Source organism: Bacillus cereus group sp. BfR-BA-01356 (genome assembly GCF_022663635.1).
In the GTDB taxonomy this organism is placed as follows: Bacteria; Bacillota; Bacilli; order Bacillales; family Bacillaceae_G; genus Bacillus_A; species Bacillus_A cereus.
Map to the genome: position 1 here is coordinate 115343 of NZ_JAKUFX010000001.1, position 57671 is coordinate 173013.

Consider the following 57671-nt stretch of genomic DNA (forward strand, 5'->3'; position numbering starts at 1 on the left):
GCAGCTTGCATAGCTGGCATTAATAATTCTACAGCTCCTGCGCGCTCCATTTCTTCTCGAACGATACGTTCTACTTTGTGTAATACTTTTAATCCAAATGGTAGAAAGCTATAAATACCAGAAGCATTTTGACGCATAAAACCTGCACGAAGTAATAGCTGATGACTCTTAATTTCAGCATCAGCTGGAACTTCACGTAATGTAGGACTGAATACCATACTTTGTTTCATTTATTTGCACCTCTTCATTTTACTCTTACACGCAGTAAAACCCCTCACCTCGAGTTAGGTGAGGGATTTTATTCTACGAGCACTATTTCATTATAAGTTTCACTTTATTTTACAAGAAAAACTTACGAATGTCATTCCAAGTTACAACTAACATAAGTAACATTAATAATGCAAAACCAATAAAGTGAACCATTCCTTCTTTTTGGCGATCAATTGGTTTCCCTCGTAACGCTTCAATTAAGAAGAAGAATAAACGGCCACCATCTAAAGCAGGAACTGGTAATAAATTAAATAAACCAAGATTAATGCTTAGAACTGCAGCTAAACTTAGTACACGCGTAAACCCATAATCTACAACTTGATCTGTTAGATTATAAATTCCTACTGGACCTGATAACTCATTAATAGAAAATTGACCAGTTACTAATTTAACAAGAGATTCAAAAATTAGTTTCGTCCATTGGTACGTTTGTTCAAATCCTGATTTAATAGAACCCATTACTGTTTTCTCTACAGGAGAATACACACCGATTCTACCAACTTCGTCTTTTCCTTCTTTATCGAGTGTTGGCGTTACTTTCACATTAAACTGTTCATTATCACGCTTTACTTGTAACGTAATTTCTTTATTTGGGTTTTCACGTACAATAGTAACAACATCTTTCCATGTACTTGTGTTTTTCCCATCAATAGCTTGAATTGTATCATTCTCTTTCAATCCAGCTTGCTGTGCTGCACTGTTATCCATCACTTTTCCGACCATTGGTTTGTCAATAGGAACCCCTTGTACAAATCCAAGAATCACAAAAATAACAAATGCTAAAATGAAGTTCATTGCAGGACCCGCAAAGATTGTTAAAGCGCGTTGCCCTAGTTTTTTCGAGCCAAATTGTCTATTATACGGAGCAATTTGAATTTCTTCCCCCGCAGTAATAATACGAGCCTTTTCATTCACTCGGAATGTTTGAAGCTCTTCCTCGTACTCTTCATAGCCCGAAATTGTTAAATTATGCTCCAAATCAGCTTGTTCGACTTCAATAACACGAACATTTGGATACTTTTCATATCCATCAAAAACTAATTTCACAACTTCGTCTTTTTCATTTAATACAAGGCCAACCTTTTTCCCAGGCTTTAACTCAACTGTGTCCGCATCCTCGCCGGCCATTCTTACATAGCCACCAAGGGGCAGTAATCGAATCGTATACACCGTTTCATTCTTTTCAAATGAGAATATTTTCGGACCAAAACCAATCGCAAACTCGCGGCATAAAATACCTGCTCTTTTTGCGAAATATAGATGCCCTAGCTCATGGAAAAATACGAGTGCACCGAAAATTAATATAAAGGCAATCGCTGTATTCAATTCCATAACCACCTTTGCTAAATTTGTTCCATCACAAACCGTCTTGTGGCCGCATCAATTTCCAAAATTTCCTCTAAGCTCGGTCGTGCAATGACATTGTGATGGTTCATTGCTTTTTCAATGAGGTCTTCCACTGTTAAGAAACCAATTCTCTTTTGTAAAAAGGCTTCAACAGCTACTTCATTCGCTGCGTTCATTACAGCTGGCATACTTCCACCTGCTTTTCCAGCTTCATACGCAAAACGTAAACAACGGAATCGTTCTTGGTCCATTTTCTCAAAATGCAACGTCCCTATTTCCCATAAGTTTAACTGTTTTGTGTCTGAAAGAGGCAATCTATCAGGATATGTAAGTGCGTATTGAATTGGTACTCGCATATCAGGTGAACCAAGCTGCGCCATTACACTACGATCTTCAAATTCAACCATAGAATGGATAATACTTTCTTTATGTAAAACAACATCGATTTGCTCATAAGGGATACCAAAAAGCCAATGTGCTTCAATTACTTCTAGTCCCTTATTCATCATTGTAGCAGAATCAATTGTAATTTTCGAACCCATTGACCAGTTTGGATGTCGAAGCGCATCTTCTACGGTCACATGATGCAATTCATCCCTCGTTTTATCACGGAAACTTCCACCAGAAGCCGTTATAATAAGACGAGAAATTCTTTTTTCATTTTCACCATTCAAGCACTGAAAAATAGCCGAATGTTCACTATCTACTGGAAGTAACGAAACATTATGTTTTCGTGCTGCTTCCATTACAAGATGTCCTGCAGTTACTAACGTTTCTTTATTTGCAATTCCAATTGTTTTTTTCGCCTCAATTGCACGAAGTGTTGGTAACAACCCTACGCTACCTACAACAGCATTTACTACAATCTCCGCATCTGGATGTAATGCTACTTCTAAAAGTCCTTCACTACCATATACAATTTTTGTATTACCAGAAACAGATTGTAATTTTAAAACATCTTCCTCTCTTTGCACAGAGACGATTTGCGGAGAAAATTCTTGAATTACCTTTACTGCGTAGTCAATATTTTTCCCTACAGAAAAAGCAACGAGACGGAATTGGTCTGGGTGCGAGCGTAATACATCTAAAGTTTGTGTACCAATTGATCCGCTTGCACCTAATAAACTAATGTTTTTCATGACTCCAACCCCTCGTTCATTTATTAATTGTATTGTAATAAGAAGTAGAGAATTGGTAAAACGAATAACCAACTATCTGTTCGGTCTAATATACCACCATGCCCAGGTAAAATTGTACCTGAATCTTTTACGCCATAATGACGTTTAAAAGCAGATTGTACTAAATCACCAATTTGTCCAAAAATAGAAATGATAATTGTCAGCACAATTAAAATTACTACATTCGATTCGACTGGGAAGAACACGTTGTAAACAAGTGCCACAATAATTCCACAAACGATGCCGCCTAATGAACCTTCAATCGTTTTATTTGGACTAATTTCTGGCCACAATTTTCTCTTGCCCAATGCTTTTCCTACGAAATATGCGCCTGAATCAGTAGCCCATATAACAAATAATGCGCAAAATACATATTTAATTCCTAATATTCTCGTTTCATTTAAATATAAGAATCCCATTGCCACATATGTCGTTGCCATCAGTAAAAATGAAGCATTATCAAAAGTAAATGTATTCTTAGAAAGGACTGTATATGATAAAAGTAATAAAACAATCACAAATGTGATTTCCAATTTACCTAATCCAATCCATGTAAACAGTTTTGATGCACTACTTGGAATTAAAAGAATCCACAATAATACTGCAGCTAAAACTGTCGGTACTGAAATAAGCGTAAGCTTATTCATACGAATTAATTCATATAAACCTATAGAAGCAAGTGCATACACTAAAACCGTAAAAGGCACGCCACCGTATATTACGATGGGAATGAATAGCGCGGCAGCAACCACTCCAGTAATAATTCTCTGTTTCACTACCAAACCCTCTCTTTCTACACGCCTCCGAATCTGCGCCCTCTATGTTGAAAGTCAGTAATCGCATTTAGCAAATGTTCTTCTTTGAAGTCTGGCCAATACACGTCTGTAAACCAAAACTCCGAATATGCAATTTGCCATAACATGAAATTACTAATACGTAGCTCTCCGCTTGTTCGGATTAACAACTCTGGATCAGGTAAAGAACTCGTCATTAAGTAGGAGGAAAGCATTTCTTCACTTACCTCTTCAGAACGAATTTTTCCTTCCTCATTATCTTTCATCATATGTTGCACAGCAGAAACGATTTCATCTCGACTTCCATAGTTTAACGCGAAATTAAGAATTAATCCCGTATTCTCTTTCGTATCTTCCATGGCTTTCTCCATCGCTCTGCGTGTATGCGTAGGAAGACGATCTTTTTGCCCTATTACTCGGACTTGTACGTTTTCTTCAATCAATTCTGGTAAAAATGTACCTAGAAATTCTTCTGGAAGCTTCATTAAATAATCAACTTCCTTTTTCGGTCTTTTCCAGTTCTCAGTTGAAAAAGCATAGAGAGTTAACACTTTCACATTAAGTTTACTTGCAAATTTTGTAATTTTCTTTACAACTTGCATACCTTCATGATGTCCCGCAATACGAGGCATTGCTCTCCTCTTTGCCCATCTTCCATTCCCATCCATAATGATGGCGATATGTTCTGGGATATATCCTTTTTTCACTTCTTCAACGAGATGATCAAACGATGTGTCCTTTTTACCTTTAAAAAAAGGAAAGTTTTTAAACATCATTCATACCCTCCAGCAAGCAGACGTATGCCTAAAAGTGTAAAAAGACCCCCTTAAGAAGAGGGTCATATTTGCGAAGTTATCGCTATTACACTTCCATGATTTCTTTTTCTTTGTTTTTTGCGATTTCGTCAACTTTTGCAATATATTTATCTGTTTCTTTTTGGATATCTTCAGTATATCCTCTTAAATCATCTTCTGTAATCTCGCCAGCTTTTTCAAGCTTCTTAAGATCATCATTTCCGTCACGACGTACGTTACGAACAGCAACTTTTGCTTCTTCAGCATATTTTTTCACAACTTTTACAAGATCACGACGACGCTCTTCTGTTAGTGCAGGAAATGCAATACGAATTACAGTTCCATCATTAGAAGGGTTTAAGCCTAAATCTGCTTTTAAAATTGCTTTTTCAATATCACCGATAGAAGTTTTATCATAAGGTTGAATTACTAGTAAACGCGCTTCTGGAACTGTAATGTTCGCTAATTGCACAACTGGTGTTGGTGCACCGTAGTAATCAACTTGTACCTTATCTAATACAGACGCGTTTGCACGGCCAGCACGAACTGTTGCTAATTCACGAGAATAAGCAGCAACTGCTTTTTCCATTTTTTCATTTGAAGACTTCAATACTTGTTGTCCCATATTTATTTCCCCCTTACCACTGTTCCGATATTTTCGCCTAAAACGGCACGTTTAATATTACCTTTTTCCATAACTGAGAATACAATTAATGGAATATCATTATCCATACATAGAGAAGAAGCTGTAGAATCCATTACACCTAAACCTTCTTTTAATACATCTAAGTAAGTAAGCGTTTCGTATTTTGTAGCTGTTGGATCAATAGATGGATCCGCATTATATACACCATCTACATTGTTTTTCGCCATTAAAATTACATCTGCTTCAATTTCTGCCGCACGTAATGCTGCTGTTGTATCTGTAGAGAAGTATGGGTTACCTGTACCTGCTGCAAAGATAACAACACGTTTTTTCTCTAAGTGACGAACTGCTTTACGACGAATGTAAGGTTCTGCAACTTGACGCATCTCAATTGAAGTTTGTACACGAGTTTGAATTCCGATATTCTCCAAGCTATCTTGAAGAGCTAATGAATTCATAACTGTCGCTAACATGCCCATGTAATCTGCCCCTGCACGATCCATGCCCATTTCACTTCCAATTTTTCCACGCCAAATGTTACCGCCACCAACAACAACAGCAACCTCTACATCAAGTTCTGCAATTTCTTTTACTTGTTCCGCAACTGACTTAATAACAGTTGGGTTAATTCCAAATCCTTGCTCTCCAGCTAAAGCTTCTCCACTTAGCTTTAAAACGACACGATTATATTTCGGTTTACTCATAATGAACCTCCAATTGCTTACATCTTTATTTTAAAAAAGGGAACACAATGTGTTCCCTAATCTGTATTAGTTACTACCTTTTACTTGGTTCATTACTTCTTCAGCAAAGTTGTCTTCGCGTTTTTCGATACCTTCACCAACAGCGTAGCGAACGAATCCTTTTAATGTTCCGCCTTTAGACTCAACGAATTGACGAACTTTCATATCAGGGTTTTTAACGAATGCTTGGTCAAGTAAGCAAATCTCTTCGAAGAATTTGCCTAGACGGCCTTCAACCATTTTCGCAACGATTTTCTCAGGCTTGCCTTCGTTTAATGCTTGTTGTGTTAATACTTGACGCTCATGCTCAACTTCTTCAGCTGTTACAGCATCGCGGTCGATGTATTTAGGGTTAACTGCAGCGATGTGCATTGCAACATCTTTAGCAGCAGCTTCATCAGTAGAACCTTCAAGAACTGTTAATACACCAATGCGTCCACCCATGTGTAGGTAAGCGCCGAATGCATCTGCATCAGTTTTTGATACGATTTCGAAACGACGAAGTGTAAGTTTTTCACCAATTTTAGCGATTGCTTCGTTGATGTGCTCTTCAACTTTTTTACCGTTTTCCATTGTTTGAGCCATAGCTTCTTCAACGTTAGCTGGTTTGTTAGTTAATAAGTGAGCAGCTAATTCTTTAATTAGTGTTTGGAAACCTTCGTTTTTCGCAACGAAATCAGTTTCAGAGTTTAATTCTAAGATTAAAGCGTCGTTACCGTTTGTTTCGATGAAAGTTAAACCTTCAGCAGCAATGCGGTCTGCTTTTTTAGCAGCTTTCGCAATACCTTTTTCACGTAAGAAGTCAATTGCCTTCTCCATGTCGCCGTTAGTTTCTGTTAAAGCTTTTTTGCAGTCCATCATACCTGCGCCAGTTTTTTCACGTAATTCTTTTACCATTTGAGCAGTGATTGCCATACTTTTCATCCTCCTAAAATATGTATTTATACCTTTTATAAAGGTGTTTATACCTTAAAAAAGGTGATAAAAGGCCGAACCCCTTATCACCTTTCCAACTTTGTTACGCAGTAACAGTTTCTTCACCTTGTTTTGCTTCAAGGATCGCGTCTGCCATTTTAGATGTAAGAAGTTTTACAGCACGAATTGCATCATCGTTTGCTGGGATAACGTGATCGATTTCGTCTGGATCACAGTTTGTATCAACGATACCGATGATTGGAATGTGTAATTTGCGTGCTTCAGCAACTGCAATACGCTCTTTACGAGGGTCTACTACGAATAATGCACTTGGAAGACCTTTCATATCTTTAATACCGCCTAAGAATTTCTCAAGACGCTCTAACTCTTTTTTAAGTTGAACAACTTCTTTCTTAGGAAGTACTTCGAAAGTACCATCTTCTTGCATTCTTTCGATGTCTTTAAGACGCTTGATACGCTTTTGGATTGTTTGGAAGTTTGTTAAAGTTCCACCTAACCAACGTTGGTTAACGAAGTACATACCAGCACGAGTTGCTTCTTCTTTAATAGCTTCTTGTGCTTGTTTTTTAGTACCTACGAATAAGATGTCTCCGCCTTCAGCAGCGATGTCGCGCATCGTTCTGTAAGCTTCCTCAACTTTTTTCACAGTTTTTTGTAAGTCGATGATGTAGATACCGTTACGCTCTGTGAAAATGTAACGCTTCATTTTTGGGTTCCAACGACGAGTTTGATGTCCGAAATGAACACCAGCTTCAAGCAATTGCTTCATAGAAATTACTGACATAATATAGTTCCTCCTAAATGGTTTTTGATATCCTCCGTTTACTTCATCTCTAAGCGAAACTACAAACGTAGCACCAACACTTAAATCAGTAAACGTGTGTACTTTGTACTGACACCACTGCTTACTATATCATACTGAAATATTACAATCAAGTCGAAAATGCGAACAATGTAAAACTTTCTTTGTTCATACTCGAATTCTAGTATTACCAACCTTCTTTTCTTTTAAGCAAAAAAGTAAATACAATTAATAGTTTTCCCAGAAAAAACGCTTATGACACTTTTCACAAGCATCTTCTATCCATTGCACAAAAAAACTCTCCTCAATTGAGGAGAGTTTTTTATAAATTAGTTTGTTTTTAATTTAGCAAGTTCTTGTAGAAACTTGTCGTTTAGCACTTTAATGTATGTTCCTTTCATACCTAAAGAGCGAGACTCAATAACACCAGCACTTTCTAATTTACGTAGTGCATTTACGATTACAGAGCGAGTAATTCCTACGCGATCAGCAATTTTACTTGCAACAAGTAAACCTTCTGTTCCATTTAATTCTTCGAAGATATGCTCAATTGCTTCTAACTCACTGTAAGATAATGAGCTGATTGCCATTTGAACAACAGCTTTACTACGCGCTTCCTCTTCGATTTCTTCTGCTTTTTCACGTAAGATTTCCATACCTACAACAGTTGAGCTGTACTCAGCAAGGATTAAATCATCATCTAAGAACTCTTGACCAAGACGAGCTAATACTAATGTACCTAGACGCTCACCGCCACCAACGATTGGTACGATTGTAGTTAAACCTTGACCGAATAATTCTCTGTTTTCTACTGGGAATGCTGTGTAAGCACTGTTCACATCTAAGTTTGAAGATGTTTCTGTAATGTTGAATAAGCTTTGTGTATATTCTTCTGGGAATTGACGTTCTGCAAGCATTTGCTTCATGCGTTCGTTTTCGATTTGTTGGTGAATTGCATAACCTAGTAATTTACCACGACGGCTAACTACGAATACGTTTGCTTCGATTACTTCACACATTGTGTCAGACATTTCTCTAAAGTTTACAGGCTTCCCTGCTGCGCTCTGTAATAACGCATTTAATTTTCTCGTTTTTGCTAATAATTCCATTTCAAAAGTTCCTCCTACATGTTACTCACATATTTTTTCATCACTTGGAAACTAGGGCGAGTCACCTGATGACACTATTACAAAATAAACTGGCTCACATCTTTATTTTTAGCAATTGTTGCTAATTTCTCCTCAACGTATTGAGGTGTTATCGTTATTTTCTCTAACGTAATTTCAGATGCTTCAAACGATAAATCTTCAAGGAGCTTCTCCATAATCGTATGAAGTCTTCTTGCTCCAATATTATCTGTATCCTGATTAACTTGATAAGCAATCTCAGCAATCTTACGAATAGCTTCGTCTGAAAATTCAATTTCTATACCTTCAGTCGCTAATAATGCCATATATTGTTTAATTAACGCATTGTCAGGCTCGATTAATATTTTAACAAAATCGTCTGTCGATAATTTTGTTAATTCTACTCGAATCGGAAATCTCCCTTGCAATTCCGGAATTAAATCCGACGGTTTAGACATATGGAACGCTCCAGCTGCAACGAATAAAATATAATCCGTTTTTACTGATCCGTATTTTGTCGCAACATTCGACCCTTCTACAATTGGCAGAATGTCACGTTGCACACCTTCACGTGATACATCTACGCTATTCGACTGCTTACCAGCAATTTTGTCAATTTCATCGATAAAAATAATCCCGAGCTGTTCAGCACGATAAACAGCCTCTTGTGTAACTTCATCCATATCAATTAAGCGCTGTGCCTCTTCATTTGTCAAGAGTTTTCTTGCTTCTTTTACAGAAAGTTTACGTTTTTTCGTTTTTTTCGGCATAAAACTTCCTAGCGCATCTTGGAAATTCATTCCCATTTGTTCCATGCCAGTTCCTTGTAACATATCAAACATGGAAGACTGTTGTTCAGTCACTTCAATCGATACAATTTCTTCTTCAAGAAGCCCTGCAGCAAGCTTTCTCTCTACATCTTGACGTTTCTTTTCGATTTCAACATCTTCTTGTGTATCAGACGTTTGATTCGAATTTTGAGCGCCTCCAAAAAGCATCTCTAATGGATTTTTGAATCCAGATTGCTTCTCCGGACTCGGCACTAAAATTTCAACAAGACGTTGATTCGCTTGCTCTTCTGCTTTATCTTGAACTTTCACTACCATTTCTTCTTTTACGATACGAACCGATGTTTCCACCAAGTCACGTACCATCGACTCTACATCTCTACCCACATATCCAACTTCTGTGAATTTTGTAGCCTCAACCTTAATAAAAGGTGCTCCAACGAGTTTCGCCATTCGTCGTGCTACCTCTGTTTTCCCAACACCTGTCGGTCCAATCATTAAAATATTTTTAGGTGCAATTTCGTCACGTAAATTTTCAGCTAATTTACTGCGGCGATATCGATTTCTCAACGCTACAGCAACCGCTTTCTTTGCGTCTTTTTGACCGATGATGTATTGATCTAATTTTTCCACAATTTGGCGCGGAGTAAAATGTAAATGCATATAAAATGCCTCCCTTACGATTCTACAATTCTTCAACAATTATGTTGTGATTCGTATAAACACAAATATCGCCAGCAATCTCTAAACTCGCTTTCGCAATTTGCTTCGCTGTTAAGTGTTCACTTGCATATTGCTTTAAAGCACGACCTGCAGAAAGTGCATAATTCCCACCAGATCCAATTGCTAAAATACCATCATCCGGTTCAATCACTTCTCCTGTACCTGAAACAAGGAGCATAGTTGTTTTATCCATGACAATGAGCATCGCTTCTAGCTGACGTAACATTTTATCGCCACGCCATTGTTTTGCCATTTCAACAGCAGCACGCTGCAAGTTGCCATTATACTCTTCTAATTTCCCTTCAAACATTTCAAAAAGAGTAAATGCGTCAGCAACTGATCCTGCGAAACCAGCTAAAACTTTACCTTGGAAAAGTTTACGAACTTTACGAGCTGTATGTTTCATTACAACAGCATTTCCCATTGTCACTTGGCCATCTCCAGCCATTGCACATTCTCCATTATGATGAACTGCAAATATCGTTGTAGCGTGGAAATTTCCCATAGAAAAAACTCCTTTATTTGTTTTTATAGCTTTTAAAGCAATTTATGCCCGCGGGTGATGCTTCATGTAAACAGAACGCAATCTTTCTTTAGAGACATGCGTATAAATTTGTGTCGTCGACAAATTTTCATGGCCTAATAGCTCCTGTACAGTACGTAAATCCGCCCCTTCATCTAGCATATGTGTAGCAAATGTATGCCTTAACATATGGGGACTTATCCGCATTGTCAGCGAAGCCTTTTTAATGAGTTCATTTAAAACATAACGAACCCCACGACTTGTTAGCGGTGTACCTTTCGCATTTAAAAATACCATATGAGAATCTTCGTCAGTCTTATTAACTAACTGTTTTCTCCCATTCTCTATATAAGTAATTAAAGAATCTTGCGCATAGCTTCCGAACGGAATATACCTTTGTTTTTTTCCTTTTCCCATTACTAAAATTGTTCCCACCGCAAAGTCAATATCGGTAAGTTGTAAATTGACACATTCACTCACACGGATCCCAGTCGCATACATCAACTCTAATAAAGCTTGATTCCTTTGGCCTAATGGCGTTTCCGTGTCAGAAACTTCAAATAATTCCTCTAACTCTTCAGCATATAAAAACTTTGGGATTGACAATTCTTTTTTGGGGAGTGACGCAAGTGCAAACGGATTATCCTTTCGATAACCTTCACGCATCAAAAAACGATATAAACTTCGTAAGCTTGATACTTTTCTTGCGACAGATTTACGGGCTAACTTTTCATCGTGCAACGTCGTTAAGTACAAACGAACATCCGCGTATGTAACGTCTAAAAAAGAGGATATGCCTTCTCGTTCCATAAATTGCACAAAATGTTCTAAATCATTTTGATAACTTGCAATTGTATATTTTGAATAATTTCTTTCAATTTGTAAATATCCAACGAATAATTGTAACAATTTCTTCACATTCACACAACTCACCTCAATAAAGGCTACTAAATCGTATCACAACTTAGTAGCCTTTGCAAGAAATTTAACTAAATATTTACAAAATTTCGAATCGTTTCTAAAGCGCGTGCTGCGTACGCTTCATTTCGTTCTGCTTTCTTTTTAATCTTCTTCTCTAACGGTGCAAATAGACCGAAGTTCGCATTCATCGGCTGGAAGTTTTTAGCGTTCGTTGCCGTAATGTAATTTGCCATGCTACCCATCGCAGTTACTGGCGGTAATACAACTGGCTCTTCACCTTGCACAAGACGCGCAGCATTAATTCCTGCTAATAATCCTGATGCTGCTGATTCAACATATCCCTCTACTCCAGTCATTTGACCAGCGAAGAATAAATCATCACGTTGTTTATATTGATATGTTGGACGAAGCAAATTAGGTGAATTAATAAACGTATTACGATGCATTACACCATAACGTACAATCTCTGCATTTTCCAATCCCGGAATTAACTGTAGCACTTCTTTTTGCGGTCCCCACTTTAAATGAGTTTGGAAACCTACGATATTGTATAAAGTTCCCGCTGCATCATCTTGACGTAACTGAACAACAGCATATGGCGTTTTCCCTGTTTTTGGATCTTCCAATCCAACAGGTTTCATAGGTCCAAATACTAACGTCTGTCTCCCTCTACTTGCCATAACTTCTACTGGCATACAACCTTCAAAGAAAATTTCTTTTTCAAACTCTTTTAAAGGCACTGTCTCAGCAGCAATTAGAGCCTCATAAAAACGATCAAACTCTTCTTCTGTCATTGGGCAATTTAAATATGCAGCTTCACCTTTGTCATAACGCGATTTTAAATATACTTTATTCATGTCAATACTGTCTTTTTCTACGATTGGGGCTGCAGCATCATAGAAGTAGAAATAATCTTCTCCTGTTAATTCTTTCAATTTTGCAGAAAGATCAGGAGATGTTAATGGACCTGTAGCAATAATTGTCGGTCCCTCTGGAATATCTGTAATTTCTTCATTCATTACAGTTACATTTGGATGGTTCTTTACGTATTCTGTTACTTTAGCTGCGAACTCATGACGATCTACAGCTAAAGCACCTCCAGCTGGTACAGAGCACTCATCCGCCGCACGAATAATTACAGAATCCATTAAGCGCATTTCCTCTTTAATAACTCCAACTGCATTTGTTAAAGTGTTTGCACGAAGTGAGTTACTACATACTAATTCAGCGAATTTATCTGTGTGATGAGCTGGCGTTTGCCTTACCGGTCTCATTTCATATAATCTAACTTGGACACCACGTTTTGCAATTTGGTAAGCCGCTTCACTTCCTGCAAGACCTGCGCCAATGACGTTTACTACTTGTGTTGTCATTTATATCACCTTTCCTTTTCTTCCCGAAAAAAATGTGAGCAGTTACGCTCACATTTGTTGTTCTTCTTCATAATCGCACGAAATACATTGTACTTGCACGCCTTTTTTCAACTTTTTCTCTACAAGCATGCCTTCGCACTTCGGACACTTACGACCAATTGGCTTATCCCAAGATACAAAGTCGCATTCCGGATACGTACCGCACCCATAGAAAAGACGTTTCTTTTTATTACTACGGCGTTCAATAATTTGACCCTTATCACACTTTGGACAAGTAACACCGATTTCTTTCACAATCGGCTTTGTATTACGACAATCTGGGAAATTCGAGCAAGCCATAAATTTCCCGTATTTACCCATTTTAAAGACCATTGGGTGATTACATAATTCACAATCTTCCCCAGCTGGTTCATCTTTAATTTCCACTTCACGCATTTCTTTTTCCGCTTTTTCTAAACGCGGTTCAAAACCTACGTAGAAATCATCAACAATTTTTACCCAATTCGCATTTCCTTCTTCTACTTCATCAAGGCTTTGCTCCATATTGGCAGTAAATTCAATGTTAATAATTTCTGGGAAAAACTCTAAAATAAGTTCAATTACTATTTCACCAAGTTCAGTCGGAACGAAGCGTTTATTATCCAAACCTACATACCCACGCTTTTGAATTGTTTCAAGTGTAGGTACATATGTTGACGGTCTTCCAATTCCAAGTTCTTCAAGTGTTCTTACTAGGCGAGCCTCTGTATAGCGCGGAGGAGGTTGTGTAAAATGTTGCTTTGGTTCTAAATCCTTTGAAAATACAGTTTCCCCTACTTCTAAAGGTGGCAACATCTTATCCTTTTCTTCAGCACCATCATCTTTTGACTCTACATACACTTTCATAAATCCTGGGAACTTTACAACCGATCCACTTGCACGGAACTGAACATTGTTATTAATGAGTCTCGCTGTCACAGTATCCATTATAGCAGACGCCATTTGACTTGCAACAAATCGCTCCCAAATCAATTTATATAATCGAAGTTGATCACGACCTAAGAAACTTTTTAGTTCCTCTGGCTTTCTCATTACTGAAGTAGGACGAATTGCCTCATGCGCATCTTGTGCATTTGACTTTTTCGTTTCTTTCTTCTTTTCTGTTCCTATGTATTCCGTACCATACGCTTCAGTGATGTAAGTACGAGCCTCTGTTTGAGCTGTTTCTGAGATACGTGTTGAATCAGTTCTCATATACGTAATAAGACCTACAGTTCCTTGTTTTCCAAGATCTATCCCTTCATACAATTGCTGTGCAAGCATCATTGTTTTCTTTGCTCGCATGTTTAACTTACGTGCTGCTTCTTGTTGCAAGGAAGATGTTGTAAACGGTAATGCAGGATTACGTTTTCGCTCTTTGCGCGTTACATTTTCAACTGAAAACGCATTGTCTTTCATCTGTTCAATTATTTCATTCACTTGCGTTTCATTTGTTAATTGAACTTTTTCACCATCTACACCGTAAAAGCTTGCTTCAAATGTGTCTTTTCCTTTTACAAATTCTGTTTTAATTGTCCAGAATTCTTCAGGTTCAAAGTTTTGAATTTCCCTTTCACGCTCGATGATTAAACGAACTGCTACAGATTGTACACGTCCTGCACTTAATCCTTTTTTTACTTTCTTCCATAATAAAGGACTAATATTGTAACCAACAAGACGATCAAGTATACGTCTTGCTTGTTGTGCATCCACTAAATCCATATTAATTGCACGAGGATGTTTAAATGATTCTTTGATTGCATCTTTCGTAATCTCATTAAACACAACCCGACAATCTGATTCAACGTCCACATTTAACGTATTCGCTAAATGCCAAGCAATTGCTTCCCCTTCACGGTCTGGATCGGCCGCGAGATAGACTTTCTTTGCTTTTTTCGCCGCTGATTTTAAATCTTTTAAGACGGGACCTTTACCACGAATGGTAATATACTTCGGGGTGAAGTTGTTCTTTACTTCTATCCCCATTTGACTTTTTGGCAAATCGCGAACATGTCCCATAGACGCGACAACTTTGTATTTTTTCCCTAAATATTTCTCAATGGTCTTCGCCTTAGAAGGCGACTCCACGATTACGAGGTAATCTGACATGCTAGTGCCTCCTTAAGAGGTGGATTCAAGTCTTCATTAATCTTATTGATTTCTCTTGTTTTTGTCAATCAAGAATGAATATACCATACAGTGCCAATCTACCATTTGTCAATAATTGTTTAATAAAAACATAAAAATATAAGGTTAATTTAAAATCTCTTCCAAGATATCTTCTGCATTTCTTACTAGTTTTGCTCCTTGCTGAATAAGATGATTCGTTCCCGATGCCCCCTCTATAAATATAGGTCCAGGAAGCGCAAACACCTCTCTATTTTGCTCTAACGCAAGGTCTGCAGTAATAAGTGTTCCACTTCTCGATTTCGCTTCTACAACTAAAACACCTTTACTTATACCACTAATAATCCGGTTCCTTTTTGGAAAATACCACTTTTTCGGTGCATAGTGCGGCGGATACTCTGTCAATAACAATATATATTCCTTCCACATTTCATATAAATGTCTATTTTCTTTCGGATACATAAAAGACAATCCATGCCCTAATATCGCAATAGTCGGGCGATGATGCCTTACTGTAATCTCATGAGACATTGTATCTATCCCTTTTGCAAACCCACTGACAATAAGCCACTCTCTTTCTAATAAAGGGTGTAAAATAAACTTCAAACTCTCATGACCATATAATGATGGTTCTCTCGTTCCAACAACTGCTAATTTATTTACTTTATTCAGGAAATCTTTCTCTCCTTTTCCATATAAAACGAAGGGAGGGTCTTGTATTTCACGTAATAATTGCGGATAATCTTCATCCCATATCGTTATATAAAAAATACGATTTCTCTCTAAATAAGATATATATTGCGGAAGATTTGAACTTTGAAGAAATTTTACTAGTTCTGAAGATTTTTTCGAGGATATTCCAGTGTAGTGTTCCATTTGTTTTTCGTTAAATTTATATATGTTCTTTAATTCTGGATCGACATATAGTAGCCTCTCCATCGCCTTCCAATAATCTGCTAGCAAGTAATGAAGATGTAATAATCTCTCTCTTTTCATCTTGATTCTCCTTACCCATAATTTTTATTATGTAAACAGAAAAAAGTGTAAAAAGACACCCTCAAGTAAGAAGGTGTCTTTCAACAGATTAATAGTTTTTACAAGTCTCAAATAAACCTTTTTCTTTTAAAACAGAGATTAGCGTTTCTCCCATAACTGCTGGAGTTTCAGCTACTTTAATGCCACAAGCTTCCATTGTTTTAATCTTTTCAGCAGCAGTTCCTTTACCGCCAGAAATGATTGCACCAGCATGGCCCATACGTTTGCCAGCAGGCGCTGTTTGACCACCAATGAAGCCTACAACAGGTTTTGTCATATTAGCTTTTACCCATTCAGCTGCCTCTTCTTCTGCTGTACCGCCGATTTCACCAATCATAATTACAGCATGTGTTTCTTCATCTTCATTAAATGCTTTTAACGCATCAATAAAGTCTGTACCGTTAACAGGGTCTCCGCCGATACCTACAGCAGTAGATTGGCCAATACCTTCTTGTGTTAACTGATGTACAGCTTCATAAGTTAATGTACCAGAGCGAGATACGATACCAACATGACCTTTTTTATGAATATATCCTGGCATAATACCAATCTTACATTCATCTGGTGTGATTACACCTGGGCAGTTTGGTCCAAGTAAACGTGTATGTTTACCCGCCATATATCTCTTTACGTTTACCATATCTAATACAGGAATCCCTTCAGTAATACATACTACTAAATCAATTTCTGCATCAACAGCTTCCATAATTGCATCTGCCGCAAAAGCGGGTGGAACGTATACAACTGAAGCGTTTGCGCCTGTTGCTTTCACTGCATCTTCTACTGTATCAAATACTGGTACACCTTCAATATCAGTGCCGCCCTTACCTGGTGTTACACCACCGACAATTTTCGTACCGTATTCAATCATTTGTTTTGTATGGAATAAACCTTGAGAACCTGTAATACCTTGAACAATAACTTTTGTATCTTTATTAACTAATACGCTCATTTTTCTCCCCCGCTTTCTATTAGCCCACTAGTGAAACAATTTTTTGTGCACCGTCTGCCATAGATTCTGCTGCAACAATATTTAAGCCAGACTCATTTAAAATTTTCTTACCTAGTTCTACGTTTGTGCCTTCAAGACGTACAACTAAAGGTAACTCAAGACCTACTTGTTTCGTTGCTTCAATAACACCTTCTGCAATAACATCACACTTCATAATGCCACCAAAAATGTTAACGAAGATACCTTTTACATTTTTGTCAGAAAGGATAATTTTGAATGCTTCTGTAACTTTTTCTGCAGTTGCACCGCCACCAACATCTAAGAAGTTAGCTGGGTCACCGTGGTAATGTTTAATGATATCCATTGTAGCCATCGCTAAACCTGCACCATTAACCATACAACCGATATTTCCATCTAAAGGAATGTAGTTTAAGTCGTATTTTGAAGCTTCAATTTCTTTTGAATCCTCTTCATCAAGATCACGAAGCTCTAAAATGTCTTTATGGCGATATAACGCATTAGAATCAAAGTTTAATTTTGCATCTAATGCCATAACTTTACCTTCGCCTGTTGTAACAAGTGGGTTAATCTCAGCGATAGAGCAATCTTTTTCGATAAACGCACGATATAAGCCCATCATAAACTTCACAGCTTGTCCTACAAGCTCTTTTGGAATATTGATGTTAAATGCAATTCGGCGCGCTTGGAAACCTTGCAAGCCTACTGCTGGATCAATATATTCTTTAAAGATTTTTTCAGGTGTTTTTTCTGCTACTTCTTCAATTTCTGTTCCGCCTTCTTCAGACGCCATTAAAACAACTTGAGAAGTTGCACGATCTAAAACTAGACCTACATAATATTCTTTTTTAATATCGCAACCTTCTTCGATAAGTAAGCGTTTTACTTCCTTACCTTCAGGACCTGTTTGATGTGTCACAAGTGTAGTTCCTAAAATGCTTTCTGCATATGTACGAACTTCATCTAAATTTTTTGCAACTTTTACTCCGCCAGCTTTGCCGCGTCCACCAGCGTGAATTTGTGCTTTCACTACACATACATCTGTTCCTAATTCTTTCGCTGCTTCTACAGCTTCTTCTACTGTAAATGCAACCTTCCCATTCGGAACGCTAACCCCATAGCTTCTAAGGACTGCCTTACCTTGGTACTCATGGATATTCATGGTCCCATCCTCCCCTGTTTTCCTGTTTTACTCGAAAAGTTTTTTAATGTTTAAAAAACATTACATTGCCATTGTATAAGATGATTGGCACGCTGTCTACAATAAAGTGTCAGAAAACTGAAATCGCTTTATTCTTTTTCGAAAATAGTAATGTTTATATGCCAAAATAAAAAAATAAGCTGTATATTTACAGCTTATTTTTGAATCATATCTTTAATTGGTGCGAATGACTTGCGGTGTTCATCTAGTACTCCATGCACTTCAATTGCCTCTAAATGTTGCTTTGTGCCATATCCCATATGTTGCTCAAATCCATATTCAGGATACTTCTCTCCCAGTTCTTTCATCATACGATCTCTCGTTACTTTTGCTATAATGGATGCTGCTGAAATCGAAACACTTTTCGCATCACCTTTAATAATTGATGTTTGCGGAATTGGTGTAGGAAGCTTCATCGCATCAATTAATAAATGTTGGGGTGTACAAGATAAATTTGCAACTGCATCTAACATCGCTTGTTTCGTTGCTTGGTAAATATTAATATCATCAATAACTTGCGGTGATACAATTCCTACTCCAATTGCAATTGCTTGTACTTTTATTTCATCATAAAAACGCTCACGTTTCGCTTCACTCAACTTTTTCGAGTCATTTAACCCTGGAATATAAAAATCCTCAGGAAGAACGACAGCTGCCGTCACAACAGGCCCAGCCAATGGCCCACGCCCTACTTCATCAATACCCGCGATATATGTGACCCCTTTTTCACGCAAAGCATTTTCATACTTGGACATTTCAAAAAACTTCTCTTTTTCTTTCTGTTCTAACTCTTTTTGTTTATACCACTTCAAAACGAGCTTTTGAACACCTTTTCGATCATCTTTCATTAACAGTTGAAAGCGATCATCTTCTTCATTCATAATTTCTTTCAATACATTTTCCGCTTCTTTTATCGTCATAGTTTGCATTTATACAAGCTCCTTTTTAAACATATCCAAAAAGAAAAGACGCACAAACGCACGTCTTATACTTCTTCTATTTTTTCCACATCTTCCACTTGCTCTCCAAACTCTTCCGGTGTTTCAAACGTCATTTTTCCAAGTTTGCCACCACGAAGCTCACGAAGCACAAGCTCAGATGTCTTATCATAATCAATCATTCCGCCGCCCATTAAGCAGCCTCTATTTTTTCCAATTGCATCGAATAATTCCACAATATCTTCTGGAATCTCATTTAAATTATAGCGTTCTTTCAAGCGTTCTGGATAATGTTTCTCCATAAAACGTAATGCGTAAACAGCTACATCTTGTAAATTTAAAATTGAATCTTTAATTGCACCCGTTGTCGCTAAACGAAGACCCACTAATTGATCTTCAAATTTAGGCCACAGAATACCTGGTGTATCTAACAATTCCATTTCCTTCCCAACTTTAATCCATTGTTGAGCTGTTGTCACACCTGGACGATCTCCTGTTTTAGCAATATTTTTCTTTGCCAATTTATTAATCAATGTAGATTTACCAACATTTGGTATACCTACAATTAATGCACGAATCGCTCTCGGTCTAATACCTTTTGCAACCATTTTATCAAATTTTTCTTTAACAAGCACTTTACAAGCTGCTGCAATTTCCTTCATACCTTGTCCAGCTTGCGCGTTAATCGAAATTGCCATATGGCCTTTTTCTTTAAAATATGCGATCCATTGTTTTGTTAAACGATCATCCGCCATATCCGCTTTATTTAAAACAACAAGCCTTGGCTTATGTGTAATGATTTCATCAATCATTGGGTTTCGAGATGATAATGGTAATCGAGCATCTACAAGTTCAATTACAACATCAATTAATTTTAATTTCTCCGTTACTTGGCGTCTAGCCTTCGCCATATGCCCTGGAAACCATTGAATTACCATGTTGCCACCTTCTTTTTCATTTATTTCACAATACGTGCGTCTTCTAACGGCCAATATAACATATTAGCTTTACCAATTACTTGATCCATTGAAATCGTACCGATTGAACGGCTATCTTTACTAAAACGACGATTATCACCTAAAACAAATAATTGATCTTTTGGAACGGTTTTCTTGCCTGTCATTTCTTCAAGATTAAAATCATATGTAAGCGGTCCATCAGCAATTTGCTTTTTCTGCTTGTCTAAATACGGCTCCTCATAAGCCTTTCCGTTAACATACAGTTTATCATTACGATACTCTATTTCATCGCCTGGCAGGCCTATAATGCGCTTAATGTAATCTTTATCTTCTGTTGCTCGAAATACGATAATATCAAAGCGTTTTGGATCTCCAATGTGATAACCAATTTTATTCACAATCATTCGATCACGATCATGTAAAGTAGGTGCCATCGATACCCCGTCTACGAGAATTGGCGCAAAGAAAAACTGTCTAATAACACCAGCTAATACAACAGCAATCAAAATTGCTTTAATCCATTCCCAAAGTGAACTCTTCTCTTTTTTCATGCATTTCCCCTCCACGGTTATGTAAACTGCTCGTATTATACCAAAATTTCATATAGATTGGAAAAAGGGAGCTTGTGCATTTACAAGCTCCCATACATGTCTTATCGAATTTCTTTAATACGTGCTTTTTTACCGCGAAGGTTACGTAAGTAGTATAACTTAGCACGACGTACTTTACCACGGCGAAGTACTTCGATTTTCGCGATTCTTGGCGTGTGAACTGGGAATGTACGCTCAACACCTACACCGTAAGAAATCTTACGAACTGTGAATGTTTCACTGATTCCGCCACCACGACGTTTAATTACAACACCTTCGAAAAGCTGAATTCTTTCACGAGTTCCCTCAACAACTTTTACGTGTACACGTAAAGTGTCACCAGGACGGAATGAAGGAAGGTCAGTTTTTAATTGGCCTTTTGTAATTTCTGCGATTAATTGTTGCATATTAAATTCTCTCCTTTAAACAGATGCTCTTATAAAGTCTTAATAAATTACAGCGGAACATCGTTAATACGGCTACTGATTTCAGTAGCACAAATGTTATAATAGCATATTACTAGGCCTGTTGCAATAGCAAATATATGAAGTTATTACTGCTCTCGCTTTATTTCCTCAAGCCATTTTTTCTCTTGTTTAGATAACTCTCTCTCATCTAACAAATCAGGTCTACGCGTATACGTTCGACGCAAAGATTCCTTATGTCGCCATTCATCAATGTTTTTATGATTCCCTGACATTAATACATCCGGTACCTTCATACCACGAAAATCAGCTGGACGTGTATAATGAGGATGCTCTAATAAACCTGTACTAAACGAATCCTCTACTTGTGAAGCATGATTTCCTAGCACACCTGGCAAGAGACGTACAACACTATCAGTAATAACCATAGAGGCTAATTCTCCGCCCGTTAATACATAGTCACCAATAGAAATCTCATCCGTTACGAGATGCTCACGAATTCGTTCGTCATACCCTTCATAATGCCCACATACGAAGATCAAATGTTCTTCCCCTGCAAGCTCTTCCGCTTTCTTCTGCGTAAATCTTTCGCCCTGCGGACACATTAAGACAACTCTAGGCTTACGCTCTGTCTCTTTCGTCAAATCTTCTACAGCATCAAAAATAGGCTGAGGAGTAAGCACCATACCAGCTCCTCCGCCGTAAGGATAATCGTCTACGCTATTATGCTTACTTGTTGTATAATCACGAAAGTTAACAACACGAAGGTTTACCGCTTCTTTTTCTTGCGCCTTCTTTAATATAGAAGATCCAAATACACCGGTAAACATGTCTGGGAACAACGTTAAAATATCAATTTTCATTATAGCAGCCCTTCCATTACATGAATGGTTACTAATTTATTTTCAATATTAACTTGAAGTACAACGTCATCGATATAAGGAATTAAGAGATCTTGACCCTTCGGGCGTTTAATTACCCAAACATCATTTGCACCAGGAGATAGAATCTCTTTGATTGTCCCTAGCGCTTCTCCTTCTTCCGTTACAACACTGCAACCAATAATTTCATGATAGTAGTATTCACCTTCAGCAAGTTCACCTAACTGCTCTTCTGGTACTTTTATTAAAGAACCTTTAAACTTCTCTACTTCATCTACATTGTTATATCCTTCAAATGTTAATAAATCGAATGTCTTATGTTGGCGATGAGAAGTTACCTTCACCGGAAGGTAGTCTGTGCCTTTCTCATTCGATATGTATAACGTGTTTCCTACTTTATATCGCTCTTCTGGAAAATCAGTACGAGAAATAACACGGATTTCCCCTCTTACGCCATGAGTATTTACAATCTTCCCTACGTTAAACCATTTTGTCATAAATAGTATGTCACCCCTGGTTTCTATATAAATTAAGCATCTCCATTTCACAGATGGAACATGCACTCTCTATTTAAATGTTAAAAAAGGGAGAGGAATAACTCCTCGCCCTTTTTTACGTTTATTGAATTTCCAGTGTTACTTTTTCATCATTATGATGTCCCACTGAATACAAGAGCATTCGAATCGCTTTCGCAACTCTCCCTTGCTTTCCAATGACTTTTCCAACATCCTCAGGATGTACAGTTAATCGATACTTTATCTCTCCGTTGCAAAGTTCCTGTGTAACTTTTACATCTTCAGGATAATCGACAAGAGGCTTGACAATCGTCTCGACTAACTTCTTCATAGTCATTGCCTCAATTACTTACCTTGTTTAGATAAGTGGAATTTCTCCATGATACCTTGGTTAGAGAATAAGTTACGAACTGTATCAGATGGTTTAGCACCATTTCCTAACCATTTTAATGCTGCTTCTTCGTTGATCTTAACTTCAGCTGGTTGAGCAACTGGATTGTAAGTTCCGATTTCCTCAATGAAACGTCCGTCACGAGGAGAACGAGAATCTGCAACAACTACACGATAGAAAGGAGTTTTTTTAGCTCCCATACGTTTTAAACGAATTTTAACTGCCATTTATAAAGCACCTCCGAATTTATTTCACACAGATAATTATATTAGCAAAAAGACTATTGCTTTGTAAAGTATTTTTTCTTAACAGAGCCATCTTTTTTTCCTTACATGAATGGAAACTTCAATCCACCTAGTCCTTTTTTCTTACCTTTTTGCATTCCCGTCATCGTCTTCATCATTTTTTTCATGTCATCGAATTGTTTAATTAGACGATTGATTTCTTGTACAGTTGTACCGCTACCTTTGGCAATGCGCTTTTTGCGACTAGCATTGATTATTTCCGGTTGTTCTCGTTCTAATTTAGTCATAGAACGAATAATTGCCTCAATATGCCCAATTTGTTTTTCATCAACTTGTGCATTTTTCAGCCCTTTAATTTTATTTGCACCAGGAAGCATTCCTAACAATTCATCAAGCGGCCCAAGTTGACGCACTTGTCCAAGTTGTTCTAGGAAATCGTCAAGCGTAAACGAAAGCGTACGCATTTTTTGCTCAAGTTCTTTCGCTTTCTCTTCATCAACTGTAGCTTGCGCTTTTTCAATCAATGTTAAGACATCGCCCATCCCTAAAATACGGGATGCCATACGCTCTGGATGGAACGCTTCAATTGCATCTAGTTTTTCACCCATACCAGCAAATTTAATCGGCGTGTTTGTTACAGCCTTAATAGATAATGCAGCACCACCGCGCGTATCACCATCTAACTTCGTTAATACAACACCTGTTAAACCTAACTGTTCATGGAAACTTTGTGCAACATTTACCGCGTCTTGTCCCGTCATCGCATCGACAACAAGGAAAATTTCATCCGGTTTCGCAACTTCTTTAACTTTCGCTAATTCATCCATTAGTTCTTCATCAATATGCAGGCGACCCGCTGTATCGATTAAAACATAATCGTGATGATCTTCTTTTGCTTTTGCAATCGCTTGTTTCGCAATTTCAACAGGACTTACTTGATCTCCTAAAGAGAATACAGGCATGTCCAATTGCTTCCCTAATGTTTCAAGCTGTTTAATCGCTGCTGGACGGTAAATATCCGCTGCAACAAGCATCGGTTTACGGTTATGCTTTTTACGAAGCAAATTCGCAAGCTTACCTGTCGTCGTTGTTTTACCCGCACCTTGCAGACCAACCATCATAATAACAGTCGGTGGCTTATTAGCAACAGCAATTTTGCTTTGCTCTCCGCCCATAAGTTCTGTAAGTTCTTCCTGTACAACTTTAATTACTTGTTGTCCAGGTGTCAAACTTTTCATTACATCTTGTCCGACAGCACGTTCAGACACACGCTTCACAAAATCTTTTACTACTTTAAAGTTAACATCTGCTTCTAAAAGAGCTAGACGAACTTCTCTCATCATTTCTTTCACATCGGCTTCAGAAACTTTTCCTTTGCCGCGGATTTTTTGCATTGTCTGTTGAAGTCGGTCGGCTAATCCTTCAAATGCCATATTGCCGCCCTCCTAATCTAATTTTTCGATAGCTTCAACAACTTGTTTCATTTCTTCATTCACATGCTCTTCTTCGCTGATTAGCTGTTTTAGCTTTGCAACAAGTCGCTGTCGCTCTTGAAACTTTTGAAGTAATACTAATTTTTCTTCATATTCTTCAAGCATCGCTTCAGTCCGTTTAATGTTATCATACACGGCTTGGCGACTTACATCAAATTCTTCCGCAATTTCACCAAGAGATAAATCATCTAGATAATAAAGCGACATATAACTTCTTTGTTTTTGCGTTAACAACGATTGATAAAAATCAAATAAATAGTTCATTCTCGTTGTTTTTTCGAGCATGCTGGATCATCCTTTGTTAAGTGATTTCCCTTTACATGAATTAGTTTACATGTAGTCCAAAAGAGTGTCAAGTTTTTTTCTTAACATCATATATTTTTTATAGAAAAAGAAGCGGAAATACCGCTCCTTTCACTTATACTTCTTCTGTTTCTACTAAGTTCGCAAATAAACCATACACATATTGTTCTGGATCAAACTGTTGCAAGTCATCCATTTGCTCTCCTAATCCAACAAACTTCACTGGTACATCCATTTCGTTACGAATCGCTAATACAATACCACCTTTAGCAGTTCCATCTAACTTCGTTAAAACAATACCAGTTACATTCGTTGCTTCACGGAATGTTTTCGCTTGGCTTAAACCGTTTTGTCCTGTTGTTGCATCAATAACAAGTAATACTTCATGAGGAGCACCTGGTACTTCACGCTCAATTACACGCTTCACCTTCTCTAATTCTTTCATTAAATTTACTTTATTTTGCAAGCGTCCTGCTGTGTCACATAGTAATACATCTACCTTACGTGCTTTCGCAGCTTGTACAGCGTCATACATAACCGCCGCTGGATCAGATCCAGATCCTTGTTTAATCACTTCTACACCAACGCGATCGCCCCATACTTCTAATTGTTCAATCGCTCCAGCACGGAATGTGTCTCCTGCCGCTAATAGGACTGACTTACCTTCTGATTTAAACTTATGCGCCAGTTTACCAATTGTCGTCGTTTTTCCTACACCATTAACACCAACAAATAAAACAACCGTTAATTGGTCCTCTTGCATATTAATTTCGTTACTAAAATCGCTGTCGCCTTTGTAAATTCCTACTAGTTTTTCTGAAATAACAGCTTGTACTTCTTTTGGATCTTGAATGTTACGACGTTGTACTTCTTCTTTCAATTGGTCAATTAATTCCATTACCGTCGCAACGCCAACGTCTGCACCGATTAAGATTTCTTCTAACTCTTCGAAAAAATCTTCGTCCACTTTACGGTAACGATACACTAAATCATTCACTTTATCCGCAAATGAATTTCTCGTTTTTTCTAATCCTTGTTTAAATTTCTCTGTAACTGTATCCGTTTGTTTTGAAATTTTTTCTTTTAGTTTTTTAAAAAAACTCATACTTTCCCATCCTTCCTATTCACTTGCAACAAGTTCTTCTCCGGCGTCTAAACGAACCGAAACAAGTTTAGATACCCCTGATTCTTGCATTGTTACACCGTACAACACATCAGACTCTTCCATTGTACCTTTTCTATGTGTAATTACAATAAACTGCGTCTCATTACTGAATTTCTTTAAATACTGTGCAAAACGAGCTACATTCGCCTCATCAAGGGCTGCCTCTACCTCATCTAGTACACAGAATGGTACTGGGCGTACTTTTAAAATACCAAATAAAAGCGCAATTGCTGTTAAAGCACGCTCTCCACCTGAAAGTAAACCTAAGTTCTGCAGTTTCTTCCCTGGCGGTTGTGCTACAATATCAATACCCGTATTTAGTAAATCCTCTGGATTAGTCATTACTAAATCCGCTCTACCGCCTCCAAATAATTCAGAGAATACCGATTGAAACTCCATTCTAATGCCTTCAAACGTAGTAGAAAAGCGTTTTTTCATTTCTTCATCCATTTCGGTAATAAGCTGGTGCAATGTCGCTTTCGCTTCTTCTAGGTCGTCTCTCTGCTCTAGTAAGAATGTATGACGCTCCGCTACACGTTCATATTCATCAATTGCCCCTAGGTTCACTGTACCTAACTCTTCTATAGATAATTTGATTAATTTTACTTTCTTACGCGCATCTTCTGCAGGCATTGTCATTGTATATTTTAGTTTTGCCGCTTCAAATGAAATCGTATATGTTTCACGTAAATGTTGTAATCTATTTTCCAACTCTACATCAAGTCGATTTATTCTCACTTCTTGATCTTTCAACATTTCAAGAATATATTTATGTTTACCTGTCGTTTCTTTCAAATTGCGCTCTAAATGTTCTACCCTCTCTTGCAACGATACACGTTGTTCACGACGAGAGCGAATTAATTCTGAAGTTTGATTACGATCATATGCTTTCTTCTCAATCATATTCGTAATTTGCTCTTCACCACTTGAATTAGATGTCATTTCTTGTTTTAAGAACGCTAAATCCTCTTTCGTTTTTACAAGTGTCGCATCCGTTTCTTCTTTTTCCTTCGTCAATCGTTCAACTTTTTCTTTTTGATTAAATAAGCGTTGTTGCTTTTCAGCTACCAGAACTTTTAACTCCGTCATTTCTTTTTGAACTTTTTCTTTCGAAGAATGTTGCTCACTTTTTTGTTTTGTTAAAGCTACAATTTTACTATCTAACTTAGTGATATCAGCTTGAAGATTCGTTAAAATCCCTTCTAACTCCTCTTTACGCCCTTGCATTTTTACTCGATCTTGTAAAAACCCTTCAATCTCTAAATCATAAATAGACAATCGATCATTAATACGATGTTCTTCTAATTCTAGACGATTAATCTCTTCTCTTAATTTCTGCTCATCTACACGATCTACTTCTACAGTTTGCCTTAGTTCGCGTATTTTCACTTCTTTTTCTTGAATCTCTTGTTTTACTGCTTTAACAAAGTTTTCTAACTTCATTGTTTTTTCTTCCATATCAGTTAACTTGCGAGTCCACTCTTCCAGTTCACGTTGGCGTCCTAATAAAGAAGATTTCGCTTGCTTTACCGCCCCACCAGTCATAGAACCGCCAGGATTCACTACATCACCTTCGATTGTTACAATGCGATAACGGTATTGCAGTTGTTTCGCCAACTCATTTGCTCCGCGTAAATCTTTCGCAACAATAACCGTACCTAATAAATTTGAAACTACATTTTCATATTTATTGTTGTACTGCACAAGTTCTGCCGCCACACCTACAAACGATGGGTGTTGATTTGCAATGCGTAATTGCTCAAATGATAAAGACCTGCTTTTAATAACAGCTTGCGGTAAAAACGTTGCACGTCCATGTTTATTTTGCTTTAAAAATGCTATCGCATTACGAGCATGCTCCTCTGTTTGTACAACAATGTGCTGCATCGCTGCACCTAGAGCAATTTCCATTGCAACTTCGTATTCTTTCGGTACCGTTAACAGTTCCGCAACAGCACCCTCGATACCTTGCAACCTATTTTCTCTAGCTTTCAATACTTCACGTACACCTTGATAGAATCCAGAATAATCTTCTTGCATCTCTTCAAGCATTTCTTTTCGAGAACGTGCCTGTTGCACAAATTGATATGCTTGATACAGTTTTGTTTCATTTTCACTATACTGCGTCTTACATTTCCCAAGCGCCGCCTCTGTCTTCTGTATGTTTGAGAGAATGCCAGCTACTTTTTCTTTCGCTTGTTCGTAACTTTCTACAAGTTTCGTCTTTTTCGCTGTAATTTCCATACGCATTTCTACATATTTCGCATTCTCTTCATCTAGACGCTCGTTTTTAGACGTTTGCTGTTTAGATTGTTCTTCAATCATAGATAATTCATTACGATGACTAGCTTGTTGATTTAAAAGCTCAATATAGTCACCTTTTAAATTCTCAATCTGTTCCTCTAAATTGTCAGCAAAAGTAGCAAGCAGTTGCTCATTATCATGCAATTTTTGCTCCAACTCTTTTACTTCATTCACAAATTGCATTAAAGCTTCTGTACTTGACTCAATCTCACCATCGTAACTTTTAGCTTTCTCTGTTAATTCAACAATTAACTGCTCAAGTTGCGCACAATGCGCCGTAGCATTTTGCTTTCTCTCTTTTAACAACTCACGCTGCCCTTCAAGTTTTTCTAGCTCTTTACTAGAAAGAAGAAGTACTTCTTGCAACGAGTCTACAGACTCATCTACCGCTTGTAATTGTCCTCGTAATTCCTCAAGCTCTTCTTCACTTTTTTGTAAATTCGTTGACATTTTAGCTTCTTCGTTTTTATTATGCCCAAACTGATTTCGAAGCGCTTCCCATTTCTCGTGCAATTCTTCAATTTCATGGACAATAAGCGCGGCTTCTACTTTCTCTAATTCTTCTTTATTCTCAAGATAATCTTTCGCAATAGAAGCTTGTCTTTCTAAAGGTTCTACTTGACTACTTAATTCATGAATTATATCTTGTACACGATTTAAGTTTTCTTGTGTTTCTGCTAATTTCCCTTCAGCTTTCTTTTTGCGAAGTTTGTATTTTAGTACGCCTGCCGCTTCTTCAAATACACCTCGACGCTCTTCTGACTTACTACTTAAAATCTCTTCCACTTTCCCCTGGCTAATAATTGAAAAAGCTTCTCTTCCCATACCAGAGTCCATAAATAAATCGATAATATCTTTCAATCTACATGATTGTTTATTAATATAAAAATCACTATCACCTGAACGAGATACACGACGTGTTACACACACCTCATTGTATTCAATTGGTAAACGTTGATCTTCATTATTTAAAGTTATTGTTACTTCAGCAACATTAACCGCTCTCCTCGTATCACTGCCTGCAAAAATAATATCCTCCATCTTTGCACCACGTAATGATTTTGCAGATTGTTCACCAAGTACCCAGCGAATTGCATCAGTAATATTACTTTTCCCGCTTCCATTAGGTCCTACTACAGAAGTTACACCTGGGACAAAATCAACAGATACACGCTCAGCAAAAGACTTAAACCCTGCTATTTCTAATCTTTTTAAAAACACGAAAGGCCTTCCTCCTATTCTCCGTCGTTATAAATGTTCTCTATACAAAAACAAGTATTATACGGATTTACCTTCTTTTTCATTATAAACAAAAAGAAAGTTTCATTCTATGCACAAGGAATCCCCCTCATTCAAAGGGGGATTCCTTATAGTTGTTCTTTTAATTTTTTCAATGCTTCTGCAGCAGCTTGTTGCTCTGCTTCTTTTTTCGACTTACCACTACCAAGACCTAAAGCTACGTTATTTAACGTAACACGTGACACAAATTCTCGATTGTGAGCTGGTCCTTTTTCTTGCAAAATTTGATACTCAACATTGCCACTGCCATCACGCTGAATCAATTCTTGCAACTGACTCTTATAATCCATCACATGAGAAAAAGCACCCTCATTAATTTTCGGATATACAATTTCTTTTAAGAATTCCCAAACTGTTTCTAGCCCTTGATCAAGATAAAGGGCACCAATAAACGCTTCAAAGACATCCGCTAATAAAGCTGGTCGTTCACGTCCACCTGTCATTTCTTCACCTTTTCCTAATAAAACAAGGCTACCAAATGACAATTCGTTCGCAAAACGAACAAGAGATGGCTCACATACAATAGCTGCACGTAGTTTTGTTAACTCTCCTTCGCTCATTGTCGGATATTTTTGAAACAGATACTGCGATACAGTCAGTTCCAATACTGCATCTCCAAGAAATTCAAGACGCTCATTATCTTCATGCGGTTTTTTTCGATGCTCATTCACATACGATGAATGCGTAAATGCTTGAATCAATAATTTTTCATCTGTAAACGTAATACCTATCTTTTCTTGAAACACTTTAAATGCTTCACGATATTTTGTTTCGTATTTTTTTTCTCTATATTTTCGGTACGGCATAGGTCCCTCCAGATATAAGCCAGAAAGCCCCGCTAAAAAACGGGACTTCACTTAAGCATTATAGATGACTCTCTATGTAAGTCACAGCATCGCCAACAGTAGCAATCTTTTCAGCATCTTCATCAGAAATTTCCATTTCGAATTCATCTTCTAATTGCATTACAAGTTCTACTACATCTAGGGAGTCTGCTCCTAAATCTTCCTTGAAGCTTGCAGCTGGTACTACCTCAGTCTCTTCTACTCCTAAACGATCAACGATGATTTTTGTTACGCGCTCTAAAACATCTGCCATTCCATTCACCTCCCCTCAAATATTATATTAAATATTGACCAAAAAAACTAGGTGAAATCGATTCTTTTATTACATTACCATACCGCCATCAACATTTAACGTTTGACCTGTAACATATTTGCTTTGATCAGAAGCAAAAAACGTTACAGCATTCGCGATATCTTTCGCTTCACCAAATTGAGCAGCTGGAATAACTTTTAACATTTCGGCTTTAATATTCTCATCTAGTACATCCGTCATATCAGTCGCAATAAAGCCCGGCGCAATTGCATTCACTGTAATATTTCGACTTGCTAACTCTTTTGCAGATGTTTTTGTTAATCCAATAACACCCGCTTTAGCAGCAACATAGTTAGCTTGTCCTGGGTTTCCTATAACACCAACAACCGAAGCGATGTTTATAATTCTACCGTGACGTTGACGCATCATATAACGAGATACTGCTTTTGTACATAAGAATACACCTTTTAAGTTTGTATTAATAACTGTATCCCATTCTTCTTCTTTCATACGCATTAATAAATTATCTTTCGTTACACCAGCATTATTTACAAGAATATCAACTTGTCCAAATGTATCTACTGTTTGTTTCACCATATTTGTAACATCATCAGCATTTGCAACATCTGCTCTTACCGCAATTGCATCAGAACCTAATTTTTTAATTTCATCTACTACTTCATTTGCTTTTTGTTCATTACCAGCATAATTTACTACTACATTTGCCCCTTGTTTCGCTAAATCGATCGCAATCGCGCGACCAATTCCACGTGAAGCGCCAGTTACTAATGCTACCTTCCCTTTTAACATCAGTTTTCTCCTCTCAAATTTGAAATGGTATCTTTTAATGTCTCTTCATCGTATATCGCATATGCTTTTACTGATGAATCAATTGACTTCATAAGTCCAGCAAGTACTTTTCCAGGTCCAATTTCAATAAACGTATCTACTCCCTGGCTCACCATATATTCAATAGACGGGTACCATAATACAGGCGAATAAAGCTGTTCAATTAACTTTTCTTGAATGTCTGCACCACGTGTAATAACTTCCGCCGTAACATTTGCAATAACAGGAATATTCGTGTCATGAATTGTAATTTCATTTAAAACACTTTGGAACTTCTCAGCTGCCGGCTTCATAAGTGAAGAATGGAATGGCCCACTTACTTTTAGTGGAATCGCTCTCTTTGCACCATTTTCTTTCGCTCTTTGAGAAGCAACCTCTACGCCTTGCTTCGTTCCAGAAATCACAATTTGCTTCGTACTATTCATATTAGCGATTTGCACTGCATATCCTTCACTTGTTACTTCTTCTGTAACTTGTTTCAGCATATGTGGGTCAGCACCTAATATAGCTGCCATTGCGCCTTCCCCGCCCGGAACAGCTTCTTCCATATATTCGCCACGTTTCCTTACAGCATATACAGCATCTTCAAAAGTTAATGCATCAGCTGCTACAAGAGCACTATATTCACCTAAACTATGACCAGCGACAAAGTCAGGTGTAATGTCATACTCTTTCAAAGCTGTCAAAATAGCAAAACTCGTTGTTAATAATGCAGGCTGCGCATTTGTTGTTAATGTAAGCTTTTCCTGCGGTCCTTCAAAAATCACTTCTGAAAGTGAATCTTCCAACACCTCATCTGCTTTTGCAAACACTTTTGCAACCTCTTTATTATTCTCTGCTAATTGTTTACCCATTCCAACTGCCTGTGAACCTTGGCCCGGAAAAAGAAATGCTATTTTTCCCATTTCAAATCCTCCTCTTATTGGAGTGACTCTTTCTCCATTACGCTTGAAATCGTAGGAATTACTTCTTTCGCTACCATTTCTCTCGTTTGACGAATCGCACTAAATATCGACTGGTCATTAGAAGAACCATGAGCCTTAATGACAGGTGCTTTCAATCCAAATAATGCAGCTCCTCCATACTCCGAATAATCCATTTTATCTTTTAATACCATAAGTTTTGGCTTTAATACCGCCGCTGCTAATTTGCTCGTAAATGAACTCATTAACTGTTCTTTCAACATAGAGAATAGCGCAAGTGCTGTTCCCTCTAATGATTTCAACGCTACATTCCCTGTAAAACCATCACATACAACAACATCTGCTACACCTTGCAATAAATCTCTTGATTCAACGTTCCCAACGAAATTAATTGGCGCATCTTTAAGCATTGCAAATACTTGCTTTGAAAGCTCGTTTCCTTTTCCATCCTCTGTTCCAACGTTTAATAGTCCAACGCGAGGATTTTCAATTCCTCTTACCTTCTCAGCATAAACAGATCCCATTACTGCATATTGATATAAATGAATTGGTTTTGCATCAACATTTGCTCCAACATCTAACATAACAAAACCTTTTCCATCTACAGTTGGCATTGTAGGCGATAAAGCTGGTCGCTCAATTCCTTCCATACGACCGACTACAAATAATCCAGCTGCCATTAAAGCTCCCGTACTACCTGCGGATATACAAGCGTCTGCTTCTCCATCCTTTACTTGTTGTGCCGCAAGCACCATTGAAGCTTGTTTTTTTCGACGAACCGCTCTTACTGGTTCCTCCGTTGATTCTATTTTTTCGTCTGTATGAAGAATAGTAATTCGTTCATCACTCGTTAAGTATTGACGAATTTCCTCTTCTTTCCCTACTAACGTAATATGTAAATCAGAATATTCCTTAATAGCTTTCATTGCCCCTAATACTACAGCCTTTGGAGCGTGATCTCCGCCCATTGCATCTATTGCGATTTTCATAAGTTGTTACCTTCCTCACTATAATTACTAGATCGATACATTTCAAAAGTGCCTGTAAAAACAAGTTCTTCTCCAACGAAGCTACGCACTTTGACAACCGTCCGTCCCTTATCATTCTCTACATCTTCAACGCGCGCTTTTGCAACAACACGCTCTCCTAATTTTACAGGGCGAATGTATCGAATGGTAGACTTTGCAGTTAAAGCTAATTCTTCATCAATAACCGCAACAGCTAGTGAGTTTGCTTGCGCAAACAGATGATGCCCACGAGCAATTTGATTTCTTTTAAATACATGTTCTATCTTTACTTCAAAGATAGAGATTGCATGTCTATCTAATTCAATATCAATAATTTCTCCAACAACCTCTTCTAACGGTAAAGATTTCACATCTTCTTCATGTTGCTTTGTAGCTACATGTTTAATTCTCTCTCTTAATTCAGGAATAGACAATTCCATACGATCAAGTCGTACTGTTTGTATACTCACTTGAAATTTTTCCGCTAAATCTTCATCCGTAATAAAAGGATTTGATTCGATTGTTTGTTGTAATAACTCTTGTCTTTCTTTTTTACTTCTTCTTTTTTTCATACCGCACCATCCATTTTTATGACTAGGTACTAACAGTAGTATATAATTATTAAAAGTAGAATGCAACAAAAACTTTTGTTGACTCCCTTTAATCGAGCTTCTCTCCTTGGAAAACACCTGTCCCATCAAGATACGTACGCAAGGCAGCATACTGATCATTATGCCAAAACGCTTCTGAATCTACTAGTATCGCCGCATCTTGCCTTGCTGTTTCTAACGCTCGATAATCATGTACCATGTCAGCAACCTTAAATTCTGGTAAGCCACTTTGCTTACTCCCAAAGAAATCTCCAGGACCTCGTAATTCTAAATCTTTTTCTGACAATACAAATCCATCATTTGTTTCAGTCATTATACGCATTCTTTCTTTCCCTGTTTCTGATTTAGGGTCTGCTATTAATAAACAATATGATTGTTCACTACCACGGCCGACACGCCCTCTAAGCTGATGAAGCTGCGATAAACCGAAACGTTCTGCATCATAAATAACCATTACAGTCGCATTCGGTACGTTCACACCTACTTCAACAACTGTTGTCGATACAAGAATTTGTACTTTATTTTCACTAAACTGTCCCATTATCTCTTCTTTTTCCTGAGACGATAATCTCCCATGCATCAATCCAACTTGGCATTTCCCTTGGTAATGCTGCGTCAGCATACTATGTAAGTCGATAGCATTTTGCACATCAAGTTTCTCAGATTCTTCAATTAAAGGACAAATAACGTATGCCTGTCTTCCTTTTTTTATCTCCTTTTCAACGAAACCGAGAACGCGATCTAACATATCATGTTTTGCCCAGTATGTTTCAATCACCTTTCTACCTGCTGGCATCTCATCGATTATCGAAACATCCATCTCTCCAAATGCAGTAATTGCAAGCGTACGCGGAATTGGTGTCGCTGTCATAAATAATACATCTGGACTTTCACCTTTCTCCCGTAAAACTCGGCGCTGCGCTACACCAAATCGATGCTGTTCATCTGTAATAACGAGACCCAACCTATGAAATATAACTTCATCTTGAATTAAGGCATGCGTTCCAACAAGAATATCTATTTCTCCTTGTTCTAACTTCGCTAAAATTTCTCGACGTCTCGCCCCTTTAACAGAACTTGTTAACAGTTCCACCTTCATACCAAAATGCGAAAACGTTTCAGCAAGCGACTGATAATGTTGCTCAGCTAAAATTTCTGTAGGAACCATTAAAGCACCTTGATAATGGGCTAATTTCGATGCATAAAGGCCAATCGCAGCAACAACTGTTTTCCCAGAACCAACGTCACCTTGCAATAGTCGGTTCATCCGATAAGGAGATGTCATATCTTTCAAAATTTCATCTACAACTCGGCGCTGCGCACCCGTTAATGGAAACGGCAGTGCATCGATAAATTCTTGTAATTCTACTGACGGAATCTCTTTCTTCGTCCCTTTTGAATTTTCCCTCTCCATTTTCCGGAGCGTTTGCATTTTCAGCTGAAATAAGAAAAATTCTTCATATACAAAACGGCGACGCGCTTGCTTCAAATCTTCCTGTCCTACCGGAAAATGCAATGCCCTGAGCGCTTCATATCTTGGTAATAATTTATATCGCCCTAACAAACCATCCGGTAACACTTCGACTATAGAATCTCCATATTCCTTTAACGCTTGAGCAATAAAACGACGCATCTGTTTTACTGTAAGTTTCCCCTTTACTGAATAAACAGGTTCCACTTCTTGTTGACGTACAACCGGTCCAAAATGAAGTTCTGATACAGCAATTGTTTGACGATGTTGATCCCATTTACCAGTAATCGTTATCGTTTCATCTAACTTTAATTTTTGCTTATAGTAAGGCCTATTAAAACATACCGCCGTAATTAAATAACGACCGACGAGAACACGAACTGTTAAACGCGATTTCTTCTTACCATAATATTGCAGCAAAGGAGCACTATGAACCTTCCCTTCAACCGTTACACGTTCATCATGCTTTACTTCAGCAAGATCTTTCATCGCATAATCTTCATAACGGTACGGAAAATGTTCTAATAGATGAGAAACTGTATAAATACCCATCTCATGTAGTAACTCAGATGTTTCTCCTCCGATCCCCTTTACATCCGTAACAGGAACTTGTACAACATCATTCAAGATTCTCACACCCCGTCACATTATTTTCTTTATTGCATTTTGTTTGAGTACCAATTAGCATCTGTAATCGCTCTCTTTCACCTTATATATTCTATCATAGGCATTCTAAGAGAAACTACTCAAATCCCTTATATAAAACAAGTAAAAAAGAGCCTCACTATTAGCAGCAAGGCTCTTTTCTCTCTTCAATATGCTAGCCTTTTGAATAAAAACTAGTAATAAACTTCATATTACTACTTCTTATTCATTAGCAAGTAAGTAATCCATTTATTTTCAAAACGAATCTTATCTTATTCTACAGAGAAGATGAAAGAATACACTGGTTGGTTTCCAGCATGTACTTCTACTTCTGCATCTTCAAATTTCTCTTCTACAAATTCAACTAACTCCGCTACTTCTTCGTCAGTTGCATCTTCCCCTTGTAGAATCGTTACGATTTCAGAATCTTCATCAATAAGCGCTTCTAGTAATTGCTTCGCAGCTCCTACTTTTTCAGCATTTGTAGATACAATTTTCCCATCTGCAATACACATGAAATCATCTTTTTGAATTGCTACACCATCAATTTCCGTATCACGTACAGCATACGTAATTTGACCTGTTTTCACATGAGATAAAGCTTCTTGCATGTTTTCTTCATTCTCTTCTAACGTTCCAACTGGGTTAAATGCTAACATTGCTGCCATACCTTGAGGAACTGTTTTCGAACGAACAACAATAACTTCTTGATCTACAACTGATGCCGCTTGTTCTGCTGCCATTACAATATTTCCGTTATTCGGTAAAATAATGATTTTTTCAGCATTTGCTTCTTCAATTGCCTTCACGATATCCTCCGTACTTGGATTCATCGTTTGACCACCTTCGATAACTTTCGTTGCGCCGATGCTCTCAAATAAAGTTTTAATACCAGAACCCATAGCTACAGTTACGATACCATATGGTTGTTTTTCCTTCGATTGAGCTGGTTGCTCAGGAACCATAGTAGGTTCATCTAACAAAGCAGTATGCTGTTCACGCATATTTTCTACTTTAATCTTAATTAAACTACCGTATTTTTGCCCGTAGTTCATAGCGTCTCCAGGATGTTCTGCATGGATATGAACTTTTACAATTTCATCATCAGACACAACTAGTAGAGAATCACCATATACACTAATATCTTCACGGAATTTTTGTTCAGAGAAATTATGCTCTTTCACCTTTTCAGCCTCTAATTTCACCATGAACTCCGTACAATATCCATACTTAATATCTTCTGTACTCAATTGGCTTTGTACACTACGGTGATGTTCTGCGCGTACCATTTCATTCATAGATGGTTGCGTCGGTGCATCAGAAGAAATCGTTTCTCCTTTTAAGTCAGCTAAAAATCCTTCGTATACCACTACAAGACCTTTACCACCGCTATCTACAACGCCAACTTGTTTTAATACAGGTAATAAATCTGGCGTACGATTTAACGATGCGTTTGCTTCTTTCACAACGTCTTCCATAAACAAAACAAAGTCGCGCTGTTTTTTCGCAACTGTTACTGCATATTTACCCGTTTCTCTTGCAACCGTTAAAATCGTTCCTTCAATCGGTTTCATAACCGCTTTATAAGCCGCCTCTACTCCAGCTTCTAGTGCTGCAGCAAAATCAACTGTTGTTAATTCTTCTTTTTGTTCAATGGATTTAGAGAAACCACGGAACAACTGAGATAAAATAACTCCAGAGTTACCACGAGCTCCCATTAATAATCCTTTGGCTAAACTTACGCCGACTTTACCAGCATGCTGTGAAGGATTTGCTTTCACTTCACGCGCACCTGAAGTCATAGATAAGTTCATGTTTGTACCGGTATCGCCATCTGGAACTGGAAATACGTTTAATGCATCAACAAGCTGAACATTATTTGTTAAATTATTCGCTCCTTGCATGATCATTTGTGATAAACGTTTTCCATCAATTTTTTGAATTGACACAGATTTTCCTCCTTAATGCACATTACAAGTTTATTACTTTAACTCCTTGTACGTAGATGTTTACAGAATCTACTGCTAGTCCTACAGTTTGATCTAATGTATATTTCACTTTCGTCTGCACATTATGTGCCACTTCTGAAATTTTCGTACCATAGCTCACAATAATATACATATCAATATGTACTTCATCTTCATCTTTACGAACAATAACACCTCTAGTGAAGTTTTCTTTTCGTAAAATGTCTGTTAATCCATCTTTTAACTGATTTTTTGATGCCATACCTACGATACCGTAGCAATCTACCGCGGCACCTCCAGCAATTGTTGCAATTACATCTGTACTAATATCAATTTGACCGTACTTCGTTTTAATTTCAATTGACATCTCGTTTCCCCCTTCATAAATGGTGAAAGTGAGCTAGACTACTTTAGTTACTATCATATAATCTTTTTAAAGAAAATTCCATCGTTCTTTCTTTTCACTCTCATATTTTATGTTTTAAATTACACTTTTTTATGATGAGCAAAATAGTCCATTGTTATTATACAACATGTACCACTATAATATGTCAAGCAATTTTTATGGATTTCAACTTTTCTTCATTGACATATAGTGTCAAGTAAATTTTCTTGATTTCTTTTTTCTACGGTGTTGCATTCTCTTTTTAGTTGTGTTAAATTATAGTAGTGTTTTTAGCATCGCATAAAAGACTAACATTGAAAAATTACGTATGGTAAGGTATCAAGGGAGGGAAATATAAATGGCTCGTGTTTGTGCTATTACTGGAAGAAAAGCTCGTTCTGGTAACTCTCGTTCTCACGCAATGAACGCTACAAAACGTAAGTGGGGCGCTAACCTTCAAAAAGTTCGCGTACGCATCGACGGAAAAGTTCAACGTGTTTACGTTTCTGCTAGAGCATTAAAATCTGGCAAAATCGAACGTGTTTAATAATAAAAAAAAGAGCCGATAGGCTCTTTTTTTACTATAACAATGGAAAAAGCACCGGTGATAGGTGCTTTTTTTAATCTTTTTTGAAGGTATTTAACATTGCACGAACAATTCCACCAAGAAATTTAGGTAACTTAATTGTATAAAATCTCATGGTTTCCCTCCTAATCCCCATTACTCCACTTGGTCACTATATGATGTAAGGAGCAAAATTGTTTCTTCAATCAGTGCTTCTTATCAACATTAATATGCCAGAAGTAAATGAAAAAGTACCTTTTTCCTTAACGAGTTCGTTACTAATACAAAGTGTTGATCCCCACTCTATTGTTTTATTAGTAAGCGGGTACTTAAAACCAAACAATGTAATCCCTTCCACTATTTCAGTAACTGGTACAAAAGATACATAAGGAAATTTTTTATTTTCTTCAATTATATGTGTACCCACTTTTTTAACTGTTATTTCATTTTTATTGTCCACAATACACATTTCTATCTCTACTTCTAACCCTTTTAAAAGCATCTGTATATTTGCCAAACCGTGATCAAGCCTTCCACCAGTAGCACCAAAAATACGAATTAGTGCCGGCTTCTGTTCTAATGCCCAGTTGATTGCAATTTCTAAATCCGTTTGATCTTTTTCCCGCGGAACAATATGTAATTCGTTCGTTTGCTGTCCCATCCATACTAATTCTTCTTCAGTAACTGAATCGTAATCTCCAAACGCAACAGCCGGGGTAATCCCTTTCTTTAATAGACGGTATACTCCCCTATCAACCGCTGCCCACACTACTTCCTCATTCTCGTATCGAGCAAAATCTGCGCAATATTCCGAAGGTCCTCCTGCCAAAATATGAATAATCATTTTTTCTTCTCCTTCCATTGTAAAAAGGCAATCTGCCATTCGGTAGATTGCCTTTTTACATATTTTTATCCTATCCTATAAATGCCTTACTAGGATAAAAGTTCATCACTACCCACGAATTACGCGAATTGCTTCACCGCGATCTTTTTGATTGTATACTGCTGACCCAGCTACAAGTACATTTGCTCCTGCTTCCACACAAAGTCTTGCTGTTTCAGCATTTACACCACCATCAACTTCAATTTCTACTTCTAGATTGCGCTCTTTCACCATTTCTGCAACTTGTTTAATTTTCGGTAATACAGAATGGATAAACTTCTGTCCACCAAATCCAGGGTTTACTGTCATAAGTAATACCATATCTATATCTTCTAATACATGCTCAATCACTGAAACTGGCGTATGTGGATTTAATACAACGCCCGCTTTAATACCATGAGATTTAATTAACTGAATTGTACGATGTAGATGTGGACACGCCTCTACGTGAACAGTAATAATATCCGCTCCCGCTTGTGCGAAAATCGGGATATAGTTGTCAGGATTTTCAATCATTAAATGTACATCTAATGGTAATGATGTAATTGGACGGATAGCTTCTACAATTAATGGTCCAATCGTAATATTTGGTACGAAATGTCCATCCATTACGTCAACGTGAATGTAATCCGCTCCGCCCTTTTCTACATCTTTAATCTCTTCCCCTAATTTTGAAAAATCTGCTGATAAAATCGATGGTGCAATTTTAATCATAACTAATACCTCGGCTTTCTCTCTCTAATTTCTTCTACGAATTGTTTATAGTTCTTATAGCGATATTCTGTAATCTTCCCTTCTTCAACCGCAGCTTTCACAGCACATTTCGGTTCAGAAAGATGTGTACACCCTCTAAATTTACAGTATTGGCTCGCTTCTTTCAACTCTGGAAAACAATATGTAAGATCTTCTACTTCTATATCAATGAAATCTAGTGAACTAAAACCCGGTGTATCTGCTACTAGTCCACTCCCAATTGCAATTAATTCTACGTGTCTTGTTGTATGCTTCCCGCGTCCTAAATGGGAGGAAATATCATTTGTTTTCAGCTCTAATTCTGGACGTAGCACATTAAGCATTGAGGATTTCCCAACACCAGATTGACCCGCAACGACAGAAACACAATTTTCTAAGTATGGTTTTAATATATCAATACTTTCTGACGTATTAATAGAAGTAAATAAAACATCATAACCCATCTCACGATAATCATTCGCATATGCTTCAACAGTTGCTTTCATCTTTTCATCTACTAAATCCATCTTGCTAATACAAATAATTGGCTTAATGTTATGATATTCAATCAGCACTAAAAATCGATCTAACAGTCCAGGATTAAAATCTGGTTCTACTGCAGAGAACACAAGGATCGCTTGATCGACATTAGCAATAGGAGGTCTAACAAGTTCATTTTTTCGATCAAACACTTCAAGCACATAACCTTCAGTTGGATTATCTGCCTGAAAAACAACTTGGTCTCCTACAAGTGGTGTAATTTTATTTTTTCTAAATACACCTCGCCCACGACATTGCGTAACCCCTTCTTCATGCTGCACGTAATAAAACCCACTTAAAGCTTTTATAATTTTTCCTTCTGGCATAGAATTCTCCTTTTTTGTATAAGGTGATGCTGAATTTAAAAATGAATGGATTTAAATTTTCCAAATAACGATTTCAAAACCTACCATATATACTTTCGCTAATATACATTAAATTTCCCATTAAATGCAAAAAAATATTTACAGCTGCATCACTTTACTAGCTTTTTGAATCATATATTTTTGCCTGCTATACCGTCCACTTTGTAGACAGCATAACAGGCAATAATAATAAGTAGACTTTCACTATTATTGAGTTGGATATGGTACTTCTTTATCAATAATCGTTACTCCATCTCGTACAATTTTATAGTGTCCCTTTGAACCTTCTTGAATTACAAATTCTAAAGAAATAGTCGCTGATTCAGTAATTGTTCTCGTTTCAACCGGTCTATCCATTTTTTGCTGCATGTCTTCTTTATAAATTTCTATTGTTTGCGGCTTTTTTTCACCTGTTACAGCAGGCTCATATGGGATAGAGATATTGTCCAATTTTACCGTTTTAGTCACTTTAGGCTTTTGACCATCAGAGATAATAATAGTTACTTTATCTCCCTCTTTTAATGGTGTACCTGGTTTTGGAAATTGCGAAATTACAAGTCCTTTTTCGACTGTATCTGAATACTCTCGTTTTATATCTGACGTTAGTTTTCTCTCATTCAAATAACCAGTTACACTATTTTCAGTCCACCCCGAAAAGTCACCTGGTCTAATTTGATAAGGACCTTTACTTACCCAGATTTTCAGTTCTTGCTCCGCTTCTATAACCATTTGATCAGGCGTCGGAATTTGCTCTACAATTTCACCTTTCGGCTTATCATTTTCAATATAATTTACTGTAACTTGTTTATATTTTTCTTCTAACTCAGCTTTTACACTCTCAAAGTTTTGCCCTGTGAAATTCGCCATCTTACTTTTCTTTTTTCCACCTGATTGATAGATAGTAATTTTAGCGTTTTCTTTTACGACTCTTCCTGCTACAGGGTCCGTTTTTATTACATCCCCAACTTCAACATCATCTGTATATACAATATTAGGCTCCGTCACCTCAAAGCCCTTTTCTACTAATGTATTTACAGCTGTCGTGTATTTCATACCAGCCACATCAGGAACTTTCACATCTTTAGGAATAAATAATCCTGGAATAACCGTAAGCGCTAATGTTATTCCTATTGCTAAAAATAAAAATGTTGAAATTAAAACTTTAAGCCACTTGTTACTCCGTTTTTTCTTCTTATCTAACTCAGCTGCTTCTGCTCTTATCGGTTCTTCCACCTTACTCCCTTTTAAAACAATCGTTTCATCACTTACATTTTCAAATAATTGTTCTTGTTGAATAATCGGAATCGCTTTCGTCGCTTCCATATCTTCTGGTATGTAAAACGGTTGCTCATTTATCCTCTCTGGATATAGCGCAGTTTCAATATCTCGCTTCATCGCATTGGCAGATTGATATCGATGGAACGGATCTTTTGCAGTTGCTTTTAATATAATATTTTCAACACTTTGCGGAATATTTTCATTCCATCTTTTTGGTGATGGGATTTCACTTTGTAAATGTTTTAAAGCTATAGCAACAGCAGATTCGCCAGAAAACGGTTGTCTTCCTGTTAACAATTCAAACATAACTATCCCAAGAGAATAGATATCTGATTGTTTATTTGCTATCCCGCCACGTGCCTGTTCTGGTGATAAATAATGGACTGAACCGAGCACTGAATTTGTATGTGTAATTGTTGTTGCACTTGTAGCTGTCGCAATTCCAAAATCTGTTACTTTTATTATTCCATCAGCTCGAATTAAAATATTGTGCGGCTTTATATCACGATGCACAATTTCAAAATGATGGGCGTGTGCCATAGCGGATGTTAACTGCTCCATAATATCAAGAGCTTCTCCTATAGGTAACATCCCTCGCTCAATTATGTATTGCTTCAATGTTTGCCCTGGTACATATTCCATGACAAGATAGTATATACCATCTTCTTCTCCGACATCATACATATTCACAATATTTGGATGCGACAACGTTGTAACAGACTGCGCTTCTCGATGGAAACGTTTAATAAACTCTTCGTTATTTGAGTAGTCGAGTCTTAATATTTTTACCGCTACATCTCGGCCAAGTATATCATCATGAGCTAAATATACATTGGCCATTCCGCCACCACCAATCATTTTCAGCAGCTTATAACGGTCATTTAAGCGTTTTCCAATCAGCACGTTGCACTTCACCTACTTTCGTTTGTCGAACCCGCATAATCAATAAGAACAAGTGTGATATTATCTTCTCCACCGCGATCATTTGCCAATTGAATGAGACACTGCCCTTTACCTTCAAGCTGTTCATTTAACTGTAAAATTTGTCGCATATCATCAATAGAAACTTTGTTTGATAACCCATCAGAGCAAAGAAGTAATTGATCATCTTCCTCAATCACCAACGTTTTAACATCTAACCCAACTTTTTCTTCTGTTCCTAATGCTCTTAATAACACATTCTTTTTCGGATGATACTCTGCGTCTTCCTTTGAAATTTCACCATGTTTCACCAGCTCATTTACAAGTGAATGATCTTCCGTTACTAGCGTCATTTCTCCTTCTGATACCATATAGCAACGACTATCTCCTATATGCCCTATTGTCACAAAGTTTGGTGTACAAACAGCTATTATAAGCGTTGTTCCCATACCATTACATTCTACATTTTGCTGAGCATATTCATATATACGCTCATTAATAATCCCAACACTAGTATGTAACCATTGTTCTACTTTTTTCGGCTCATTCATATTATGTGTTTGCTTCCAATAATCATGGAATAATTGAATGGCCATCGAGCTAGCTACATCACCAGCTCGATGACCTCCCATTCCATCTGCTACTACCGCTAATACATTTCCATCTAAATTGTGAAAAACTCCTGCACTATCTTCATTATGTTGACGAACTTTTCCTTTATCCGATAGAAATACGGCTTTCATCTCGTCACCTCGTCTCTTCTTTGCGCTCCTTCGCACGCAACTGACCGCAGGCTGCATCAATATCATGACCTTGTTCACGGCGAATCGTTACATTCACTCCACGATCTTTTAACGTTTTCTCGAACAAGAAAATTTGTTCACGTGGCGTACGTACATAATCACGTTCAGGTACGTAGTTTACCGGAATCAAGTTCACATGACATTTTACACCTTTTAAGAGCGCAGCAAGCTCTTCAGCATGCTCTACTTGGTCATTTTCTCCTCCAAATAATCCATATTCAAAAGTAATACGACGCCCTGTTCTATTTACATAGTATTTAATAGCTTCCATTAAATCTGGTAATTTATAAGCACGGTTAATCGGCATTAATTTTGAACGTAATTCTGAGTTTGGAGCATGCAATGAAATCGCAAAATTAATTTGTAGATCTTCTTCAGCAAACTTATAAATTTTCGGGATAATTCCACTCGTCGAAACAGTCATATGTCTCGCACCAATATGAAGTCCTTTTTCATGGTTAATGATGCGTAAGAATCCCATTAAATTATCATAGTTATCAAATGGTTCTCCAATCCCCATAACAACAAGAGAACTTACACGTTCTTCTGTTTCATCAAGCGCACGCTGAACTTCTACTACTTGCGCTACGATTTCTCCAGCTTCTAGGTTTCGCTTTAATCCACCAAGTGTCGAAGCACAGAACGTACACCAAATACGACAACCAACTTGCGTTGTTACACAAATGGAATTTCCATATTCGTGTCGCATTAATACCGTTTCAATAGAATATCCGTCATATAATTGGAATAAGAATTTAATTGTTCCATCCGAAGACGTTTGTTTTACTAACGTTTTTAAAGTAGTAATATCAAAGGAATTCGACAATTTATCACGCAATCCTTTAGAAAGGTTTGACATATCCTCATAATTTTTTACACGTTTTTTATATAACCAATCAAAAATTTGTCCAGCACGGAACTTCGGTTCTCCTTGTTCCTTTAACCAATCTTGCATTTCATGAAGTTGTAAAGAGTAAATTGATGGTTTCTTCATTTCTAAATTTTTCTTTTGTTTTCTTACAGTCGTTTCCATGATGCTACACCTTCTTCCTTAAACAAGCAATATAAAAGCCATCCGTCGCAAAATAATGCGGTAAAATTTGCACTTGACCTTCATCAATATACGGAGTTAATTTTTCTGGCATACGCTCTTTAAGCGTAGTATCCCATTCAAATTCAGGATGTTCTTGTAAAAATTTCTCTATTACTTGTTCATTTTCTATTTTCTCAATTGTGCACGTACTATAAACAAGACGACCGCCTTGTTTTAATAATGGTGCTATTTTTTCTAGTATTGCAATTTGAATCGTCGATAATCTTTCACTATCGCCTTTATCTTTTCCTAACTTAATATCAGGTTTACGTCTAATTACACCAAATCCAGAACACGGTGCATCTACCAATATTTTATCAAACGTTTCATTTGCAAAGTGCTCTTGCACTTTTCTAGCATCTAGCGCTTTAGTTTCGACATTTTCTAGACCAAGTCGCTCTGCTTGCTGTTTAATTAAACGTACTTTGTGTGCATGTAAATCAAGGGACATGACCTTACCAGTTCCCTTTAATCGTTCCGCGATATGCGTTGTTTTTCCGCCTGGAGCAGCACAACTATCAAGAACTGCATCTCCCGTATTCGGTTCTAAAGCGCGTGCTACAAGCATAGAACTTTCATCTTGAATAGAAAGAAATCCTTTTTTAAACGCTTCTGTATGCGCTACATTTCCTCTTTCAATCTGAATAGCATCATCTGATAAGTCACCACGTTTTGCTTCTATACCTTCACTTGCCAACAACTCAATCGCTTCTTCTACAGTTACCTTATCAACATTCACACGCGCTGTTGGTACAGGGGGTAACATGTTTACTTCGCACATTTTTTCTGCAGTTTCTAAACCGTATTCTGAAGTCCACTCTTGGACAAGCCAAACTGGATGACTTGTTGTAATTGCAAGACGTTCTACTGGATCCTTGATTTCATCTACAGAAGGTACACCTTCTCTCTGAATCGAACGTAATACACCGTTCACCATACCAGCAATTCCTTTATGCCCGCGACGCTTTGCAATCTCAACCGCTTCATGAATAGCCGCTCTTTCTGGCACTCGGTCTAAATAAATCATTTGATATAAAGATAAGCGAAGCAATACTCTTACCCACGCCTCAACCTTCTTTTTTAAAAAAGGCTGTAAATAATAATCTAATGTGTCACGACGTTGAATCGTTCCATATACAATTTCAGTTAATAAACCAATATCTTTTCTATCAATTGCACTTTTTTCAATTAGATTATTTAAAAGTAAGTTGCTATATGCACCACTTTTTTCCACTTGAATTAAACCATCAAGAGCTAATTCACGAACATTTTGTCTCATGCATTTTCTCCTAACTTCGTTCCAATTTCAGGTTTTGTTCCACGTAAAAATTGTGAACAACTCATACGCTTTTTACCAGAAGGTTGCAATTCAGTAATTTTAACACCTGTTTCATTACTCGTTGCTACAACAAAACCATCTTCTTCGATTGCAACAATCGTACCTGCTTCAGCCGGTTCAGTTATAGGCACTTTTTCCCCCCACCATACTTTAACAACTTGTCCTGCTAAAGTTGTATAAGCAACTGGCCATGGATTCAATCCGCGAATGTGATTGTATACTTCTTCACCTGTTTTTGTCCAATCAATTTTCTCTTGCTCACGTTTTATATTGTACGCAAACGTTACTTCTTCTTCGTTTTGTTTAATCGGTTCTAACTTACCTTGAATTAATAAAGGCACTGTTTTAGATAGAAGGTGTGCTCCTGCTTCACTTAATTTATCAAATAATGAGCCTGTCGTTTCACGCTCTTCAATTTCAACTTCCACTTGCGTTAAGATATCACCAGCATCCAATTTTTCTACCATATACATAATTGTAATACCTGTTTTTTCTTTACCTTCCATAATTGCATAATGAATTGGTGCACCACCACGAAGTTCAGGAAGTAAAGAAGCGTGAACATTAATACACCCATACTTTGGTGCTTCTAAAATTTCATTTGGTACAATCTGCCCAAATGCAGCTGTTACAATTAAATCTGGCTCTAATGCCAATACTTTTTCATATTCATCTTTTTCACGAATTTTTAACGGCTGTAACACAGGGATACCATGTTTTTCCGCTTCAACTTTAACAGGTGTAGGTGTTAATACTTTTTTTCTACCTACTGGACGATCAGGTTGCGTCACAACACCTACTACCTCATAGCCATCTTCAATAAGACGACGAAGCACCGGCACTGAAAAGTCCGGTGTTCCCATAAACACTACTTTTATCATTTAAAAACCGCTCCTTTTAACACCTATTCTAGTTCGTTTTCTTCATAATATCTTGTCACTTTCGATGTAAATAAAACACCGTGTAAATGATCAATTTCATGTTGAATTGCACGCGCTAAAAATCCTTCCGCTTCTAATAAGAATACTTTCCCACGGCGATTTTGCGCTCTTACTTTAATATAATCGGCACGTTCTACTTCACCATAAAGTCCCGGGAAGCTTAAACAGCCTTCGGGACCTACTTGTTCACCACGTTTTTCTAATATTGATGGATTGATTAACTCGATTTTCCCAGTATCATCATCTACATCAACAACCGCTACTTGCAAGCTTACACCTACTTGAGGCGCAGCTAAACCGACTCCGTCCGCAATTAACATTGTTTCATGCATATCTTTCAACAATTTCACTAACTTTTTATCAAAGTTAATTACTCTTTCGCATGGTGTTTCTAACACTTCATTTGGATGCTTTATTATTTCTAAAACTGCCATATTTCCCTCCGCTACATTAACATTGTTGGATTAAAATCAATTGAGATTTGTAGCTCTTTTTGCATTTCTGCTTGATAATGTTCATTTACCATTTTGAGCACGTTCTTTAAGTTTGGTTCCCGTTTGTATTTTATCATGCATTGATAACGATATCTATCTTTTATCCTTGGAATCGCTGAAGCAACTGGTCCTAGCACCATTGTTTGCTGTGAGCAATGCGTTCGTAAATACGAGGCAATTTTTTCCGTCACTTGTACCGCTTTTAATAATTCTGGATGAGATACAGTTACGAGTACAACATAGTAATATGGGGGATATTGTCTTGTTCGTCTCATTTGCATTTCTTGGTCAAAAAACACATCATATTGTTGGTTCTTCGCTAACTCTATACTGTAATGTTCTGGCGTATACGTTTGAATCACAACTTCCCCTGGCAATTCATGTCTACCCGCTCGTCCACTTACTTGCGTCAGTAACTGATATGTCTTTTCACTCGCCCGAAAATCAGGTAAGTGAAGCATCGTATCTGCAGTTAAAACCCCAACGAGCGTTACTTTCGGAAAATCTAATCCTTTAGCAATCATTTGTGTTCCAAGTAATATATCTGCTTTTTCTTCCCCAAACGCCTTTAATAATTTTTCATGCATTCCTTTTCGACTTGTCGTATCTACATCCATTCGAATGACTCGTGCCTCTGGAAATAGTTTTGTAATTTCTTCTTCTACCTTTTGTGTACCTGTACCAAAGAAACGAATGTATGTACTTTGACAAGCTGGACACTCAGTTGGCATATTCTCTTCGTAACTACAATAATGACATTTTAAACGATGATTCATTTTATGATATGTCAATGAAATATCACAATGCGGACATTGGACAACATACCCACAATCACGGCACATAACAAATGTAGAATGACCTCTTCTATTTAAAAAGAGTACCATTTGTTCTTTCTTTTCTAATCGATCTGCTATTTTTTCATGCAGCGCCTTAGAAAACATTGATCGATTCCCGTCACGAAGTTCTTCTCGCATGTCAACAATCTCTACCGTTGGTAAAGCTTGTTCATTCATACGTTTTTCCATTGTTAATAGTTCATAAACACCTTTTTTCGCCCTTGCAAACGATTCAAGTGTTGGTGTCGCACTACCAAGAACGATAGGACATTTATGATATTGTCCTCTCCAGACAGCTACATCTCTTGCATGATACCTCGGATTATCTTCTTGTTTGTAACTTGATTCATGCTCTTCATCAATAATAATAATCCCTAAATTCTCAAAAGGCGCAAAAACAGCTGAACGCGCACCAACTACAACTTTCACTTCTTTTCTTAAAATCTTACGCCACTCGTCATACTTTTCTCCAACAGACAACGCACTATGAAGAACTGCAACTTGCGAGCCAAACCTACCTTTAAAACGATCCACCATTTGGGGCGTTAGTGCAATTTCAGGAACAAGAACGATAGCTTCTTTTCCTTTCTTGAGCACTGCTGCTATAGATTGTAAATATACTTCTGTCTTTCCACTTCCTGTAACACCATATAGTAAAAATGGATTATAAGTTTCATTTGTAATTGATGATAAAATCGGTGTAATAACTTGTTTTTGTTCCTCCGTAAGTGGAAATGGTTTTGTTTGTTCAAAATCATCATCGTCATACGGATTTCGGTATACTTCCACATACTTTTCTGAAATGAATCCCTTTTTAACAAGTGCTTTTATTGGAGCATCTGTTATTTGTAACTCTTCTGTAATTACTTTCAACGGTGTACTTTTATAATTTTCCACAAAATAATAAAGTACATCTTGTTGTTTTTTACTTTTCAGTTCAAATGCCGCTAATTCCAATTTATCTTCTGGCAACTCCGGCTGAACCACTCTTTGCTTCTTCTTTTGTACTTTATCTTTCACTTGATAAACGACTTCAACCGTACCATTTTTAATTTCTTGTTGAATAGTTCGGTATAAATGTGGCTGTTGCTCGATTACTTCAAAATCAATTGCTTCTTTATCCTGAAATAAATATAGTATTTCAGGTGCTATTTCTTCCTGTTTACAAAGTTGTAGACGTTTTTTATACGTTGCTTTTATCGCAGTTGGAAGCATCACTTGAAAAGCTGAAATCATGTAGCATAACGTTTCACTTGTAAGCCAATATCCAAGCTTTAATAATTCATCATTTAAAACCGGTGTTACATCTAATATTTCATGGATTGTCTTTAACTTCTTACTTTCTACATCCACCGAATCTTTAATCCCAATAATAAAACCTTGCAATTTTCTTGGCCCAAACGGAACTACTACACGCATTCCTGTCTGTACAATATCTTCCCATTTTTTAGGAATAATATAATCAAATGGTCGATCTGTCTGACGGGCAGGTACATCAACAATTACACTTGCAAATTTCATAAACGATCATCTTCTAACATCATTTCAATTTGCTTCAATATTTCACGAGCTACCTCTTTTTTCATTAAAAGTGGCAACTCAATAACTTTTCCATCTTTTCTATACATTGTTACAATATTCGTATCCGTGCCAAATCCAGCTCCTTGCGCTTTTACATCATTCGCGACAATCATATCTGCATTTTTATCACGTAGTTTTTTCGTTGCATATTCCTCTACATTTGTCGTTTCAGCAGCAAAACCGATAAGTAACTGTTTATCCTTTTTCTGACCTAACGTTTTTAAAATATCCACCGTTCTTTCAAGTTCAATGACAGCATCACCATTTTGCTTTTTCATTTTATTCTCATGCACATATTTCGGACGATAATCTGCAACTGCTGCTGTTTTAATGACAACGTCTACGTTTTGATAATGTTGAAGAACTGCTTCTAACATATCTTGTGCAGATTCCACTTGCACTGTCGTTACATGTAACGGTGGATTTAATGCTGTCGGTCCTGAAACGAGTATAACATCAGCGCCTAAATTCGCTGCCACTTCCGCAATCGCATACCCCATTTTCCCAGAAGAAAAATTCGTCATAAAACGAACTGGATCAACCTTTTCACGTGTTGGGCCAGCAGTTATTAATATTCTTTTTCCCTGCAATGGTTTGTGTTCTGAGAAAGCTTCCTCTAACCGTGCAATAATTGCTTCAGGTTCTTCTAGTCGTCCCTTCGCTACATATCCACATGCTAAAAAGCCTTCCCCAGGCTCAATAAATGTATATCCTAGCGTTTTCAATGTCATCATATTTTTTTGAACTATTTTATTTTCATACATATACACATTCATAGCAGGCGCAATCCATACCGGAGCTGTAGTAGCTAACAAAGTAGTTGTAATCATATCATCTGCAATACCACCAGCTAACTTTCCAATACAATTGGCAGTAGCAGGTGCGACAAGTACAACATCCGCCCAATCTGCTAAATCAATATGAGCAATAACAGCTGAGTCTTTCTCATCGAATGTATCCGTATATACATCATGGCGAGAAAGCGCTTGGAATGTAAGAGGCGTAACAAACTTCATTGCCGACTCACTCATCATTACTTTGACAATCGCGCCAGATTGTGTCAATTTACTCGTTAACGCAGCTGCTTTAAAAACCGCAATGCCTCCTGTTACACATAGAAGTATCTTTTTCCCTTTTAGCATATGACTCGTCCTCTTTCTTTTTCAAACTTATAATACTGAAATAGAATTCTCAGCTCGTCAGTACCAATATTTCATTCCTTTCGTAAAAAAATAACAACCTACTTGTAAATAGGTTGTTACCGTTACATAGAAAATTATAAAGTCTATGTTTTATTTTGTCGAAGGCAAAGGCTTATTCAGCTACTTTATCTTCACTTGGTACGTAGCTTAATGCTTCTGCATCGATTTCTTCTAATGCTTTACCTACACATTTATGAGAAACAGGTTTTTCTACAACACAGTTATTAGCAAGTTGCATTTCACGTGCGCGTTTTGCAGCCACTGTTACTAAAGTGTACTTAGAATCGATTTTTTGTAGTAATGAGTCAATTGATGGATTTAACATAATTATAGACCCTCCGTCATTTCTTTATAATATTTTGCTACCCTTTCGCGGCGGCAATGTTCGCCAACCACAATTGCTTTAATTCTATCACAAGCTAATTCAACTTGATCGTTTTCTACTACATAGTCGTAAGCGTCCATCATCTCGATTTCTTCTTTCGCTACAGTTAAACGATTTTCAATAACATCTTCAGTCTCTGTACCACGTCCGACAATACGGCTCTTTAGTTCAGATAAACTTGGAGGTGCTAAGAAAATAAATACACCTTCTGGGAAAGCTTTCTTAACTTGAATTGCTCCTTGCACTTCAATTTCTAAGAATACATCTTTTCCTTCTTGTAATGTTTTTTCAACATAGTCAATCGGTGTTCCGTAATAATTACCTACGAACTCAGCCCACTCAAGTAATTTTTCATTACGAATCATTTCCTCAAATTCTTCTCTTTCTTTAAAGAAATAATCCACACCATCTACTTCACCTTCACGCGGCTTACGTGTCGTTACTGAAATAGAGTACTGAAAACGTGTATCCTCATGGCTAAACAGCTCTTTACGAACCGTCCCTTTTCCAACCCCAGAAGGCCCTGAAAGAACGATGAGCAATCCTCTTCTACTTCTCATAAATATGTAAAACCTACCCTTCCTCACTTAAATCTTCTTTATTATTCAAACGATGTGCAATCGTCTCTGGTTGAATTGGACTTAATACAACATGCCCATCATCCATAACAATAACCGCCCTTGTTTTTCTCCCATACGTAGCATCAAGCAAAGCATTATGTTCGCGTGCTTCTTGTACTGTTCGTTTAATAGGAGCTGACTCCGGACTTACAATAGCAATAATTCGATGAGCAGATACAATATTTCCGTATCCAATATTTAAAAACCGCATGGCCATAGTTTGCGCCTCCTAGTAAGTCTATCCGATTTCTCCACCACGTATAACTTTATATATTTTTTGAAAGCTACTCAATATTTTGTACTTGTTCACGAATTTTTTCAAGGTTATTTTTCATTTCTACAACATATTTTGAAATTGTTAAGTCATTTGCCTTAGAACCAATCGTATTAATTTCTCTATGCATCTCTTGCACGATGAAATCCATTTTCCTTCCAACAGGCTCTTCAATCTGCAATGTTTCACGAAATTGCTCTAAATGACTTTGCAAACGAACTAACTCTTCATGAATATCACAACGCTCTGCAAAGATTGCGACTTCTGTTAGCAATCTTTGTTCATCTAGATCTTGATTATGTAATTCTTTTAAGCGATTTTCTAATCGTTCACGATATTTTTGTGTAACAATTGGTGCATGTGGAATAATCGCATTTACACAATTGCTAATCTCTTGTAAACGATACGCTATATCTTTATGTAATCGTTCTCCTTCGCCATCTCTCATCGTTTTCAACATATGAGCAGCTTGACGAACAGCCTCATATAAACTGTTCTCAAAATGTTCATTTACATTTTCTATTTCTTCAATTGCTGTTACTTCTGGCATTGCCATTAATTGTTCGAGTGTAATAGAATCTTGTAATTGAAATTTCCCTTTTATATCTTCCATCATCGATTGGTACTGCTCAAGAAGTGACCAATTCACACTTAATTTTCTTTCAACAAGTCCTTCACCTGCTATACTAATAGACACTTCGATGCGCCCACGTCGAACTTGCTGTGCAATTATTTTACGAATTTTGTCCTCAAATACCATCATTTGCTTAGGAAGTCGAATACTCATCTCTAAAAAACGGTGGTTCACCGATTTCATTTCTACTGTAATTTGAAAAGTATCACTTTCTACTTTCGATCTTCCAAACCCTGTCATACTAGAAATCATTTTTATCACATCCAAGCCATAAAATAACTCAATGAAAAAGGTAATAGAGACAAGGCTCTACTACCTTCTGTAAATTATATCACATTTTCATAACATTGACTATTTCAAGTTTAATCCCTTCTTATATAACATCGGCTTTTTCTTCTTAGCCTTTTTCCCTGTTAATAAAGAACCTACTAGTAAGAAAGTCGGAATTGATGACAAACCTCCAATTAATAACCAATCTCTTGCTTGTATCGGCATTGTGCTAAAGATCGGTTGTAACGGTGGATAATATATAACCACTAGCATAAGTAGTAACGAAATAATAACCGCCCCTACTAAATACACGTTCCCAAATGGATTACGGTGAAAGACAGAATGCTCACTACGACAATCAAATACATGAATAAGCTGTGCAAGTACCAACGTCGCGAACGCTACAGTTTGTGCATATTTCAGTTCATTTGGATGTTGGTTATACGCAATAATAAACGCCACTAACGTCACTGCTCCAATTAAAAACCCTCGACTTATTATTTTCCACGCAAGCCCTCTAGCGAATACCCCTTCTTTCGGGTGACGCGGTGTTCTCTTCATCACATCTCCTTCAGCCTTATCCAAACCTAATGCCATCGCTGGTAAACCATCAGTAACTAAGTTCACCCATAAAATTTGAATAGGAACCATCGGCAGTGGTAATGCAAGTAACATCGCAAATAACATAACTAAAATTTCTCCAACATTTGACGCCAATAAGTAACGAATGAACTTACGTATGTTCTCGTATATATTTCTTCCTTCTTTAATCGCTGACTTAATTGTAGCAAAATTATCATCTAGTAAAACAAGTGAAGAGGCTTCTTTTGCAACATCTGTCCCTGTAATCCCCATCGCTATCCCAATATCCGCTGTTTTTATAGCTGGAGCATCGTTCACTCCATCACCTGTCATCGCTACTATATGTCCTTGATTTTGCAATGCTTTAACAATTTTCAATTTATGCTCAGGTGATACACGAGCGAATACATACGTATCTTCTACAACATTTTCTAATTCCTCCACATCCATATTCGCGAGTTCTACTCCTTCAACAACGCGTCCATCTGGTGGTAAAACTCCTAATTGTTCAGCAATCGCCATTGCTGTCACTTTATGATCACCTGTAATCATTACTGTTCGAATACCAGCTTCTTTACACTCTTTTACCGCCTGCGCGACTTCTGGCCTTGGCGGGTCAATCATACCTTGTATCCCAACCAACATAAAATCTTTTTCAACGTCTCTTTCATGTTCAATAGAATCCGTGACTTTTAAAGGTTTAAACGCAACTGCAATTGTTCGAAGCGCTTGACTACCTAAGCTATGAATAGCCGCCTGTACTTCTTTTCTATATAGCTCACTTAACGGCTGCTGCTTATCCCCCCATAAGATTGTTTGACTCATTTGCAAAAGAACATCCGGTGCTCCTTTCGTAACAATAAACTTTTTCCCCTCTCGATCTCGTACAATAACACTCATCATTTTTCGAGTTGAATCAAATGGAAATTCACGAATAATTTCAAATTTCCCTTTCAATGCCTCACGTGTTATCCCAGCTTTCATTGCTGCAGCTACAAGCGCTCCCTCTGTTGGATCTCCATCTAATACGTACGCCTTTTTCTTTTGCATAATATTTGCATTGTTACATAGTGAACCAAATGTAAGTAGCTGATAAAGTGATTTTGTCTTAGCTGGATTCACTTCTTTTTCACCTTTCATAAAAGAGCCATTAGGTTCATATCCTTGCCCTGTCACTTTCCACAATTCTCCGCCTGACCACATATGTGTTACCATCATTTTGTTTTGCGTCATTGTTCCCGTTTTATCAGAGCATATAACAGAAGCGCAGCCTAACGTTTCTACGGCCGGTAACTTCCTTACAATTGCTCTCTTTTTTATCATACGCTGTACACCAAGTGATAAAGCTACTGTAACAATTGCTGGCAATCCTTCTGGAATAGCCGCAACAGCTAGCGATACCCCAGCTAAAAACATATGATATACTTCATTCCCTTGATACACACCAGCCAATACAACGAGCGCTGTCAAAATAAGAGCTACAATAATTAATATTTTTCCGAGCTGTTCTAACCTTCTTTGCAGTGGCGTTTCCATTTGCTCTGCATTTTGCAACATATTTGCAATTTGCCCCATCGCTGTATTCATACCAGTTGCTACAACGACTCCTGTACCAGATCCTCGCGTAATCATTGTCCCCATAAAAGCCATATTTTTTTGATCACCAATTGCAACATCTTGCCCTTGCAATGCTTCTACCTTCTTTTGTACAGGTACGGACTCCCCTGTCAAAGCAGACTCTTCAATATATAAACTTGATGCCTCAACAAGACGCACATCAGCCCCAATACGATCACCACTGGAAAACTTAATAATATCACCTAAAACAAGTGCTTTAGATGGTGCTTTTACCCACTTTCCATTCCGCATTACAGTAACTTGCGGGGCGGCTAGTTCCTTTAAAGCTTCCAATGATTTTTCAGCTTTTCTTTCTTGAAAAAAGCCGAGAATACCATTGATAATAACAATGGCAACAATAGCAATAGAATCAATGTATTCACCTAAAAACGCAGAAACAATTGTTGCTCCAAACAAAACGAGTACCATGAAATCTTTAAACTGTGCTAAAAATACCATTAGTGCAGAAGGCCTTTTTGCTTCTTCTAATTCATTAGTACCAAATTTCTTTACTCGCCCTTCTGCTTCTTTCTCTGTAAGTCCAACCTTTACATTCGTATTCGTTCTTTCTTCCACTTCATGTGCTCGCATTCCATACCAGTTCATCCTGCTATCGACCTCCTGATTCCAGACATACTCTATTGAAAGCTTATTCAGCCTCGTCCAAAAAAATGCTATAATTAACATTTAGTTAGAAAGGAGTGTTCATTTATGGCATTCGATGGATTATTTACAAGAGCGATTACACATGAAATTGAAAATTCTCTTTACACAGGAAGAATTTCCAAAATATACCAGCCTTCAAAATACGAGATTTTATTACATATTCGAGCGAATGGAAAGAACCAAAAACTAATTCTTTCATCTCATCCTACATATGCGCGTATGCACTTAACGAATCAAAACTACGATTCGCCAGCAATACCGCCGATGTTC

58 protein-coding genes (2 of these 58 running past the window's edge) are annotated in these 57671 nt (G+C 37.3%); 2 read left to right on the forward strand and 56 right to left on the reverse strand.

Translation table 11 applies throughout. From position 1 onward, the window contains the following. The 39 genes from MR168_RS00525 to MR168_RS00715 all read right to left on the reverse strand — a co-directional run. Positions 1–230, reverse strand: the start of a protein-coding gene (locus MR168_RS00525; RefSeq protein ID WP_000814300.1) for a proline--tRNA ligase. It extends 1471 nt beyond the left edge of the window; only the first 230 of its 1701 coding nucleotides appear in the window; the start codon lies at positions 228–230; its stop codon lies beyond the left edge, outside the window. Between the two features lie 109 nt (positions 231–339). Next, entirely contained in the window at positions 340–1596 is a 1257-nt protein-coding gene (gene rseP, locus MR168_RS00530; protein ID WP_001090243.1) for an RIP metalloprotease RseP, read from the reverse strand. 17 nt (positions 1597–1613) lie between these two features. After that, a complete protein-coding gene (gene dxr, locus MR168_RS00535; RefSeq protein WP_000790373.1) occupies positions 1614–2756 on the reverse strand; it encodes a 1-deoxy-D-xylulose-5-phosphate reductoisomerase in 1143 nt (380 codons plus the stop codon). A gap of 23 nt (positions 2757–2779) precedes the next feature. Next, a complete protein-coding gene (gene cdsA / locus MR168_RS00540; RefSeq protein WP_000813594.1) occupies positions 2780–3571 on the reverse strand; it encodes a phosphatidate cytidylyltransferase in 792 nt (263 codons plus the stop codon). A 17-nt stretch (positions 3572–3588) separates the two neighbouring features. Beyond that, complete coding sequence (gene uppS, locus MR168_RS00545) at positions 3589–4365, reverse strand: isoprenyl transferase (protein WP_000971296.1); 777 nt, start codon at positions 4363–4365, stop codon at positions 3589–3591. A gap of 85 nt (positions 4366–4450) precedes the next feature. Beyond that, positions 4451–5008 (reverse strand): ribosome recycling factor, encoded by a 558-nt coding sequence (gene frr, locus MR168_RS00550; RefSeq protein ID WP_000531501.1) that lies wholly within the window; start codon positions 5006–5008, stop codon positions 4451–4453. Positions 5009–5010: 2 nt separating this feature from the next. Beyond that, on the reverse strand, positions 5011–5733 hold the full coding sequence (gene pyrH, locus MR168_RS00555; RefSeq protein WP_000042668.1) for a UMP kinase: 723 nt from the start codon (positions 5731–5733) through the stop codon (positions 5011–5013). A 66-nt stretch (positions 5734–5799) separates the two neighbouring features. After that, positions 5800–6687 (reverse strand): translation elongation factor Ts, encoded by an 888-nt coding sequence (gene tsf, locus MR168_RS00560; protein ID WP_001018578.1) that lies wholly within the window; start codon positions 6685–6687, stop codon positions 5800–5802. Between the two features lie 103 nt (positions 6688–6790). Next, a complete protein-coding gene (gene rpsB, locus MR168_RS00565; protein ID WP_000111485.1) occupies positions 6791–7492 on the reverse strand; it encodes a 30S ribosomal protein S2 in 702 nt (233 codons plus the stop codon). A gap of 347 nt (positions 7493–7839) precedes the next feature. Further along, a complete protein-coding gene (gene codY / locus MR168_RS00570; RefSeq protein WP_000421290.1) occupies positions 7840–8619 on the reverse strand; it encodes a GTP-sensing pleiotropic transcriptional regulator CodY in 780 nt (259 codons plus the stop codon). A 77-nt stretch (positions 8620–8696) separates the two neighbouring features. Further along, entirely contained in the window at positions 8697–10088 is a 1392-nt protein-coding gene (hslU, locus tag MR168_RS00575; RefSeq protein WP_000550078.1) for an ATP-dependent protease ATPase subunit HslU, read from the reverse strand. A gap of 22 nt (positions 10089–10110) precedes the next feature. After that, a complete protein-coding gene (hslV, locus tag MR168_RS00580; protein WP_000526272.1) occupies positions 10111–10653 on the reverse strand; it encodes an ATP-dependent protease proteolytic subunit HslV in 543 nt (180 codons plus the stop codon). Positions 10654–10695: 42 nt separating this feature from the next. Then, positions 10696–11595 carry a tyrosine recombinase XerC gene (xerC, locus tag MR168_RS00585; RefSeq protein WP_001101243.1) on the reverse strand — a complete coding sequence of 300 codons (900 nt, stop codon included), beginning with the start codon at positions 11593–11595 and terminating at the stop codon, positions 10696–10698. Between the two features lie 65 nt (positions 11596–11660). Next, entirely contained in the window at positions 11661–12965 is a 1305-nt protein-coding gene (gene trmFO, locus MR168_RS00590) for an FADH(2)-oxidizing methylenetetrahydrofolate--tRNA-(uracil(54)-C(5))-methyltransferase TrmFO (protein WP_000213002.1), read from the reverse strand. 48 nt (positions 12966–13013) lie between these two features. Continuing rightward, positions 13014–15092 carry a type I DNA topoisomerase gene (topA, locus tag MR168_RS00595; RefSeq protein ID WP_001286963.1) on the reverse strand — a complete coding sequence of 693 codons (2079 nt, stop codon included), beginning with the start codon at positions 15090–15092 and terminating at the stop codon, positions 13014–13016. Between the two features lie 144 nt (positions 15093–15236). Then, positions 15237–16106 (reverse strand): DNA-processing protein DprA, encoded by an 870-nt coding sequence (gene dprA / locus MR168_RS00600; protein ID WP_000818043.1) that lies wholly within the window; start codon positions 16104–16106, stop codon positions 15237–15239. Between the two features lie 88 nt (positions 16107–16194). Next, entirely contained in the window at positions 16195–17097 is a 903-nt protein-coding gene (sucD, locus tag MR168_RS00605; protein WP_000115178.1) for a succinate--CoA ligase subunit alpha, read from the reverse strand. A gap of 19 nt (positions 17098–17116) precedes the next feature. After that, positions 17117–18277, reverse strand: a complete 1161-nt coding sequence (sucC, locus tag MR168_RS00610) for an ADP-forming succinate--CoA ligase subunit beta (protein WP_001020791.1) — start codon at positions 18275–18277, stop codon at positions 17117–17119. 194 nt (positions 18278–18471) lie between these two features. Further along, positions 18472–19245: a ribonuclease HII gene (locus MR168_RS00615; RefSeq protein WP_001194265.1), complete on the reverse strand. Its 774-nt coding sequence runs from the start codon at positions 19243–19245 to the stop codon at positions 18472–18474. A 56-nt stretch (positions 19246–19301) separates the two neighbouring features. Further along, positions 19302–20192 carry a ribosome biogenesis GTPase YlqF gene (gene ylqF / locus MR168_RS00620; protein WP_000236704.1) on the reverse strand — a complete coding sequence of 297 codons (891 nt, stop codon included), beginning with the start codon at positions 20190–20192 and terminating at the stop codon, positions 19302–19304. Positions 20193–20212: 20 nt separating this feature from the next. Beyond that, positions 20213–20764: a signal peptidase I gene (lepB, locus tag MR168_RS00625; protein ID WP_000711853.1), complete on the reverse strand. Its 552-nt coding sequence runs from the start codon at positions 20762–20764 to the stop codon at positions 20213–20215. Positions 20765–20865: 101 nt separating this feature from the next. Next, complete coding sequence (gene rplS / locus MR168_RS00630; RefSeq protein WP_001186516.1) at positions 20866–21210, reverse strand: 50S ribosomal protein L19; 345 nt, start codon at positions 21208–21210, stop codon at positions 20866–20868. A 146-nt stretch (positions 21211–21356) separates the two neighbouring features. After that, entirely contained in the window at positions 21357–22091 is a 735-nt protein-coding gene (gene trmD, locus MR168_RS00635; protein ID WP_000686903.1) for a tRNA (guanosine(37)-N1)-methyltransferase TrmD, read from the reverse strand. After that, positions 22091–22606 (reverse strand): ribosome maturation factor RimM, encoded by a 516-nt coding sequence (gene rimM / locus MR168_RS00640; protein WP_000170278.1) that lies wholly within the window; start codon positions 22604–22606, stop codon positions 22091–22093. Before rimM ends, trmD begins: the two co-directional genes overlap by 1 nt. Positions 22607–22727: 121 nt before the next feature. Then, positions 22728–22955, reverse strand: coding sequence for a KH domain-containing protein (locus tag MR168_RS00645; protein WP_000737401.1), 228 nt, complete (start codon positions 22953–22955; stop codon positions 22728–22730). Between the two features lie 14 nt (positions 22956–22969). Next, positions 22970–23242, reverse strand: coding sequence for a 30S ribosomal protein S16 (rpsP, locus tag MR168_RS00650; RefSeq protein ID WP_000268750.1), 273 nt, complete (start codon positions 23240–23242; stop codon positions 22970–22972). Between the two features lie 101 nt (positions 23243–23343). Beyond that, on the reverse strand, positions 23344–24693 hold the full coding sequence (ffh, locus tag MR168_RS00655) for a signal recognition particle protein (protein ID WP_000863460.1): 1350 nt from the start codon (positions 24691–24693) through the stop codon (positions 23344–23346). A gap of 12 nt (positions 24694–24705) precedes the next feature. Next, positions 24706–25038 carry a putative DNA-binding protein gene (locus MR168_RS00660; protein ID WP_000891062.1) on the reverse strand — a complete coding sequence of 111 codons (333 nt, stop codon included), beginning with the start codon at positions 25036–25038 and terminating at the stop codon, positions 24706–24708. Between the two features lie 133 nt (positions 25039–25171). Continuing rightward, the gene (gene ftsY / locus MR168_RS00665) at positions 25172–26161 is read right to left on the reverse strand and encodes a signal recognition particle-docking protein FtsY (protein ID WP_000007655.1); all 990 of its coding nucleotides are present in this window, start codon (positions 26159–26161) and stop codon (positions 25172–25174) included. Between the two features lie 15 nt (positions 26162–26176). Beyond that, complete coding sequence (gene smc / locus MR168_RS00670; RefSeq protein ID WP_086411757.1) at positions 26177–29746, reverse strand: chromosome segregation protein SMC; 3570 nt, start codon at positions 29744–29746, stop codon at positions 26177–26179. A 146-nt stretch (positions 29747–29892) separates the two neighbouring features. Beyond that, positions 29893–30630, reverse strand: coding sequence for a ribonuclease III (gene rncS / locus MR168_RS00675; RefSeq protein ID WP_001146875.1), 738 nt, complete (start codon positions 30628–30630; stop codon positions 29893–29895). Between the two features lie 58 nt (positions 30631–30688). After that, on the reverse strand, positions 30689–30922 hold the full coding sequence (gene acpP / locus MR168_RS00680) for an acyl carrier protein (RefSeq protein WP_000786062.1): 234 nt from the start codon (positions 30920–30922) through the stop codon (positions 30689–30691). A gap of 69 nt (positions 30923–30991) precedes the next feature. Beyond that, positions 30992–31732, reverse strand: a complete 741-nt coding sequence (gene fabG, locus MR168_RS00685) for a 3-oxoacyl-[acyl-carrier-protein] reductase (protein ID WP_000911773.1) — start codon at positions 31730–31732, stop codon at positions 30992–30994. Continuing rightward, positions 31732–32676: an ACP S-malonyltransferase gene (gene fabD, locus MR168_RS00690; RefSeq protein ID WP_086411758.1), complete on the reverse strand. Its 945-nt coding sequence runs from the start codon at positions 32674–32676 to the stop codon at positions 31732–31734. The genes fabG and fabD overlap by 1 nt, the downstream gene beginning before the upstream one ends. Before the next feature lie 14 nt (positions 32677–32690). Further along, a complete protein-coding gene (gene plsX, locus MR168_RS00695) occupies positions 32691–33683 on the reverse strand; it encodes a phosphate acyltransferase PlsX (RefSeq protein ID WP_000684100.1) in 993 nt (330 codons plus the stop codon). Beyond that, positions 33680–34273, reverse strand: coding sequence for a transcription factor FapR (gene fapR / locus MR168_RS00700; protein WP_000747348.1), 594 nt, complete (start codon positions 34271–34273; stop codon positions 33680–33682). Before fapR ends, plsX begins: the two co-directional genes overlap by 4 nt. A gap of 88 nt (positions 34274–34361) precedes the next feature. Further along, positions 34362–36410, reverse strand: coding sequence for an ATP-dependent DNA helicase RecG (recG, locus tag MR168_RS00705; protein WP_086411759.1), 2049 nt, complete (start codon positions 36408–36410; stop codon positions 34362–34364). 290 nt (positions 36411–36700) lie between these two features. After that, complete coding sequence (locus MR168_RS00710) at positions 36701–38377, reverse strand: DAK2 domain-containing protein (protein ID WP_000027129.1); 1677 nt, start codon at positions 38375–38377, stop codon at positions 36701–36703. Between the two features lie 22 nt (positions 38378–38399). Beyond that, the gene (locus MR168_RS00715) at positions 38400–38762 is read right to left on the reverse strand and encodes an Asp23/Gls24 family envelope stress response protein (protein ID WP_000021109.1); all 363 of its coding nucleotides are present in this window, start codon (positions 38760–38762) and stop codon (positions 38400–38402) included. A gap of 376 nt (positions 38763–39138) precedes the next feature. On the opposite strand from MR168_RS00715, the gene rpmB reads away from it, so the two are divergent. Beyond that, positions 39139–39327, forward strand: coding sequence for a 50S ribosomal protein L28 (gene rpmB, locus MR168_RS00720; RefSeq protein ID WP_000124776.1), 189 nt, complete (start codon positions 39139–39141; stop codon positions 39325–39327). A 73-nt stretch (positions 39328–39400) separates the two neighbouring features. On the opposite strand, the gene spoVM is transcribed toward rpmB, so the two are convergent. The 17 genes from spoVM to MR168_RS00805 all read right to left on the reverse strand — a co-directional run bounded on the left by spoVM (position 39401) and on the right by MR168_RS00805 (position 57341). Further along, the gene (gene spoVM, locus MR168_RS00725) at positions 39401–39481 is read right to left on the reverse strand and encodes a stage V sporulation protein SpoVM (protein WP_001213599.1); all 81 of its coding nucleotides are present in this window, start codon (positions 39479–39481) and stop codon (positions 39401–39403) included. A gap of 66 nt (positions 39482–39547) precedes the next feature. Then, entirely contained in the window at positions 39548–40228 is a 681-nt protein-coding gene (locus MR168_RS00730) for a thiamine diphosphokinase (RefSeq protein ID WP_140159354.1), read from the reverse strand. Positions 40229–40297: 69 nt separating this feature from the next. Next, positions 40298–40942 carry a ribulose-phosphate 3-epimerase gene (rpe, locus tag MR168_RS00735; RefSeq protein ID WP_086411761.1) on the reverse strand — a complete coding sequence of 215 codons (645 nt, stop codon included), beginning with the start codon at positions 40940–40942 and terminating at the stop codon, positions 40298–40300. A gap of 2 nt (positions 40943–40944) precedes the next feature. Continuing rightward, positions 40945–41826 (reverse strand): ribosome small subunit-dependent GTPase A, encoded by an 882-nt coding sequence (gene rsgA / locus MR168_RS00740; RefSeq protein WP_001113932.1) that lies wholly within the window; start codon positions 41824–41826, stop codon positions 40945–40947. A 246-nt stretch (positions 41827–42072) separates the two neighbouring features. Further along, positions 42073–44046, reverse strand: a complete 1974-nt coding sequence (gene pknB, locus MR168_RS00745; RefSeq protein WP_000904747.1) for a Stk1 family PASTA domain-containing Ser/Thr kinase — start codon at positions 44044–44046, stop codon at positions 42073–42075. Positions 44047–44054: 8 nt separating this feature from the next. Beyond that, positions 44055–44807 (reverse strand): Stp1/IreP family PP2C-type Ser/Thr phosphatase, encoded by a 753-nt coding sequence (locus MR168_RS00750; protein WP_086411763.1) that lies wholly within the window; start codon positions 44805–44807, stop codon positions 44055–44057. 4 nt (positions 44808–44811) lie between these two features. Continuing rightward, a complete protein-coding gene (rlmN, locus tag MR168_RS00755) occupies positions 44812–45900 on the reverse strand; it encodes a dual-specificity RNA methyltransferase RlmN (RefSeq protein ID WP_242291167.1) in 1089 nt (362 codons plus the stop codon). A gap of 4 nt (positions 45901–45904) precedes the next feature. After that, a complete protein-coding gene (gene rsmB / locus MR168_RS00760; RefSeq protein WP_001249666.1) occupies positions 45905–47239 on the reverse strand; it encodes a 16S rRNA (cytosine(967)-C(5))-methyltransferase RsmB in 1335 nt (444 codons plus the stop codon). Further along, positions 47236–48180 (reverse strand): methionyl-tRNA formyltransferase, encoded by a 945-nt coding sequence (gene fmt / locus MR168_RS00765; RefSeq protein ID WP_000598804.1) that lies wholly within the window; start codon positions 48178–48180, stop codon positions 47236–47238. The genes rsmB and fmt overlap by 4 nt, the downstream gene beginning before the upstream one ends. Before the next feature lie 23 nt (positions 48181–48203). Continuing rightward, on the reverse strand, positions 48204–48674 hold the full coding sequence (gene def / locus MR168_RS00770) for a peptide deformylase (RefSeq protein WP_000279455.1): 471 nt from the start codon (positions 48672–48674) through the stop codon (positions 48204–48206). A gap of 11 nt (positions 48675–48685) precedes the next feature. After that, positions 48686–51091, reverse strand: coding sequence for a primosomal protein N' (gene priA, locus MR168_RS00775; RefSeq protein ID WP_000666720.1), 2406 nt, complete (start codon positions 51089–51091; stop codon positions 48686–48688). Then, on the reverse strand, positions 51088–52293 hold the full coding sequence (coaBC, locus tag MR168_RS00780; protein WP_242291168.1) for a bifunctional phosphopantothenoylcysteine decarboxylase/phosphopantothenate--cysteine ligase CoaBC: 1206 nt from the start codon (positions 52291–52293) through the stop codon (positions 51088–51090). Before coaBC ends, priA begins: the two co-directional genes overlap by 4 nt. Before the next feature lie 172 nt (positions 52294–52465). Beyond that, entirely contained in the window at positions 52466–52678 is a 213-nt protein-coding gene (rpoZ, locus tag MR168_RS00785; protein WP_000933960.1) for a DNA-directed RNA polymerase subunit omega, read from the reverse strand. 2 nt (positions 52679–52680) lie between these two features. Continuing rightward, positions 52681–53298 carry a guanylate kinase gene (gene gmk, locus MR168_RS00790; RefSeq protein WP_001257741.1) on the reverse strand — a complete coding sequence of 206 codons (618 nt, stop codon included), beginning with the start codon at positions 53296–53298 and terminating at the stop codon, positions 52681–52683. 13 nt (positions 53299–53311) lie between these two features. Beyond that, positions 53312–53575 carry an extracellular matrix/biofilm regulator RemA gene (gene remA, locus MR168_RS00795; RefSeq protein ID WP_001251456.1) on the reverse strand — a complete coding sequence of 88 codons (264 nt, stop codon included), beginning with the start codon at positions 53573–53575 and terminating at the stop codon, positions 53312–53314. Between the two features lie 67 nt (positions 53576–53642). Then, the gene (locus MR168_RS00800; RefSeq protein ID WP_000625866.1) at positions 53643–54518 is read right to left on the reverse strand and encodes a YicC/YloC family endoribonuclease; all 876 of its coding nucleotides are present in this window, start codon (positions 54516–54518) and stop codon (positions 53643–53645) included. Positions 54519–54617: 99 nt separating this feature from the next. Further along, positions 54618–57341 carry a calcium-translocating P-type ATPase, SERCA-type gene (locus MR168_RS00805; protein WP_006928320.1) on the reverse strand — a complete coding sequence of 908 codons (2724 nt, stop codon included), beginning with the start codon at positions 57339–57341 and terminating at the stop codon, positions 54618–54620. Positions 57342–57446: 105 nt separating this feature from the next. Here MR168_RS00805 and MR168_RS00810 point away from each other — a divergent pair, with 105 nt between their 5' ends. Then, positions 57447–57671, forward strand: partial view of an Rqc2 family fibronectin-binding protein gene (locus MR168_RS00810; RefSeq protein ID WP_000863286.1) — the 5' portion only. 1485 nt of this gene lie beyond the right edge of the window; 225 of the gene's 1710 nt are visible here — the first part of the coding sequence; it begins with the start codon at positions 57447–57449; its stop codon lies off the right edge, out of view.

Excerpts from the sequence above, each read along its gene's own strand:
- dxr (WP_000790373.1), bottom strand. The coding sequence starts at position 2,756 with ATGAAAAACATTAGTTTATTAGGTGCAAGCGGATCAATTGGTACACAA.
- uppS (WP_000971296.1), bottom strand. The coding sequence starts at position 4,365 with ATGATGTTTAAAAACTTTCCTTTTTTTAAAGGTAAAAAGGACACATCG.
- frr (WP_000531501.1), bottom strand. The coding sequence starts at position 5,008 with ATGGGACAACAAGTATTGAAGTCTTCAAATGAAAAAATGGAAAAAGCA.
- pyrH (WP_000042668.1), bottom strand. The coding sequence starts at position 5,733 with ATGAGTAAACCGAAATATAATCGTGTCGTTTTAAAGCTAAGTGGAGAA.
- tsf (WP_001018578.1), bottom strand. The coding sequence starts at position 6,687 with ATGGCAATCACTGCTCAAATGGTAAAAGAATTACGTGAAAAAACTGGC.
- rpsB (WP_000111485.1), bottom strand. The coding sequence starts at position 7,492 with ATGTCAGTAATTTCTATGAAGCAATTGCTTGAAGCTGGTGTTCATTTC.
- codY (WP_000421290.1), bottom strand. The coding sequence starts at position 8,619 with ATGGAATTATTAGCAAAAACGAGAAAATTAAATGCGTTATTACAGAGC.
- hslU (WP_000550078.1), bottom strand. The coding sequence starts at position 10,088 with ATGCATTTACATTTTACTCCGCGCCAAATTGTGGAAAAATTAGATCAA.
- hslV (WP_000526272.1), bottom strand. The coding sequence starts at position 10,653 with ATGGGAAATTTCCACGCTACAACGATATTTGCAGTTCATCATAATGGA.
- trmFO (WP_000213002.1), bottom strand. The coding sequence starts at position 12,965 with ATGACAACACAAGTAGTAAACGTCATTGGCGCAGGTCTTGCAGGAAGT.
- topA (WP_001286963.1), bottom strand. The coding sequence starts at position 15,092 with ATGTCAGATTACCTCGTAATCGTGGAGTCGCCTTCTAAGGCGAAGACC.
- dprA (WP_000818043.1), bottom strand. The coding sequence starts at position 16,106 with ATGAAAAGAGAGAGATTATTACATCTTCATTACTTGCTAGCAGATTAT.
- sucD (WP_000115178.1), bottom strand. The coding sequence starts at position 17,097 with ATGAGCGTATTAGTTAATAAAGATACAAAAGTTATTGTTCAAGGTATT.
- sucC (WP_001020791.1), bottom strand. The coding sequence starts at position 18,277 with ATGAATATCCATGAGTACCAAGGTAAGGCAGTCCTTAGAAGCTATGGG.
- MR168_RS00615 (WP_001194265.1), bottom strand. The coding sequence starts at position 19,245 with ATGCAAACTATGACGATAAAAGAAGCGGAAAATGTATTGAAAGAAATT.
- ylqF (WP_000236704.1), bottom strand. The coding sequence starts at position 20,192 with ATGGTAATTCAATGGTTTCCAGGGCATATGGCGAAGGCTAGACGCCAA.
- lepB (WP_000711853.1), bottom strand. The coding sequence starts at position 20,764 with ATGAAAAAAGAGAAGAGTTCACTTTGGGAATGGATTAAAGCAATTTTG.
- rplS (WP_001186516.1), bottom strand. The coding sequence starts at position 21,210 with ATGCAACAATTAATCGCAGAAATTACAAAAGGCCAATTAAAAACTGAC.
- trmD (WP_000686903.1), bottom strand. The coding sequence starts at position 22,091 with ATGAAAATTGATATTTTAACGTTGTTCCCAGACATGTTTACCGGTGTA.
- rimM (WP_000170278.1), bottom strand. The coding sequence starts at position 22,606 with ATGACAAAATGGTTTAACGTAGGGAAGATTGTAAATACTCATGGCGTA.
- MR168_RS00645 (WP_000737401.1), bottom strand. The coding sequence starts at position 22,955 with ATGAAGAAGTTAGTCGAGACGATTGTCAAGCCTCTTGTCGATTATCCT.
- rpsP (WP_000268750.1), bottom strand. The coding sequence starts at position 23,242 with ATGGCAGTTAAAATTCGTTTAAAACGTATGGGAGCTAAAAAAACTCCT.
- ffh (WP_000863460.1), bottom strand. The coding sequence starts at position 24,693 with ATGGCATTTGAAGGATTAGCCGACCGACTTCAACAGACAATGCAAAAA.
- MR168_RS00660 (WP_000891062.1), bottom strand. The coding sequence starts at position 25,038 with ATGCTCGAAAAAACAACGAGAATGAACTATTTATTTGATTTTTATCAA.
- ftsY (WP_000007655.1), bottom strand. The coding sequence starts at position 26,161 with ATGAGTTTTTTTAAAAAACTAAAAGAAAAAATTTCAAAACAAACGGAT.
- rncS (WP_001146875.1), bottom strand. The coding sequence starts at position 30,630 with ATGCCGTACCGAAAATATAGAGAAAAAAAATACGAAACAAAATATCGT.
- acpP (WP_000786062.1), bottom strand. The coding sequence starts at position 30,922 with ATGGCAGATGTTTTAGAGCGCGTAACAAAAATCATCGTTGATCGTTTA.
- fabG (WP_000911773.1), bottom strand. The coding sequence starts at position 31,732 with ATGTTAAAAGGGAAGGTAGCATTAGTAACTGGCGCTTCACGTGGAATT.
- fabD (WP_086411758.1), bottom strand. The coding sequence starts at position 32,676 with ATGGGAAAAATAGCATTTCTTTTTCCGGGCCAAGGTTCACAGGCAGTT.
- plsX (WP_000684100.1), bottom strand. The coding sequence starts at position 33,683 with ATGAAAATCGCAATAGATGCAATGGGCGGAGATCACGCTCCAAAGGCT.
- fapR (WP_000747348.1), bottom strand. The coding sequence starts at position 34,273 with ATGAAAAAAAGAAGAAGTAAAAAAGAAAGACAAGAGTTATTACAACAA.
- MR168_RS00715 (WP_000021109.1), bottom strand. The coding sequence starts at position 38,762 with ATGTCAATTGAAATTAAAACGAAGTACGGTCAAATTGATATTAGTACA.
- rpmB (WP_000124776.1), top strand. The coding sequence starts at position 39,139 with ATGGCTCGTGTTTGTGCTATTACTGGAAGAAAAGCTCGTTCTGGTAAC.
- spoVM (WP_001213599.1), bottom strand. The coding sequence starts at position 39,481 with ATGAGATTTTATACAATTAAGTTACCTAAATTTCTTGGTGGAATTGTT.
- MR168_RS00730 (WP_140159354.1), bottom strand. The coding sequence starts at position 40,228 with ATGGCAGATTGCCTTTTTACAATGGAAGGAGAAGAAAAAATGATTATT.
- rpe (WP_086411761.1), bottom strand. The coding sequence starts at position 40,942 with ATGATTAAAATTGCACCATCGATTTTATCAGCAGATTTTTCAAAATTA.
- rsgA (WP_001113932.1), bottom strand. The coding sequence starts at position 41,826 with ATGCCAGAAGGAAAAATTATAAAAGCTTTAAGTGGGTTTTATTACGTG.
- MR168_RS00750 (WP_086411763.1), bottom strand. The coding sequence starts at position 44,807 with ATGAAAGCCGTATTTCTATCGGATAAAGGAAAAGTTCGTCAACATAAT.
- rlmN (WP_242291167.1), bottom strand. The coding sequence starts at position 45,900 with ATGGAAACGACTGTAAGAAAACAAAAGAAAAATTTAGAAATGAAGAAA.
- rsmB (WP_001249666.1), bottom strand. The coding sequence starts at position 47,239 with ATGAGACAAAATGTTCGTGAATTAGCTCTTGATGGTTTAATTCAAGTG.
- fmt (WP_000598804.1), bottom strand. The coding sequence starts at position 48,180 with ATGATAAAAGTAGTGTTTATGGGAACACCGGACTTTTCAGTGCCGGTG.
- def (WP_000279455.1), bottom strand. The coding sequence starts at position 48,674 with ATGGCAGTTTTAGAAATAATAAAGCATCCAAATGAAGTGTTAGAAACA.
- priA (WP_000666720.1), bottom strand. The coding sequence starts at position 51,091 with ATGAAATTTGCAAGTGTAATTGTTGATGTACCTGCCCGTCAGACAGAT.
- coaBC (WP_242291168.1), bottom strand. The coding sequence starts at position 52,293 with ATGCTAAAAGGGAAAAAGATACTTCTATGTGTAACAGGAGGCATTGCG.
- rpoZ (WP_000933960.1), bottom strand. The coding sequence starts at position 52,678 with ATGTTAAATCCATCAATTGACTCATTACTACAAAAAATCGATTCTAAG.
- gmk (WP_001257741.1), bottom strand. The coding sequence starts at position 53,298 with ATGAGAAGTAGAAGAGGATTGCTCATCGTTCTTTCAGGGCCTTCTGGG.
- remA (WP_001251456.1), bottom strand. The coding sequence starts at position 53,575 with ATGGCCATGCGGTTTTTAAATATTGGATACGGAAATATTGTATCTGCT.
- MR168_RS00800 (WP_000625866.1), bottom strand. The coding sequence starts at position 54,518 with ATGATTTCTAGTATGACAGGGTTTGGAAGATCGAAAGTAGAAAGTGAT.
- MR168_RS00805 (WP_006928320.1), bottom strand. The coding sequence starts at position 57,341 with ATGAACTGGTATGGAATGCGAGCACATGAAGTGGAAGAAAGAACGAAT.